The organism is Spirosoma daeguense (genome assembly GCF_054776875.1).
The window spans coordinates 302,853-360,523 of the sequence record NZ_BAAHBF010000007.1 but is presented as its reverse complement, the minus strand read 5'-3'; the positions used below and the strand labels follow the sequence as shown (position 1 = coordinate 360,523).

The window sequence follows — 57,671 nt, the reverse complement described above, 5'->3', positions numbered from 1 at the left end:
CAGATTACCAAAAACATCCTGTGTCGATCGTACACTGACCAGCGTGCGCTCATCGATGGTATACTGTTCGTTGAAAAGCGAATCGATCATCAACCGTACCGACGCGGGAGCCACTGTAGCCAGAAAACCAAGTCGGCCAATATTGATGCCTACAATCGGAATTTGCCTTGCTCCTACGTGTGTCACCGCATCGAGTAACGTACCATCGCCCCCCAGACTGAAAATAAAATCAGCATCAGTAACCCCTTCTTCGATGGTGTACGTAGCCTCACTGTAATGAGCTACACCGGCATTATCAAGAAACTCGCGATAGCCTTGCGAAATGATTAATTCAGTCTGCCGACGAGCCAGTTCTTCAAACATCGATTGAATATATGGCCGGGCCGATTCGGGAAAGTTGCGCCCGTGAATGGCGATTTTCATGAAAAAATGGCGAATGGCACAGGGCGATGGGGCGAAGTGTAGAGAGGTCGTTGTTGCCTTACTCTCTGCCCTCTGCCATTCGCCCTTTGCTAATTTACGTATTTAGATAGCGTAGCAACGAATTAAGGCGGTCCTGGTCAATACTTTCGATAGGTGTATTGGCAAAAGCCGCTTCGATTTGATACCCAAACCGTTCGAGCGTAGCAATAACAGGCGTAACATCCCGTCGATTGAGTTTAATTGTCAGTCGCGATTTATCAGGCATACCATAGGCCGCGCTGGTAAAGTAACTGCTGATAATTTTAAAATTGTTCGACTCAATCAATCGGCTGATTTCTGCCATTGAGTAATCCCGTTCGTTGATACTCAGGATCAGAATGGCACCTCCCTCCTGCACGCCCAGTTCCTGAGTAAACTGTTTCAGTAGTTCATTGACCGAAATGGTGCCAATAAACTGCCGCTCTTCGTCCAGAACGGCAATAACTTCCACCTGATGCTGCGTTGCCAATCCAAGTACTTCAAGCAGATGCTGATCGTCCTGCACATACAGTTGCTCGAACAAACGCATCACCTGACTCACTGGTCGCTCATCGTCGACAGCATCCATGAGCAATTCTTCGCTCAGTATTCCTCGATACTCGCCCTGTTCTGTTAGCACGAGTTGTCCTATTCGATACTCCTCCATCCACGCCAAAGCCTGCCCAACAGTGTCGGTCGGCTTTAGAGCCGGGAGCATAGGATCTATTAGTTCGGCAGCCAGCATATTTCTAACGTAACGTGTAGTGTAATAAACAGCAACCTGTTTGCCAGAAAACTACGGAAATAATTGCATAGTTTCAAAATCGGTTGAAGTTATCAGCCAGCGGTACCGCAGAATTAATTAACAACCATTTTTGAACTAGTTATTAATCAATATCTACGACTAACTGGTGACAGAAAGTTGCTCGTCATAAATGGGGTGACGTACCAGCCAGCTATCGAGCAATTCATTGAAACGAACCGGGCATTCCATCATTGGCGCATGACAGCATTTATCAATAAAATGTAATTCCGAATCGTCAATCAATCGGTTGAATTCATGTCCGACCTCGGCGGGTGTAATCGTATCGTTGAGCCCCCATACCAGCAACGTAGGCACCTGAATTTTATACAGGTCTTTTGCTACGTTGTTTCGCTGAGCCGATTTAGCAATTCCCACAATGCTCATGCATTTTGGAATGCTGCTGGTGATTTCAAAAACTTCATCAATTAAGTCTTTCGACGCCACTTTCGGGTCGTAGAATGTATACGCAACCCGCTCTGCTACGTATTCATAACTTCCCCGTTTCGGAAATGAACCGCCCATACCGTTTTCGAACAAACCAGAACTTCCCGTCAGTACCAGCCGACGTACCTGATCTGGATGATTAAATGTGTACAGGATTGCTAAATGACCACCAAGCGAGTTGCCCAACAGGGTGAGTTCGTTCAGTTGTTTCTGCGCTACGAATTTCTCAATAAACGCCAGCAACCCTTCCAGACTGGCCTGCCGAATGGGCATTTCGTAAATAGGCAGCATCGGAATTATAATTCGATACTGTTTTGAGAACGTGGTTATCACGTCGTCCCAGTTACTAAGAGCGCCAAACAAACCATGGAGCAGCAATAATATATCGCCCTGGCCTTCATCAACGTAGCGGAAACCGGCTTCTTCCCGAATCTGATAGTTCATATGCACGACGTGGTTAAGGATGTAATCGAATCGTTTTTCTTACTGGTAAACTTTATAAAATCAATCCAGTTCTGGATAAGTTGCAATCCGTGTTGAGTTAGGCAGGCTTCGGGATGAAACTGAATTCCCCACAGCGGCAATGTCCGATGCCGCAACGCCATCACCTCGCCTTGCTTTGTGACGGCGGTACAGACCAATGGTTTCGCAATTCCGGAATCCGGCTGGTAGGCATCCGACAAATCGGTCAGAACCAGCGAATGATACCGCGTTACGTCGAACTCCGTTGGCAGCCCTTTCCATAAGACATCGTCGCCCATTACCCGGATGGCCGACTGTTTTCCGTGCATGGGTTGTTTAGCCCGAATCAATCGGGCACCGAAAAATTCGCCCAGTGCCTGATGCCCAAGACAAATTCCAAGCATGGGCAAGCGGTGGTAATAATAGGTTATACTCTCCATCAATCGGCCAGCTTTTCGAGGAATGCCCGGCCCCGGAGAAATCACCACGCCATCCACTTTATAACTGGTTATTTTGCTCAACGGCTCATCGTTACGTACTACATGACACGTAGCACCCGCCTGTTTCAGGTAGTCGACCAGCATGTAGGTAAACGAATCGAAATTGTCAATAACCAACAGGTTCATGGGCCTACAACACAAATTAACGCAACAAAATTAACGCTTTCTCGGAAAAGCAATAAAAACTTATTATTAATAACTGACAATCAGACATTTGAAAATTCTATAACTTTGAAATATCCAACAATTATAGAAAAAATACTACAGCTTAGACTATAATATTGTAACAGCGCGGCTGCAATTGAGTTTCACCAGTTGAAAACCGTTAAACTTTTCTAACCAATGCTCACAGACCTGCCCAGTTCTCCCGATAATCCTATTCTCATAATTGGTGCCGGCATGACTGGTCTAACCTGCGCCGTTTATCTTAAACAAGCTGGTATAAACGCTATCCTACTCGAAGCCGACAATGCCGTTGGCGGGCGCGTTCGTACCGACGTAGTAGATGGGTTTCGGCTAGATCGGGGGTTCCAAATCTTATTAACAGCGTATCCGGAAGCGCAACGGCTCCTCAATTATGATGCGTTGGATTTACGATGTTTTCGGTCGGGGGCGCTGATACGTCATCAACCGCCGGGTGCTTCGGCCGAGTGGCGAACGTTTCTCAATCCAGCCCGAGAGCCTTCGTCTATTTTTCAAACGCTGGGCTCGCCTGTTGGTACGTTAGGCGATAAAATGCGCTTGCTTGAATTGCTACGTCATACGCAGAGTCTGACGCTCGATGAGTTATTTCGGCAAACTCCTATAACAACTCTTGATTTTTTGCAGGAATTCGGGTTTTCAGAATCCATAATCGAGCAGTTTTTCCGCCCGTTCTTCGGTGGGGTATTTCTGGAAGATGCGCTCACTACGTCGAGCAACTTTTTTTCATTTTGCTTCCGAATGTTCTTCGAAGGTGACGGAGCCTTACCTGCGCAAGGAATGGGCGCCATTCCTGACCAACTAGCCAGCCGACTCGATCCAACTCATATCTGGCTCAATTCGCCCGTATCGCACATTGATGGCACAACTGTTCATCTGACTTCCGGGAAAACAATCAGTGGCAGCAAACTTGTGCTGGCCGTCGATGCTGCTCAGGCAGCTCGCCTTCTTGGTGGAAATGAACCTACAGAACAGTCGTTTACCCATACTACCTGTACGTATTTTGCGGCTAATTCAGACCAATTGGCCATAGAAGAAAATCGCCGGAAGCTATTGATGCTTAATACACATCGAAGTTCTTCCGTACATAACGTTGCCATAGTGAGCGACATTTCTACGGCTTATGCGCCAACTGGCAGATCACTTATTTCGGTCAGTACGCAGCAACTGGAATTAGTTGATGAAGCTACGTTAACGGCCAAAATTCGGCAAGAACTTACGAGCTGGTTCGGCGACAACGTACAAAACTGGCAGCATTTGCGAACGTATCATATTCCTCATGCCCTTCCTGCGTATTCACCCGAAATTGCTGGTATCGACGCGCTACGTCAACCGCTTCAACTAAGTGAAAATATATATCAATGTGGCGATCAAACGGCTTATCCTTCTCTCAATGCAGCCATACAGACGGGGCGGGACGTAGCAGAAATGATTATTGCCAGTCGCTAACTACCCATTCATATACAAACAATTCGCAACTGGCAACTTCACTACGTAGCGCGAATGATGGACTTTACTAAAGCTTAAAAACCCCTAAATCCCCTGAAGAGGACTTTGATCCTGATTAAACAAAGTCCTCTTCAGGGGATTTAGGGGTTTTCAAACAGTTTCTTACATTTTCACAATGCGTTTTGCGGCTGTGCGATCACCAACTCGTATACGTAGCAAATACGTACCAACAGGATAATTATCGAGCGGAATCGATGAATTTACCTGATTAGTTTCCTGCTGGCGAATGGTTTTTCCGTTCATATCGGTCAGTTCCAACGTAGCGGGTTGTATTGCTGATATGCCACGTATCCGAACAGTTAGCGTTGTGGTAGCCGGAACCGGAAACACCTCGACCGCATCAACAAGTAACTGCTCTTCGATACCCAGTAATGGCGTTACAGTAACGGTCGCAACTCGACCAGTTATGCTTCCTGCTCCACAACTATTGCTCACACCGGATAAAACATACGTACTGGTTTTCATCGGCCTGACTTCGAGTGCATATGGACTTGCAGTGGCCTGTACCGTCATTGTTGTTCCTGCCGACGTACTGTCGCGATACGCAAATGTCCAGGGTGCATCACCCGTTAAAACTAGAGTTAATTTAGCCGGTTGCCCTTCATATACCGTTGGATTGCCCGTCAACGTAGCGGTTGCTAGTGGGCGAACGTTCAATACAGTTGGACTAATCCGTCCGTTGATCGGAATTTTCGGATTTGTAGCCACCACACGTACCCAGTAAAAACCTTCAGCGAGGGTATTCGAGAGCAGCCCGCTTACCTGCCCGTTGGCACTCTGGCTCACAGGTACATCAACATAGCTCATTTTTGTGGTATCCGTCTCTACTTTGGCAACCTGCAACTTAAAAACGCTGCCGGGGTTAAATGCACCTGTTGTCTGGAAATTGGTGGTCAGTCGCGAACCGACACATAGCGTTGTCGATGTCAATGCAAGTGTCTGAATTGTTGGAACCAGCACAGTTACAGTTGCGGCAGTGGCTGCGCCTGTTGGCCCAGAGCCGCATTTGTTCATGATTTCCGTTACCTGATACGTAGTGGTTTGCGTTGGCGTAACCAGTATTGTGGTATCTTTCGTAGCCGTTCCCGACAAACCATTCGACAATTTATACTGGTAAGGTCCTACGCCCACAAACGTCAGCTTTAGCGGTACTTCGATTCCAATATTTGCCGTAGTACTGCCGCTCAGGGTTAAGCGTGGCATTGCCTGTACAAATACTTTTATAGGCACTTTCGCACTTTCACAACCATTAACTGTCTGCGTTACGTAGTACACATCACCATCTACTTTTGCCGTTGGTGTAGCGGTTGGTGGTGTTGGGGGTATAGTCGTAACGTTCCCGTTAGGGTCTGTCCATTTCAAATTAGTACCTGTAGCCGAAAGCGCCTGAGGGGCTGTTCCCTGACATACTTCTACAAGTGTTTTTGCAACGGCTGGTAAAGGCGGAGCTACTACGTTGACCTGCAAGCTGGCCTTTGCGCCCTCACATCCATTGACCGTTTGTGTAACGAGTAATGTGTAGGAAGCACCTTTATCGGTATTAATTACGGGGGGTGCTGAGCCGAGTTTAGAACCATCTGAATTATACCAGGTCAGATTTTCACCCGATGCCGATGCGTTTTCAACCGGAGCCGTTGCACAAATAGTTTTCGGGATAACACCCGGTGCCGATGGTAACGCTTTTACAGTTACAGACAGCACAGAACGCGAGCTTTCACAACCTTCGCGGGTTTGGCTTACGTAATAACTTGTTTGCCCAGTCAGGCTGGTGCTGACCGCAGGCGCTATTGACGTACTGGAGCCGCCCGATATATTGGTATACCATAGCAGATTCTGTCCGGCTGCCGTCAGCGATTGAACCGGCGAGTTTTGACAAATTGATACAGGTAATGTTTCGGGAGCCGATGGTCGAGCTTTTGTTTTTACCGCAACAGCGGCACTGGTGGTGCTGGCACAACCCGTTACGTCGATAATGTAAGCCCCGTATGATTCTGTTGATGAAGTCGAACTGGCCGACGTTGGTGAAAATGTATTCGGAACGTTAACAGCCAGCGATGTTACAGCATTCGCGGTTGTTGTTTCCATAAACATTTCTTTAGTTGTTGCCCTGAAAACAACCCAACGTCTTGATTCGCTGGCACTTGCCGCCGTAAAACTGATAACGGTCTGTGTTTCACCTTCGCAGAATTCATAATCAGTTTTTACTGGTGATGGCGCATCAGGTGCTTTACGAACGGTTGCGGTCAATGCGGTTCTTGGCCCTTCACAATTGCCTACTGTCTGACTAACGTAGTACATTTTCGAAGACACAACCGTTGGATCAATCTGGGGAGTTGAACCTAATGGACTTCCGCCCGTTGCTACGTCGTACCAGCGAAGATTTGATCCGTTAGCGGTTAATGTCTGCGCCGGAGTAAACTGACAGACCGATACAATCGGGCTTGCTACGCTGGGAGCAGCCGGCTGATTACTGACAGTAACAGGCAACACTGCCCGCGCACTTTCGCAACCATTGACTACTTGGCTCACGAAAAACGTTTGTTGGCCAGCTATCGACGTATTGACAACTGGCGTTACCGACGTACCTGTACCGCTCGTCGGACCTGTATACCAGAGCAAGTTCGAACCTGTTGCCTGAAGCACAGGCGCCGTCGCACCTTGACAAACACTTACTGACTGCACCGAAGGCGCGCTCGGCACCGATTTCACCGTTACGGTAATTGTTGCACTGGCCGGGCTTCGGCAGGTGTTGGCCGAAACCTGCATCAGTGAGTACGTCAGGGTTCGCGCTATGTCTGTTGGTACGTTAGCAGTGGCCGTGTTTCCGTTGGTCGACGTATTTGTAAGAGCGGGCGTATCACCATAACTCTGCCAGCTTGCCGACAGTCCCGGAGCAATCGTACCGCTAATGGCGAGGCTTGTGCCCACACAAACGCTGTAGCTGGCTTGTGTAACGCTGGGCGCAACTGGCGTTTCCTGTATGTTAACGGTTACGCTGGTGCGTGTGCTTTCGCAACCATTAACTGTCTGACTAACGTAGTATGTTTTAGAACCTACACTAGCCGTGTTCGGGGTTATCATAGCCACGGCGGTTCCACCGGTTGCTACGTCGTACCACTTCAGATTTTGCCCGGTGGCGGTTAATGACGTAGCGGTTGTATTCTGACAGATAGAGACCGTTGCCTGTGGTATAGATGGAGCCAATGGTGTTGGCTGAACTGTAACGCTCACCGCTACACGTGGACTTTCGCAAAACCCTGTAACACTTTGACTTACATGGTACGTAGCAACCCCAACGTTCGATGTTGACACAGTTGGGGCCGCCGGCAATATTGTTGCGCCAGTAGCTGTTGAGTACCAGTTGAGTGTACCGCCAGTTGTTGCTGTTGCCGATACCTGAACGGATGAAGTGCCCTGACAGTACGTTGCTGATGCAACGCCAGGTGCCGTTGCCGTGGGTCGAACCGTTAGCACGGTTGCGCTGGGTGTTCCGGCCAGATCCGGATTTTTCGAAACTATCCGAATTCGATACGTAGTACCCGCTGGTGTGTTTCCCGGAATTGTAGCCCGATACGTTATTTCGTACCGACCCGATGCCGATAAAAACTCTGATGGAATTTCATAATAGCTGCCGCCATTTGAGAGTTCTATACGCATAGACTCGCTGGGAAAATCGCGGAAACCGGTTACGTCGATTGTTGAACCAGGGCAGACCGATGTTAGCGGCAAAGGTTCTGTTGCAAGTGTTGATTGAGCAATTGCCTGCGTCGAAAAGAAGAGTAGTAAACCCATCACGACGGTCGTGTAAAACCTACTCACAGGCCAATTATACACAAGAGACAGTCGTAGTAAACAGTGATTCATATGAAGCAAATAGGGTAGGGAGAATAACCAACATTCAGATTAGTCATCAACACCTCTCCAAATGTCTATTTGCGCCTGAATTTCAGGAATTTACTACGAATTATCAAAATTGGTGCCAAATGTTTTTTAGCGCGAAACAGGAATCGCTGGAGATACCTTATCTAACTATCAGTAAACCAGACATCACCACTATTTACTATAAAACGCTCACCAATTTCCTGTCAAATGAATTCGTCATTAGTTCTCCCGGCAAATGGGTAACAATCTCAGCTTTGAGGGCCTGAATAAGTTTACGCTTCAAAAAACTACGATGCATCACCACACTCACTTCACGAACCGGAACAGGGTCTGAAAATGGGCGTAGTCTGGCCCGGCGCGTAGCATCCATATCAATCGTAGCCAGATAAGGTAATAACGTAAAACCAGCCTGTTTATCGATCAGTTTTATAAGCGTTTCGAGCGAACCCGTTTCGTAACGTAACGCTGTTGCCTTACTGGATTGTCGGTCGGCACCGCACAGGTTCATCACCTGATTCCGAAAACAATGCCCTTCAGTTAGCAACCAAAGCCCATCAGTCGGCAAATCGTTTGGTGATACCGTCGGCTTGTTAAGTAACGGATGTTTATCAGCAGCATAAACTACGAATGGCTCCTGAAAAAGCGGAATTTCGGTGATTCCATTTTCGTCCAGTGGCGTTACAACCAGTCCTACATCGAGCAACCCATTTCGAAGCCGCTCAATAATCTGCTCGGTCACCAATTCCTGCACATGAACGCTTACAGTTGGGTATTTTCCCACAAATTCACCAATGAAATAGGGCAGCAGATAAGGGGCCAGTGTTGGAATAATACCAATGCGAAAATCACCCCGGAAATCTTCTTTCGACTCACTCACAATCTCGGGAATACGTCGGGCAGCCCGTAACACATCACGCGCCTGCGCCAGAATAGCCTGCCCGGTTTCGGTAGGCACAACGGGCTGTTTCGATCGATCGAAAACCAGTACGCCCAGTTCATCTTCCAGTTTCTGAATCTGCATACTCAGCGTGGGCTGTGTTACGTGGCAGGCTTCAGCGGCCGTAGCAAAGTGCCGATACGTATCAACCGCTACAATATAATCGAGTTGTGAAAGCGTCATTTTAAGTACAAAACTGATAGGCTCCGGCTGTCGGTTGTAGCTACGGGATTAGCCGCTATTGCGACTCCGACAGCCGGAGCCTGTCTGGGCCTATTTCAACCATTTCAGCGCATCACCCCTCAGTTGTATTTCTGCCTTCGGCGATACGTTGGGAACAAATGTCTTTATCGATGTATTGTTGAGCTGAATACCGCTCGAATCCTGAACAACAGCACGTAGTAAATTATACTGATCTTCAGTACCCAGCACAGCAAAACTATTCTGGCTCGAGTTAATAGAAAATCCCTTCGAAACACCAAGCTTATTTGTTCGCAGGCGACTGTTTTGCAACGTTATTGACAACGTATCGGTTCCGAAATCAGTTAGCGTCAGTCGGCTGTCTTTTACACGTAGCGACTTCAAATCGGCGATACGTAGCACAACGTGTTTGCTCTTTTCATAATCAGCATCCTCACGCGGAGTACCCTGATAGCCGCTGAATTCGGGTGTAAAACTTACAAACAACGTATCACCCTGCTGTCGAGTTTTGTAAAACTTTGCCTGTTCTGGCTCAATCAATGCCTCGGCTTTATCAGTACTACGTAGCAGCATGATTTCACCAATTGGTGTTCCCTCAATTACGTAGTGTTTCAAGCCTGGCAACGGCCGATGCACAAATGACTGGTACGGATTTTTCCAGTCAATTCTCTGGTATTCCTGTTTGAGTAATACGTCGGTGGCAACCATTCCGGTAAGCGTGACCAGAAGAATTATTGCCAGTAATATATGACTTGTTTTCATGATGAATTATCGGAATGAAGGTCAGGAATAATGAGCCGCTACGAATTGCTCATAGCGTGCTTCTATTTCGGGCAGTTCGATGCCAAGCAGATACAGATTTTTAAAGAAAACAGGTAAGTCGTTTTCCAGAAACTGCTCACGTCGATACGCCCGAATACGCTCAACAGCATCGTCGGTCGGGAAATAGCCGATGCCTCGTTTGTTGGCAATAACCCCTTTCTGACTCAGAAAATCATAGGTTCGCATTACCGTATTCGGGTTCACTTCCAGCTCGGCCGCCAACTCTCGCACCGACAGAATTTTTTCACCAACGGGCCAGCGTCCCAGTAGCACCTGCTCGCTTACGTGCTCGGCAATTTGCAGGTAAATGGCTTGTTTATCTCGAAAATCCATAGCTACACCTCCCTTTCTTTTAGTCGCACATAAGCGGTGATGTACGCCAGAATAGCCACAACGGCAGCCACTGTGTAGCGAATCTGATCGCCAAGCGGCTGCGGTAAATCAATTCTTCGCCAGCCCGACTGATTCGGCCCTTCAACCATAGCCTGTGCAAAAGGGGCAGCCGTACGAATGATCGAATTTCCGGTTAGTAGCTGCATAAACACGCTATTCAGCACGATGCTCAGTAAGAAAACAGCCAATGTCAGCAAAACGCCCAGAGCCATCGTATATCGCCGAACTACAAACGAGACCATCATGTACACTGCGTGAAATATTGCTGTGAGGAGCCACACTAATACAGGAATACTTTCTATCCCGCTGGAGTGATACCAGGGGTTAAGCTTAAAAAGTCCTCCTATTCGGCGTATCTGATCAAGTTGTTCAGGAGTCCAGCTCCGATTGTTTATATAGGCGATTCCAATGGCATCAAACGCCGTAAAAATGATGAGATAGACAGCCAGAAACCCAATACCAGAAATAAACCATAACAATGTGATTTTTTCCAGTTGTGAAGCTGGCTGCATGAGGTAATTAATCGCACGTTCTTTCTGATTGAATACTGTGATCTGCTGCATAATAAATATGTACCAGAGCGCCCAGCCCAGAATTAACAGAAACATATGTCGCTCTCTGTCAACTTCCATTGGATAACTTCGGTAGATAAAAAGGCATAATACGACCAACACGCCTATTAACAGTCCGAGGTTAGCGAGCAGTTGCCCACGATTATCGATAAAATATTTACGTAGTATTCGCCCGAAACGGGTTATTGAAAATAGCTGGTTCATACGTTTGCGGGAGTTAATAGCGAAGAAAATAATTGCTGCATACGTACTGGCTCAGCCTGAACCGCATTGAAAAGTCGCTCCAGATCAAGTCGACTTGGTTCACCCAGCGGATTTTCGGCCACAACGGCATAACCTCCCACGGCTCGTTCACTATATAAAATAGACCGGCTTTTATCTAGTTCGGGCATCATGCCAAACCACAGACGGGATGTAATTTCTTCGACGCTGGCGTTGAGCGCAATGCTACGTTCTGCCAGAATAACAATCGGATCAATAAGGCTTTCGAGGTCGCGAACCTGATGGGTTGAAATAATGACCGTCCGCTGTTCATCAACTGCCCCTGCCACCAATCGCCGAAACTGACTTTTCGACGGAATATCTAAGCCGTTGGTCGGCTCATCCATTAGCAAAACGGCCGTATTTGTGGCCAATCCGAAACCGATGAGCACTTTCTTTTTCTGCCCGTAAGAAAGTTCATTCAGCTTCATATCGTCGGTCAGGCCAAATTCGCGGATGTACCCATTCATTTGTGCCCGGTCGAAGCGGGGATAAAAAGGCGCATTCGACTCCACAAATTGCCGAATACGTACCGACGGCATATAAAACTCTTCGGGAACCAGAAAAATGTTTTCGAGAAAAGCAGGTTTGCGTTCACCTGACAGGTACTCCCCTATTCGAATGGCCCCTGTTTTGGGATAAAGTAATCCAGCCACCAGCCGGAACAAAGTCGATTTGCCAACGCCGTTTGGCCCCAGTAATCCATAAATAGAACCCGGCCTTAGCGTCAGATTCAGGTGCTCATACAGAAGTATGTTCTTCCGATAGCCAAACGACACATTTCGTAATTCGATCATGCGCTATAGTGTATTAGATAAATAGTACACTGCAATACTAAGCAGAATTATGAATTGAAGTCAAGCTTTTAACAATTTTTTTGAGCAAAAAAAAAACCTTCCGGTTTGGAAGGCTTCTGTATAATCAGCTATTAACCAGCTTACTGGTCAGTAGTTTTTTTCTCTTTCTTCATCTCTTTATGCTCTTTCTTCATTTCTTTGGCCGCATCTGCTTTCGCATCATCTCCTTCTTTCTTGGCCTCTTTCTTCATCATTTTAGCTTCCTGCTTCATTTTTTTGTGCTCCATTTTGGCATCTTTTTTCATATCATCCTGCGCAAAAGCCGCACTTGATGCCAACATACCAGCAATAGCAACTATCATTAACTTTTTCATGGTTTTTCTTCGTTAAGTAAAACACAAATTTGTTAGTTCAATAATAGTAACTCCCTATAGACTATAAAGGTTATTAAAGTTTTATTAACAAAAAACCCGCAGCTAGTGCGGGCTCGTTGTTATTCATTGTAGTTTCAGACTACTTATTCTCTTTTGGCGGTTTTATTTTTTTTGCCTTTACGCCCGTCTCACCACCTTCCCGCACACTGCTGGTATTATCCGTTTTGGTCGGAATCGGGCTCGGACTAACGGCCGGACTTGGCGAATTACTGCCAGCGCCTGCATTCTGATCTAACGTAGTACCGGTTCCAACGGTCGGGTTTGTCTGGTTGTTGCTGTTACGTGGCAGCGAATTTTGCGGCACACCCGTCGATGTTGTACTACTTGATGCATCACCAGCAGTAGTATTGTACTGTTCAGGCGATTGCCCAGTTCCAGAACCCTGTGTGGTCGATAAAGTTGAATTTCCGGCCGGTTTTTGATTCGTGTTACGTTGCTGAGCCACAACCGAACCTGCGGTCAGGATCATCAACGAAAACATACCTAGTACGTATTTCATAGCTGTTGAGTGTTATATGTTTCTTATATAACACTGCATAACCCGAGTAGTTTACAGGAATATATGAATACGTATCAACTCAACTCACAACTCAGACTGCTACGTTAAACTCCGACGTAAGGTGGAACTGAATATCTGGATTGTTCTGCTGATTCATACGTAGCATCCAGTCCGATTCGGCCAGAAACACAGGCTGACCGTCTTTATCGTAGCCAATCTGGTTGCCTTTCAGACGGATAAACTCAGCCAATTTTGCCGGATTATCAGACGTAATCCAGCAGGCTTTGGTATAATTCAATGGTACCCAGCGACATTTTGCACCATATTCGTTCTCCAGACGATACTGAATCACTTCAAATTGCAGTTCGCCAACGGTCCCAACGATTTTCCGATTTCCTAACTCAAGCGTAAATAACTGAGCTACGCCCTCGTCGGTCAACTGCTGAATACCTTTATCCAACTGTTTCGATTTCATTGGATCGAGGTTGATCAGTTCCTTGAAAATTTCGGGCGAAAAACTCGGAATTCCCTGATATTGTAAGTCTTCGCCTTCGGTCAACGTATCGCCGATCTTGAACGTACCCGTATCGTAAAGTCCTACTACGTCGCCCGGAAATCCTTCTTCTACTACGCTCTTGCTGTCAGCCATAAAGCTGAATGGGCTGGCAAACCGAACATTTTTATCGAGCCGCGTATGGTGGTAAAACTTGTTACGTTCGAACACGCCCGAGCAGATACGCATGAACGCAATCCGGTCGCGGTGGCGAGGGTCGAGGTTGGCGTGAATTTTAAAGACGAATCCGCTGAAATTTTTCTCTTCCGGAAATACTTCCCGTTTGTCCGTTTGCCGGGCAATCGGCTCTGGCGAAATTCCGCAGAAACCTTCCAGCAATTCTTTCACACCAAAATTATTAACCGCTGATCCGAAAAATACCGGAGCCAGTTTTCCGTCGAGATAGGCCTGTCGGTCAAACGTATCATACACGCCTTCAATAAGTTCTACGTCTTCCCGAAGCTGAGCCGCATCGCGGTCACCTACTTTCTGATCGAGTAGTGAATCTTGTAGCTCAATCGGCAGTACGTCGTCTTCTACTTTGGTTTTGTTGACCTTGAAGAAATATAACTTTTTTTCGATGAGGCTGTAAACGCCCTTAAAGTCGGCGCCCATGTTTACGGGCCAGGTCATTGGTCGAACGCGGATATTCAGCTTTTCTTCCAGTTCATCGAGCAGATCGAACGGATTTTGCCCTTCGCGGTCGAGTTTATTGATAAAAATAATTACCGGCGTATCGCGCATCCGGCATACTTCCATCAATCGTTCGGTCTGTTCCTCAACGCCTTTCACGCAGTCAATTACCAGAATCACACTATCAACAGCCGTGAGTGTACGATACGTATCTTCTGCAAAATCTTTGTGGCCGGGCGTATCGAGTATATTAATTTTCAGATTATCATATTCAAACGTCATCACCGACGTAGCAACGGAGATACCGCGTTGCTTTTCGATCTCCATGAAATCGGACGTAGCAGTTTTCTTGATTTTGTTTGATTTAACGGCCCCTGCCGTTTGAATGGCCCCCCCGAACAGTAGCAGTTTTTCGGTGAGCGTTGTTTTCCCGGCATCGGGGTGACTAATGATGGCGAACGTCCGCCGACGAGCGGTTTCTGCCTGTATATTCGTTTGCATTATTCTCAGAATCAGAATACAAATATAGTGATAAGTGATGAGAGATAAGTGATGAGTTTGCTGGCTCTAGTGTTTATTGGTGCGTCAGCAAACTCATCACCTATCTCTCATCACCGCACGGGCGGCCCCGTTATCACTTACAAGAAAGCCCACATCAGCAATGCCCAGCCAACAATCATGGCCAGTCCGCCAATGGGTGTAATGGCGCCTAGCCACGTAACGCCTGTGAAGCAAAGAATGTACAATGAACCGGAGAAAATAAGTACGCCCCCTAGAAATGAATAGCCCGACCAACTAAGCAATTTCACCATCGTCGCGTTATTGCCGAACAGATTCAACAAGATACCGATCAATACGAGAGCCAATGCATGATAGAATTGATATTTAACGGCAGTCTCGAACGTAGCAGTGCGACCTGTAGATTCGAGCATGGTACGTAGTGCATGTGCTCCAAATGCGCCGATCGCTACGCCTAACAAACCTAATACAGCACCTGCCTGAATAAAGAATTTCATCTGAACTGATATTTTCAGGATTAAAAAGATTGGCAAGATTAGTTGTCAGTAAAGCAGAATCCAAAATCCTGTAAATCTTTTTAATCCTGAAAATACCAGTTCAGAAATCTAGCTTAATCTATGAAGTTGCTAAATTCTACTCCCAAAAATAGCACTTCCAACACGTACCATTGTACTGCCTTCTTCAACCGCCAGTTCATAATCGCCACTCATTCCCATCGACAATTCGCTAAATGATACGTTGGGTTGCTGGCGGGTTGATAGCTTTTCGTAGAGTTGTTTCAGCCCGCGAAACTCCTGCCGAACCTGATCCTCATCCGACGTATTGGTAGCTAGGCCCATCAACCCAACGATACGTACGTTGGGTAATGGATTTTCTTTTAACGTATCCAGTAAGGTTTCGGCCTCCTCGGGCGAGAGACCAAATTTCGTCTCTTCATCAGCAATATAGATTTGCAACAGGCAATCAATAACGCGATTGTTCCGGGCCGCCTGTTTGTTAATTTCCTGCAGGAGTTTCAAACTATCGACTGCCTGTATCATAGAAACAAAAGGCGCGATATATTTCACCTTATTTGTCTGTAGGTGACCAATTAAATGCCATTCTACATCGGCCGGAAGCTGCGGCTGTTTGTCAACCATCTCCTGCACTTTATTTTCTCCAAACCGCCGACAACCCGCTTCATAAGCTTCCTGAATCAGATTGATAGGTTTGGTTTTGGTAACCGCAATTAGTTTTGCCTTACCGGATAGAGAATCGTCAATCTGTCGAATAGAGTCAGCAATCATCGTATGTCAGAAAGTAGCTTTATCGCTACAGCGTATTATTATTGTGCAAAGATAGGTTTGAGAACTTCGCAGAAACACGTAGTTTTTGGCCAGAATTTGCGTTTAATAATCCAATCAACACAATATTTCATCTAATGCATTGGTTTTGGTAACAATGTCAACCAAATCCATACATGTAGAAAAACTTATGGAACCCAGACCGCAACCCAATAATAACAGTCGTAGTTTTTTAGTAGTCGCCTTATTAATTCTGGCCGCCTTAAATATCCTGTTAATTTACTTTTATTATCAGGAACGTCAGGACAACAAAACCAAAGATGCCACCATTGCGGCCAAAACCGAAGAGGTTTTAATTGCCAAAACAAAGCTGGACTCCATTTCGGCCCAACTAGACGTAAAAATCGCTGAAATTCAGCGGCTGGGCGGCAGCGTGGATTCGCTGATGAAAGTAAAATCACAGCTCGAGACCGATAAACGGGAACTACGTAACGTGACCTCGTTCGACAGTAAAAAATACGATCAGAAGATTCGCAATTATCAGAATCTTCTGGCTCAGAAAGACCAGGAAATTGCGCGCCTGAAAGAAGAGAATGGCGTATTGACGCAGCAGAATGAAGCCCTTACTCAGGAAAATTCTGGCTTAAAAGCCGAGAAACAAAGCCTAAGCGATTCGGTAGCTTCTGTAGCTTCCAAAAATCAGGAATTAGCTGAAAAAGTAACGATTGCGGCTGCGTTACGTGCCGAAAATATTGTCGTAAATGCCTTGAATGCACGCGGTAAAGAAAGTGATGGCGGTACGTACAAAGCCAAACGTATCGACAAGCTACGTATCTCGGTACGGCTTGCCCCCAATGGCTTGGCAAAGCAGGAAGAAAAACAAATGTATCTGCGTATTCTCGACCCCAACGGGGCAATCATTGCAGACATGGCAACGGGCTCGGGAGAGTTTACCTATGGTGGACAGGGCACGATTTATACGGCTACGCAACGGTTCAACTTCGACAACAGCCGCCAGCAGGTCGACTTCATTTTTGGCCGGGGAGGTCAACGGTTCAATGAAGGTCGCCATGCGGTCGAAATCTATTGTGAAGGCTTCCGCATCGGCGAAGGCGAGTTTACGGTTAAATAGACTGGTGTAGTTATAAAGTTATAGGGTTGTACGGTTATAAAGTTTACGTAATAAAGTGCGTACAGACTCTATAACCGTACAACCCTGTAACTTTATAACTACACAACCATACAACTATACAACTTTCTTCTTACCTTTGCGCCCTCATTTCAAACCAATTGCAAAAAATGTTTTTGAATAACTACGAAACGGTGTTCATTTTAACTCCCGTTTTATCTGATGCTCAGATGAAGGACGCCGTTGACAAGTTCCGGAAAGTGCTCACCGACAATGGTGCCGAGCTTGTTCACGAAGATAACATGGGCCTACGTAAGCTGGCCTATACGATTCAGCACAAAAATACGGGTTACTATCAACTCTTCGAGTTCAAGGCTCCCGGTACAATCATCGAGAAACTCAACACCGAGTATCTTCGTGATGAACGTATTATCCGTCACCTGACGATTTCGCTCGATAAGCACGCTGTGGCTTATAACGATAAGAAACGGAATGGATTAGTGGGTAAGAAAAAACAAACCGAAAACGCCTGATAAACCCCGTCAACCATGAGCTTACAGAACGAATCTGTCTCGAAAACCGAGAACCGCAAAAAATACGACCGCTTCAAGAAAGCCGGCATCAAATACATCGACTACAAAGACGGTAACTTCCTGCTGAAGTTGCTGAACGAACAGGGTAAAATTCTGCCCCGTCGGCTCACCGGCACGAGTCTGAAAAACCAGCGCAAAGTGGCCCAGGCTGTCAAACGCGCTCGTCATTTAGCCATCCTGCCATACGTAGGAGATTCTTTAAAATAAATCGGACCACCGATGTGGTTGTAAAGTCGTAAAGTTAGTAAGTTATATAGTTCCAGCCGGAACGTATTAACGCTATAACCTTACAACCCTACAACCCTACAACTTCTTAAAAATGGATATCATTTTAAAAACCGATATTGCCGGCCTGGGCTATAAAAACGACACCGTTACGGTGAAGCCCGGTTACGGTCGCAATTACCTGATTCCCCAGGGATTTGCAATGATGGCAACCAGCTCGAACAAGAAAATCGTTGCTGAAAACATCCGTCAGGCTGCTCACAAAGCCGAAAAACTAAGAAATGATGCTCAGGCAACTGCCGACGCTATCGGCGATATTACGCTGACTATTCCAGCAAAAGCTGGCGATAGCGGACGTATCTTCGGTCGTGTTACCAACACGCAGGTATCTGAAGCACTTCGCGAAAAAGGTTTCGAAGTAGACCGGAAAAAAATTACGGTTGAAGACGTAAAAACGCTTGGTACCTACGAAGCTTCGCTTGATTTACACAAAGATGTAAAGCACAAAGTGAAGTTCGAAGTTGTATCGGCCGAGTAATTCGCCAATCCGCTTACCCAAAACCGACTGGTACGTCAGCAGACGAAACCAGTCGGTTTTTTTGTTAGATTTGGGTAAACGAAAATGAATTTATGGCTATACTGGGTTTAGACCAATTATTGGATGCGCCTAATCTGAAATTGCTCATACAGCAGGCTGAGGTTGTGCTACGTGACGAAACCCGGCAACGGCAACAGTTTTATGATTGGGTAAATGAAGACCACAAGGCAGAGTTCATCAATGGAGCAATTGTCATGCATTCGCCTGTCAAAGAACGGCATTGGACGGCTGTTGGGAATCTTTATAGTTTACTTAGAGCTTACGTAATCAAGCATAAACTAGGACGTGTTGCTTCTGAAAAAGCGATGGTTTCGCTGACACGTAATGATTACGAACCTGACATTTGTTTCTGGACAGCAGTTCGTGCGCAGGCGTTTGACAGTGAAATGATGCAATTTCCAGCGCCTGATCTAGTCGTTGAAGTACTTTCGCGAAGTACCGAAAAAATAGATCGGGGCATAAAATATGACGATTATGCGGCACATGGTGTTCAGGAATACTGGATCATAGACACCCAGAAACAAACCATTGAACAGTACGTTTTAGATTTGGATTTCCAGACATTCGCTCAGGAAACGGTAGTTAAATCAGGGCAGGAAATTTCTTCGAAAACAATTGCAGGCTTTCGGATTCCGGCGGCAGCAATCTTTAACGAAACTATTAGTAACGAAGCTCTCATATCAATCATTACTAATTGATTTTCAAAGTTATACGCATATAACATTTTTACAAAAAGCGGACCTAAATAGGCTGCTTTTTTGTTAATAAGGTATGCTGTTTCATACCGAATTTTCGCCCGAACCACTACCCTATCGCATTGGCTTAACTAGCCAAATTGTGACCATTGGCTCCTGCTTTGCCGACGTAATGGGACGCCGACTCGCCGACCATAAACTGGACGTACTGAACAACCCGTTTGGCACTATTTTTAACCCAACATCCATCGCCAAATTGCTGACGATGGCATTTCAGGGAACTTCGCCCGACGAGAATCGCTACGTTGAACGTAATGGTATATGGTTTCATTACGATTTTCATTCATCATTATGGGCCGAAAATCGCGATGAGCTACGTAGTATTCTGGTAAAAAGGTTATCCGAAACAGCCGAAGCGATCCAACAAGCTGATTTTCTCTTTCTTACGCTTGGTTCAGCTATCGTGTACAGACATATTGAAACCGGAAAGGTGGTTGCTAACTGTCATAAAATGCCGGGAACACTTTTCGAGAAGTATCTGTATCAGATCGACCATCTGCGCGACGATATGAATCGGTTACTGAAAATACTGCACAAGGTCAATCCGAAATTGAAGATATTATTAACTGTTAGTCCGGTACGTCATACGCGTGATACGTTGCCGCTCAATAGTGCGAGTAAATCAACGCTACGTGTACTGGCGCACGAATTGACCGTCTGGAACAATTGGGTGATGTATTTTCCGGCTTTTGAACTGATGATAGACGACCTGCGGGATTATCGGTTTTATGAAGCAGACCTGATTCATCCAAATGCACAGGCGCACGACTATATTTTTGAAAAATTCGCCGAAACTGCGTTTGATGCCGGGCTTTGCGATTTTATTAATGAATGGGCGCAGTTACGTAAATCAATGGCACATAGGCCACTTTATGGCGATAAAAGCCCCGCACATCAGCAGTTTTTAGCAAAATTAGTAACGCAATTGGAAGCCTTATCAAAACGTGTTGACGTATCGGCGGAACTGGCAGAGGTGCGAAGGCGTTTAGAAAAATGTATACTGGCTAATGTATGATGAGAAATGGCTTAAAGGCTGTTTCTTACGCATTGTTTAGTATACATTAGCCATTATACATTTCCCCGAATGTCCGATTACCGATTATCTAACGAATCCGTTCTAAAAGCACTGAGTACCGTCGAAGAACCCGATTTAAAGCGAGATATTGTATCGCTTAACATGGTTAAAGACGTAACGCTTGGTATTGGTTCCGTACGCTTTACGGTGGTGTTAACAACACCAGCCTGCCCACTCAAAGAAGTTATACGAAAGCGTTGTGAAGACGCTATTCACGCACATATCGGGTCCGATATTCAGGTTACGATTGACATGACGTCAGACGTTACGTCGACACGTAACAACGCGCCTACGCTACCGGGTGTGAAAAATATCATTGCCGTGTCGTCGGGAAAAGGTGGCGTAGGCAAATCGACCGTAACAGCCAATCTGGCTATTGCATTGCACAAATCTGGTGCGAAAGTTGGCATTATCGATGCCGATATTTACGGTCCTTCGATGCCTACAATGTTTGGTGCTGAAAATATCCAGCCTCGCGTTTATCAGGAGAATGGGCAGACGAAAATGGAGCCTATTCAGCAGTTTGGTGTCAAAATGCTGTCGATGGGCTTATTAATTGCTCCCAATCAGGCGGTTATCTGGCGCGGTACGATGGCGGGTCGGGCGTTACAACAGTTTTTCTCCGATGCTGATTGGGGTGAGCTTGATTACCTGCTCATCGATCTACCACCGGGCACTGGCGACATTCACCTTACGCTGGTTCAAACCGTTCCGGTTACGGGCGCTATTATTGTTACAACGCCCCAAAAAGTGGCACTGGCCGATGCCATAAAAGGGTTAGCTATGTTCCGCCAACCTCAGATCAACGTACCGGTATTGGGTGTTATTGAAAACATGTCGTATTTCACACCTGCCGAACTTCCTGACCATAAATACTATATTTTCGGAAAAGGGGGCGGTCAGCAATTAGCTGATCAGTTCGACGTACCAATGCTGGGGCAAATTCCGCTTGTTCAGGGCATTCGGGAAGCGGGTGATGAAGGCCGACCAGCGATTAGCGTTGGCGAACCCATTGCATCTGATGCATTCCGGGGGGCAGCCGAAGCACTCGCTCAACAAGTTGCTATACGTAACGCTACGCTCGACCGCACAGCGCGGGTTGAGGTTGCATAAATAACACAGAAACTATAAATTTACCGTAAATCAAGCATTCAATGGAAACGGTAGTAAATAACGACGAACTGATTACAAGAATAGAACGGGCTCTTGATTCTATGCGGCCTTATTTAGCAGCCGATGGCGGCAACGTTAAAATCCTGGAAGTGACTGACGATAAAGTTGTTCGGCTGGAGCTAGTTGGTTCGTGTGGTACGTGCCCCATGTCGGCGATGACGTTTAAAGGTGGTTTAGAAGAAGCTATTCTGAAAGCTGTTCCCGAAATCACAAAGGTTGAAGCCGTGAACCTGACTCCAGCTTTTTAAACTGAATTCTTTCTAGTTTTTATTTCCTTTACAACCAATTTTGTAGAGGATTATCATACATACGTAAAACAAAAAAGCCGTCTGTCTAAAAGCAAGCGGCTTTTTTGTTTCTTTGTACTTGATAATACTTCTCAATTCTGTGAAAATAGGCATTTTTTTTGGTGGACCGGCGCGTGAGCGCGAAGTGTCGTTTGCGGGCGGACGCACAGCTTTAGCCAATTTAGACAAAGGCTTGTTCGAGCCTGTTCTGGTATTTGTAGACGGACGTGGCCGATTCCGACTTGTCGACACCGATTTCCTGAATCAACCATCGTTACGTGACGCACTACCACAGGATGATTCCGGTTTTTCGGTTTATGACGAATCGCTGGATGTTCAGAAATTGGAAACATTGCTTCCCGAAATTAGACCCGAACATTTCAAAAACTATTTCGATCTGGCGTTTCTGGCTATGCACGGTCCCGATTGCGAAGACGGCGCTATTCAGGGGCTTTTGGAATGGTATAAAATGCCGTATACAGGTCCGGGTCTGGTTGGCTCATCTATCGGCATAAATAAAATACTTCAGAATGAGCTAATTGCACTGGTAAACGGTCAACAGAAAAAGACAGCTACCATCAGCCGCGACGCTTACGAACAGGCCGACAAAGTACATTTTTTCGACTCACTGGTTAAACACCTTGGATTACCAATCGTAGTAAAAGCGCCACATCAGGGCTCATCTATTGGGGTTGCCATTGTTCGGGAGGCCGATTTAACCCAATTCTGCCGCGCAGTAGAACAATGCTTTTTCACAACGAGCATTCAACCCGATGGCTGGAGCAAACTGAGCGAATGGAGCGAGTTATCGGCTGAAGAAAAACACGGGCTGGCTCAGAAAATGGTGAGCCTCGATTCGGGAATTAGTTTTCCGGTAGTGATTGAGCAAACTGGCGAAGTCATCAACCACCCAAAGGATTTTGTCGACAAACTAAACTCTATTATTGCGAATAATCATTCCCTCACGATTGGCTCCTTAAATGCCGAAGACGAAGTTCTGTTTGAGGAGTTTATCAGCGGGCAGGAGTTTTCGTGTGGTGTAATTCAGGACGATGACCAGGTAGCCATCGCGTTGCCACCAACCGAAATCTACAACGTAACGAGCTTCGATTTCGAATCTAAATACAAGCTCAATACCACTAAAAAGCGGATTCCGGTTGAGACAAGTCTGGAAAACAACCGCAAAATTCAGTTAGCCGTTGAAAGCGTATTCTCTCGGTTGGGCATCAACGTTTATTCACGTATCGATGGTTTTCTGACTCCGGCCGGAGACGTACTGCTCCATGACCCGAATACTATTCCGGGTATGTCGCCGTCGTCACTGATTTTTAAGCAGATGGCCGAGATCGGATTGAATCTTTGCCACTCGCTTACATACCTTATTCGGCAATCGTTACGTGAACGTATTCGTACTGGTAAAGATACGTTTCACCTCAAAAATCTGCTGACAACACTTGATGAAGCTTTAGCAAATCGAAAAGCGAATCCCTTGCCAGAACGTATCATTTCGTTTGGCCCCGGCGATGCGGAATTTATTGCCGCCAAACAGCAATATAACGAGCTTGCCGCTTCAGGAACAGTACGTCCGTCATTGATGTATATTAAAAGCAAACAGGAGTCGCACGAAATTCCGGTTAATCTGCTCTTTAAAGATACGATTGCCGATCTCGAAACAGCTTTGGTGCAACCTCGGCACCCATTATTAATAGAAACCACCGAGCGAACAGCTCATATTACCGAGCGTTACGTATAAAGCGAAATCAATACATATCAAATTCATGATAAAAAGGCGTTTGGATGATTCTAAACGCCTTTTTTCATATATCTTGTTGCTTTCATTAGCTAAATACAACCTTCATCTTTAAAAGTATTCTCCATGAAACAGCTTTTTACAGCACTCCTGTGGCTAATCGTCCTATCTGTATCTCATGCTCAAAAATCATACTACGGTCCCGAATCTGCCTGGCCGGAACAGGATACCACCCGTAAGTTTTACACCGTGAAAGGCGACCGACACGGCATCAGTTATTTCAAAAAGTATCAGTTCAAAGAAGTTCAGTATCAGCCGGGGCCAACACTTGCTTTCGATATTTATCACACGCCTGACGTGATGCATAGCTGGTGCCGCAAATGGGCCGAGCAATACCCGAATCTTGTCGACCTATATGAAGTGGCTAAAAGCTACGAAGGCCGCCCAATTCTACAGATGACGCTGACGAATAAGAAAACGGGAAAACATACCGACAAACCCGCAGCCTATTTTGAAGGCGGTCGGCATAGTGGCGAAGTGACCAGTAGCGAAGCCGTTCTTTGGCTGGCCAAACACCTGCTCGACAATTACGGCAAAGATCCAGCCATTACGCAGTTATTGGACACGAAGTCTATTTACCTGCGTCCGCAAAACAATCCAGATGGGGCTAACATGTATTTATATACTGCCCAGCGCAACCGTAGTTCCATGCGCCCGCGCGACGACGACCGGGATGGCCTGTTGGACGAAGATGCTGAAGATGACCTCGATGGCGACGGAATTATCTACCAGATTCGCAAAAAAGCTGTTACGAAAGAAGAACTGGAAAAAGCCGACTACGTACTGGACCCGAAAGACAAAGCAGGCCGGTTAATGAAGCGGGTACGTGAGGGACAAGGTCAATGGCTGGTCTATACGGAAGGGATCGACAACGACGGCGACGGCAAATACAACGAAGATGGCATCGGTGGCCTTGATAATCACCGCAACTATCCCGAAAACTGGCGTCCCGATCAAGGTGGCGATTTCACAGGTAGGGGTCATTCACAAGGCGGTGCCAGCGATTTTCCGCTCAGCGAGCCCGAAACCCGTGCTACGTATACCTGGTTGATGGGGCATCCGAATATTACGGTGGTAAATTCGATGGATACGCGTGTTCCTATGCATTTGCGCCCACCGTCCACATCGTCTAGTGCCGAGAGTATGTTTCCGCCCGATTTAGCCATTTACAAACACATGGACAGCCTTGGTCTGGCGTTCACCGGTTATCCTTGGGCGGGCGATGTGTATGATACGTATCACACGCGTAATAAAACCGACCGGCTGACAGGCGATCCAACAAAACCCACGCCTTTATTCGGCCACGGACCTGATTTTGGCTATTTTCAGTACGGGGCCGTTTGGTATGGTGATGAACTCTGGAATGGTGGAGCCATGAAAGATTATGACGGTGATGGCGATTATGATGAATATGACGGTTTGATGTGGGACGATGAAGCGAACGGGAAACGTGGTTTCAAACCCTGGACAAAATTCACCCACCCGCAACTTGGCGCAGTAGAGATCGGTGGTTTTCATCCTAAATTTTTTGCGCAGAACGGACCTGCCTGGCAATTGGAAAACTGGATTTCAAAACAGTCTCGATTCAATCTGGCTATGGCAAAAGAACTTCCTCAGGTTGACCTGACCGACGTAACGGTGAAATCAGTCGGCAATAATGAGTTTGAAATCAAAGCATTCTGGACTAATTCCGGAAAACTGCCAGTAGCGTTGGAGCAAGCCAAACGAGTTAAAATGGTTCAGGAAGATCGCGTTACGCTCGACATCGACAAAGCGTTACTGAAAGGTTTCGATCAGGCCAAAGTCGTTATTACGCAACCCGCGCTGGTCGATAAAACGGTTTATGCCGGATACACAAACGTAGGCGAAAAGAAAGAAGCTACGTTCCGTGTAAAACTCAATCAGCCGGGACCTGTAAAAGCGAAAGTTAAACTACTCTCGACTCGTGGTGGCTACAAAGAGAAAGAAATTACGCTTAAGTAATTGATAATGAATACTGTAAAATGGGTAATGAATAATGAAGCCTGGACATTGCTTTACATTATTCATTACCCATTTTACAGTATTCATTAGTTCAAATTCAGCCCGAACAGGACGCCAAACCACGGCTTCTGCTGATAAATCCATAGTTTCCTGTTTGCATCGGCCAGATAGTCGATACCTAAAGCGAGTCCAACATTAAAAACGCGGGCATCATAAATTGTAGCAATACCTGCATCCAGCACAACTCCCTCATATTCAATCCCGATAGGTGAACGGGTTACAAAGTCGGTCATGGTTGCCGAACCGATTCCCGCAAAAAAGCCATAGCCAAATCCACGGCTACGCAACTGGCGAATTCCAAACGTTGGCGTTACCGGTTGCCAGCGATAATTGTATAAATCCACACGGCGGCCAACGTAGAGAGCTGCGTTAAAATTTGAATTCAACTGGGCGGGTAAAGCGCCTTGTGCGGGTCTGATTTTAAATGGCAGCGTAAACACATCGACATCAATTTCACTACGTCGGAATGTCCAGTTTTTGTAGATCGGTGGTGCTACATAGTAACGCTTATCCGAATGAGGGACGATAAGCTCCAACGAATCCCCCAAATCCACTACGTAGCGTTTTTCATTCCGAAGTCCCAGCTGATCAGTCGACCGGACGTAGTAAAAATCCGGCTCCAGCGTGCGTACCGACGACGTAACGCGACAACTCTGCACGATAAAACTCCCAGCAAGAAGAATAAACCCGAAAACAATACGTAGTGACAATGCCATACAAGTCGATTATGTGCCCCTCGTTCGACGGCGTAATTTGGGAGCTTTCGCTTGTAAAACCGACTTTGTACCCTGAATCTTACCCTACGAACCTGCTGCTGGTACCATCGACACCTGCCACAGCCTCTGTCATTATCGAACGTAGCGGTTTCTTGCTCAAATTCACCAGCTACAAATTTTCACTCATTGCAATTCTAACGTAAATCACTCAAAAAACCAGATTTGTAAAATAGATAACGAAAACCGCTCATCTCGTTCAATTAAACACTATTTTGTGCTGAAAATGACGCTTCGTTAGCCTGTGAAAAAAATCCTGATTCTTCTGTTCGGCCCAATAATGGCCGTTGCCCAGCAAGCACCTCCCTCTAACCCATATCCATTTACGCCTGCGCAGGACTCGGCCTATACCCGCGAAAACTACCAGAAAATGGAGTTTATGGTACCCATGCGCGACGGCAAAAAACTATTCACGCAGGTTTACGCCCCTAAAGATCAGTCGGCGAAACATCCGATTATCATGCAGCGGACGCCCTATAGTTGTTCGCCCTATGGAACCGATAAATTCCGTCGGCGGGTGGGACCAAATCCGTTCATGCTACGTGACAATTACATTGTTGTGTATCAGGACGTTCGTGGGCGTTGGGCTTCAGAAGGAACGTTTATTGAGATGACACCCCATCAAGATGCAAAGAAAAAACCAACTGATTTCGATGAAGCATCCGATACGTACGATACCATCGACTGGCTGCTGAAAAATATTCCCGGCAATAACGGCAACGTAGGCCAATGGGGCATAAGTTACCCCGGTTTCTTTACGTCGGCGGGTTCGGTATCAGGGCACCCGGCTTTGAAAGCATCGTCGCCACAAGCGCCAATGGCCGATCTCTGGCGCGATGATGCTTTTCACAACGGCGCGTTTATGATAGCAGCTAACTTTAGTTTTTACCCTTATTTTCAGGAACATAAGCAACCAACGAAACAAAATCCGCCACCACTTTTCGAAATCGACGACCCCGACGGTTATCATTTCTACCTGAACATGGGGCCAACGGCGAACTCAGAAAGTCAGTTTTTCAAGGGACGTAATAAATACTATCACGAAAACTTTGAGCATCCTGACTACGACGAGCATTGGAAAAAACGGAACATTCTGCCGCATCTCAAAGGTATCAAACATGCAGTCATGGTTGTTGGCGGCTGGTACGATGAGCAGGATTTATTCGGTACGTTTAATACGTATAAAGCTATTGAAAAGCAGAATCCCGGCATCCAAAGTACGTTCGTCGTTGGCCCCTGGGTACATGGTACTTGGGCTGGCCCATCCGGACAAACGCTTGCCGATCAGGATTTTGGTTCAAAAACAGCACCTTATTATCAGGAAAATATCGAAGCCAAATTTTTCAAGCATTACCTGTTCAACGAAACAACTCCGCTGGCTTTAGCCGAAGCTACCCTATTCGAAACCGGCACCAATCGCTGGCGCACATTCGATACGTATCCGCCCAAAGGCACCCAGTCGAAGCAGTTACATTTGCAAGCAAACGGAAAACTGAACTTTGCCCCATCGACGACCGGCGCAACTTTCTCCGAGTTCCTGTCGGACCCAGCACATCCAGTACCTTTTTCAAGTAAAATAAACGATGGCTTTTCGGCAGAATACATGGTTGAAGACCAGCGGTTTGCTTCGTCGCGTCCCGACGTATTGACGTTTCAGACCGATTCATTAACCGAAGATTTGACACTGGCCGGGCCAATTCTGGCGCAACTGACCGTATCGACCACCGGAACCGATGCCGACTGGGTAGTGAAAGTGATTGATGTTTATCCGCCCAATGCCCCACAGAATCCGCAGAAGAAAGACGTAGTGTTTGGCAATTATCAGCAACTGATACGTAGCGAAATCATTCGCGGACGTTACCGGAATAACATCAGCAAGCCGGAAGCATTTACGCCAAACCAGCCAACAAAAGTCGCGGTAGAACTTCAGGACGTACTGCATACGTTCAAAAAAGGCCATCGGGTTATGGTACAGGTTCAGAGTTCGTGCTTCCCCCTGGCCGACCGGAATCCGCAGAAATTCGTTCCTGTTTTCTCCGCCAAAGAAGCCGACTATCAGAAGGCAACGCACCGGGTTTATCATGGAAAACAAGGCGATAGCTTCCTGAAAATTGGCGTATTAAACGAGAAATAAACCGTACCTGAACACAAGAATGATACGTAAACTGCTTGTTGCCTTATTCATACTTACTACGTCGACATGCCTGCTGGCTCAAACAGCCCGTCCCAAACCCGTTTACACGCCCCTCAGTAAAGACGTTTACGTACATACTACGTATGGAATTTATCAAAATACGCCCTATCCTTCTAACGGGCTGATTATTAAAACAAATGATGGAGTCGTGCTGGTCGATTCGGGTTGGGATGAAGACTCTAGTACTGAAAACACGCGCCACATTCTGCAATGGGTAGCTGACAACCTGCACCAGCCCGTGAAATTTTGCATCGTTACCCATGCTCACGACGACCGGGTTGGCGGAATCCGCGCGCTTCAGAAAGTAGGTGTTCGGGTGATCAGCACAAAAAAGACGGCGCAAAACACCGTAAAACGCGGCTACCCATCGCCCGAAGCTATTCTGTCCAACGACACTACGTTTATCATCGGCAATGAGCCAGTTCGATGTTATTATCCGGGGGCAGGCCACACCGACGATAATATTGTGGTTTGGCTACCGAATCAGCGTATACTGCACGGCGGTTGTTTGGTCAAAAGTATTGGTGTATTTGGCATGGGCAACCTTGCCGACGCCAATGTAAAAGCATGGCCGCAGTCGATGCGTAACGTATTGAATCAGTTTGGTACCGCCCGAGTGGTGGTTCCCGGCCATGAAGAGTGGAGCGATGTAAAAGCATTGGAGCACACGCTGAAGCTTGTTGAGAAGCACAATGCAGCGAAAAAATAATTAGCCCAATGCTTCGATTCAACCATCGAAAATCTAAACACCTATGACGATTCGATTTGCCACCCCGGCTGATGCACCTGTGCTTCTGGCCATTTATGGGCCTTATATTTTGCAGACTAGCATTACGTTCGAATATGATATACCGAGTGAAACTGAATTTGCCGAGCGGATACGTACCATCCAGCAACAACTTCCTTATCTCGTAGCTGAAATTGATGGCAACGTAGCAGGTTACGCTTATGCGTCCAAACATCGCGACCGCACGGCATATCAATGGTCGGTCGAATCGTCGGTTTACGTACACTCCGATGCTCATCGGCAGGGCGTAGCTCGGCAGCTATATACTACGTTGTTTGATCTGCTACGTCGGCAGGGTTATTACAACGTATATGCAGGCATTACGTTACCAAACCCGAAAAGTGCAGCCTTCCACCGCTCGTTCGGATTTGAACCGATTGGTGTTTACAAAAATATTGGCTACAAGTTCGATGCCTGGCACGACGTAGCATGGTCGCAACTGACCTTACAGCCTCACCAACTCCAGCCGACTCCTCCCCTCTCCATTACGCAACTAACGTAATACGTTCGGTTCGAGTTTTATTTCAGCTTTAGTAAACCTGCCCAGCTATTTTCTGACAGACCAATAACCTGTCATAAAGTAGTTGGGCGAATTGTTTTTACACTAAAAAGAAATTTTCAGCGAAAAACTGACTTTTGTTAGCTGTACTGTACTCTTTTAATGTAAAAAAATAAAAAAATCTTACAAATTGTTGTTTGATTTAAACGATTAAGCGTACATTTGAACGTACCTTTCATCTACACCTCATCACAAATATCCTGTAAGCACCGCGAACCAACTTATTCTGTATGAGCACAAAAAAAGTGTCTATAAAAGATATAGCTCAGCAGGCGGGAGTTTCAACAGCGCTGGTGTCTTACGTCCTGAATGGCAAAGAGAAAGAAAGCCGGGTTGGGCAGGAGATAGCCATTAAAATCAGGCAGATAGCCAAGGAGTTGAACTACCAGCCGAGCTATCTGGCCAAGAGTTTACGAAGTGGAAAAACGCAGACAATCGGGCTGATTATTGCGGATATATCGAACCCTTTTTTCGCCAATATTGCCCGTATTGTGGAAGATGAAGCGAAGAAAAATGGATACACCGTTATTATCGGAAGTTCCGACGAAACCGCAGATAAATCCTGGGATTTGATCAACGTGTTTCTGAATCGACAGGTAGACGGATTTATCATTGTATCAGCCGAGTCGTCCGATGAACAAGTGAATTACCTCAACGAAAAGAACGTACCGTTTGTCTTGCTTGACCGTCATTTTCCGGAGATACCGACCGATTTTGTTTCCTTAAATAATTACAAAGCTGCTCTCGACGCCGGGTTACATCTGGTCGAAAATGGGTATCGAAGCATTGGGCTTATCGGCTATAAATCAGGGCTGTTCCATATGAAGGAACGGATTCGGGGCTACCGGACAGCGCTGCAACAGAACGGCATTGCGTTTCGCCCGGAATGGCTGAGTGAAGTAGGATTCGATAACCTTGAGCAGGAAGTAAAAGCAGGTATTGATGACATGCTGGCGTCAGACAGCCCTATTGATGCATTGATTTTTGCTACGTATCGACTGGCTATCAGTGGCCTGAAATATATAAACGCATTAGGGCTAAAAGTTCCTGAAAATCTGGCTATTGTCAGTTTTGGACAGGCCGAAGCCTTTGATTTGTACTACTGTCCGATAACGTATCTGCAACAGCCTATGGATGATTTAGGAAATATGGCGGTCAGCGTGTTGGTGAACAAGTTGAAGCACCCGCAGGAACCCCAAAAGCATATACTAATGGAAGCGCAGCTTATAGCCAGAGATTCATCCAGAAAGAAAACACGCAGTACATAGCATTACGTTTTTTATCGCCTTGCTTAATCGTTTAAACAAATCATTCCTCCGTCTTATAATTCTATTACAACCGTATGCAACGAAGAAATTTTCTAAAGTCCGCTCTGCTTGGCTCCACGGCGGTTCTGACGGGAGTTCCGCTTCTCCATGCCCAGGCTATTCCTAAACTTAAGATTACCAAAGTTCGGTACTACGCTGCTCCAGGCTATAATAAACCGCTTTTCAATCAGGCCCGAGGCATTGTTGAGATCGAAACAGATGGCGGACTGATTGGCATCGGTGAAGGCGGTTCGAAAGATATGGTTGAGCAACTGGCGCAGATGATCATTGGCGAAAACCCATTCCGTATCGAGCACATCTGGCAGAATCTGTACCGGGGTATGTTCTACCCGCCGGGTCGCGAGAAACTGCACGCACAGGGTGCCCTCGACATGGCCTTGTGGGATCTTAAAGGAAAAGCATTAGGCGTACCGGTTTATGAATTATTGGGCGGTGCCACCCGCGATTATATCGAGTGCTATGCTACAGGCTTTCGTGCTTCAAAAGCCAAGACCGAAGAAGAGCGTGCTCGCGACTGTATAGAAGCCGGTTTACGTGCGTATCGGATCGGGCCAACGGGTGGCAACGGAGCCGACCCATTCGATTTTTACGATAACGCCAAGAAAACCATTGAGTTCTGCAAACGGATCGACGCGGCTGTTGGCGGTGGCGGCAAATGGGCCATCGACCTGCATACGCGTTTCGATACTACGGAAGGCATCAAAATCTGCAAAGCCCTCGAAAATCTGGAGCCTTATTTCGTTGAAGACATCGTTCGTTCTGAGAATCCAGATGTTTACAAGACCGTTCGCCAGATGACCAACGTACCGATTGCCGTTGGCGAACAATTCGGCGACCGCTGGGATAGCAATACGTTCATCGAGCAGCATCTGATTGATTATACGCGCTTTACCTTACCCAATACGGGTGGTATTTCCGAGTTTAAAAAGCTGGCGTCGATGTGTGAAACGCACTACGTTGGTATGATTCCGCATTTTACGGGTCCGCTCGCTACCGCTACGTTGGTACACGTACTGGGTTCCAGCAGTCCGATGCGCTGCCTGATGGAGCTGGGTGGTGGTGAACCCGAACGGCCCGCTTACTTCAACGAGGATTTTGTCAACTTCAAAAACGGCAAATTGTACCTGAATCCTGAGCCGGGTCTTGGCGTGAAGTTCGACCCGAAAAAGGCTACGTTCCTCTTCGAGGTGAAAGAGAATACGAAATTCCCGCACCCAATTCTGAAGGCTCCCGACGGGTCAATTCACAATTGGTAAAACTCTATATACTACGTTGTTATCAGTTCCGGCACGGTAATAACGTAGTACCCGCTTTTACAGTAAGCATACCCTCTAATTAACAATCTATATTCCTAAATCAATGAAAATACGTGTAAAACTAGTACTGTTATTACTGTTGCTTGGCCAGGGATATGGCTTTGCACAGAATAACCGAGTCACCGGAAAGGTGACAGGCCCCGACAATCAGGGCCTACCCGGCGTAAACGTAGTGATAAGCGGCATGACGGTTGGTACCGCTTCTGATGCGCAGGGGAATTATTCCATTAATGCACCCGCCAATGCATCGCTTGTATTTTCGTACATCAGCTACGTTACGCAGACCGTTCCGGTCAACAATCGCTCGATTGTGAATGTACAATTGGTAGAAGATGCCAAAGCTATCGACGAAGTAGTTGTTACCGCTCTGGGTATCAAACGCGAAGCCAAGACGCTGGGATATGCCACGGCAACTGTTAACTCCGAGCAGATTAACGTAAACCGGACCAACAATTTCATGAACGGTCTTCAGGGAAAAATGGCCGGGGTAAACATCACCAGCATGGGTTCGGGACCTGCCGGTACGTCGAAGATTCGGATTCGCGGCCAGTCGTCGTTTAGCGGTCAGAACAACCCGCTGATTGTGGTGAACGGCGTTCCAATCGATAACTCAAACTATTCACTGGGTGGCGATTACGGTTCCCGTTCGATGAATAACTCCGACGGTGGCGATGGTCTGAGCAGTATCAACCCCGACGATATTGAAACCATGACGGTGCTGAAAGGCGGTACGGCGGCAGCCCTGTACGGCTCCCGCGCTAAAGACGGCGTTGTCATGATTACGACCAAATCGCGCGGTGTAGGCAAAGGAATCGGCGTTACGTATAACACCAATTTCACCACAGAAACGGCAATGGATTTCACTGATTTTCAGTACGAATACGGTCAGGGCGAAGGCGGCCTCCGCCCAACCACGTCTAACCCAACATCGGGCGTGTGGAGCTTTGGCGAAAGATTCCAGCCGGGCATGACCCAAACACTGTTCGATGGTGAGACATGGCCTTATGAGCCAGTTCGCAATCGGGTGAAGCAATTCTATCGCACAGGCACCAACTTCACCAATACCGTAACAGTAGCCAATAACGGCCAGAACGGCGGATTTAGCCTTTCGCTAAGCAACACCGATAATAAAGGCATTATGGAAAACAACACCTTCAATCGGAAGGTGATTAATCTGGGCTTTACCCAAAATATCGGCCCCAAACTGACGGCATCGGGAAACATCAACTATTCGAAAGAGAATAACATCAACCCACCCCAGTTGAATGCGCAGGATTTTTCGGTGTCGACCGTCATTTTCACGCTGGCCAACTCTATGCCTTTTCAGGCACTTCGCGAAAATCAGGTAATGCCCAACGGCGACGAATTTGTGTTCTCGCGCTTTCTGGTGCGGAACAACCCGTACTATTCCATGAATTATCACACCGAGAACATTCTCCGTGACCGTATTTTCGGGAATATCGCACTGAAATATCAATTCACCGACTGGCTCTATCTACAGGGACGTATTGCGCAGGATTACTACATCCGGAATCAGGATTATAACATTCCAAACGGATACGCGCCAATTGCCAAAGCACCAACGGGCTATGTAAACGGCTCATTTACACAGGATGTACGCCAGAATACTGAACGTAACATCGACTTCATTCTGGGTGGAAACAAAACGTTTGGCAAGCTTGGCGTCGACGTAACACTGGGTGGTAACACGCGTTATGCACGTAACGATTACAACAGCGTAACGGTACAGGATTTCGTACAGCCGGGCCTCTACACCGTAGCAAACGGAAGGGTTAAAAACCCAATCTACGCCTTGTCGGAGAAGAAGATTAACTCGCTGTTTGGTAGTGCTACGTTGTCTTATAACGATTACCTCTTTCTGACCGTAACGGCACGTAACGACTGGTTCTCAACGCTGGCACCGTCGAACCGTAGCATTCTGTACCCATCAGCAACGGGTAGCTTTGTGTTCTCGCAAGCTTTCGAAAAATTGCCAACCTGGATATCGTTCGGTAAAATTCGGGCGGCTTATGCGCAGGTTGGTTCCGACAACGTAAACCCCTACTCAAACGCGCTCTACTATTCTGTCGACAACAACTCGTTCCCAAATCCATCGGGGCAGGCTGTGCCCGTAGGCGGCATCAACGTATCGACGGTGCCAAACAAAAACCTGCGCCCGCTACGTATTCAGGAGGCCGAAGTTGGTCTGGAACTGAAGCTGTTTGATAGTAAAATTGGCTTCGACTTTACGTATTATCACAAAACCACTAACGACCAGATTCTGGCCGCCCAGATTTCAGATGCGTCGTCGTACACAAACAAGCTGATCAACGTCGGACGTAGTATGAACCAGGGGCTTGAAGTTGCACTGAACTTTGCGCCGGTTGTGACGAAAGATTTCCGCTGGGATTTCAACGCCAACGTATCATACAACACGTCGAAAGTATTGCAGCTTGGTTTGTCGCCAAATGATACGGTCATTACGGTAAGCGGTGGTAGCGGTCGGGTGTTGAATCAGGTGGTCGGAAAGCCAATCGGTCAGTTGTACACGTTCATGTATTTGCGCGATGCGCAGGGCCGGAAGGTATATGACGCCAACAGCGGTATGCCACTACGTAACAACACACTTCAAAATGTGGGTAATGCGTTGCCAACCTACTTTGGCGGTATCACCAATACGTTCACGTACAAAGGCATTACGTTATCGGCGCTGATCGATTTCAAACTGGGACACAAACTGATTTCGGGACGTAACATCAACTACCTGCGCCACGGTTTGTCGAAACGGACATTACCCGGTCGGGATGTGGGCTACGTGATTGGCGATGGTGTGAATCCAAACGGCGAAATCAACAAAACCCGTGCGGCTGTACAACCTTTCTACGAATCACTTAACCCACTGGGCATTCACGAAGATTTCGTAAACAACGCTGGTTTCTGGAAACTACGTCAGATTTCGCTGGGCTACGATTTCACGAAACTGCTGCCACAAAGTCTATTTATCAAAGGCATCAAGTTAAGCGCAGTTGCCAACAACGTACTGGTTATCAAGAAGTGGACGGAAAACATGGACCCAGAAGAGGCTATGGTTTCGTCGGATAACTCGGTCGGTCTTGATTTCTGGCCTGGCCTACCGCCAACCCGTACGATGGGCTTTAACCTTAATGTTCGATTCTAAACTGTTCCAGAAAACCCCTCCCCTAAAACTAGAAGAGGGACTTGACCTGTCACTTTTTGAAATCCCTCCCCTAAAACTAGGGGAGGGATTTAGGGAGGGGTTTTCCGATAACAAACTCTGAAAGTCATGAAAAAATACATAAAATATACCCTCACCTTTCTGCTCTCCGCTGGTCTGCTAACGGGCTGCGATCAGGGCTTGACGGAGATCAACACAAACAAGGTCGACCCTACTTCACTGGCTCCGTCGATGGTACTGAATAAAGCCATCATCAATACCAACTACCTCGACGGTTTCGGTACGCTGGGCATGTTGTGTTACAACTTTGGTATTGTGCAACAGATCATTACGCCCTATGGCAGCTCGCTGTCGGGCGGAAATTACGATCAGGTTAACAATGGCAACACGCAGTTGGTATGGCAGAATTTTTACCGTAACGTAGTGAAGCAACTCGTGTCGGTAATTGACCAGACTAAGTCCGATCCGCTACAGATCAATACGTATCAGGCGGCAAGAATCTGGCGGGCGTATGTGTTTATGATCCTGACCGATACCTACGGAGATATTCCGTATTCTGAAGCTGGTCAGGGCTATACAACTGAAATTATTACGCCCAAATACGATGCCCAACAGGTCATTTATAAAGACATCCTGAAGGAACTGGATGAAGCGTCGGCCGCTTTGACTACGACTCAATCGCCCGTAGTGACCGATATTCTCTACGGTGGCGACGTAGCAAAATGGAAGCGGCTGGGATATTCGTTCATGCTACGTGCCGCTATGCGCCTGACCAAAGTTGATCCGGCTACGGCTGAATCCTATGTAAAGAAAGCCGTAGCAGGTGGTGTAATCCAATCGAATGCCGACAATTCGATTCTCCGGCATACATCCCTGTATAACAACTACATTGCCAACCACTTACAAGCTCGCGAAAAGACAAATTTCTATCTGGCCGCTCCCTTTGTTGACTATTTGAAAGCCAACAACGACCCCCGGTTGCCAATTTTCGCAGTACGCTACGTAGGTGCCAAAGGCGGTCAGGAGCAGACAGCAGCCCGTGCTACGTCGGAAGCCGCCCGGCAGGTTGGTATGCCAATGGGCTACAACGACGTAACGATTTCGACTACGTTCCAGGCAAATGGCGTAGCAAGCCTTTGGGATTATACACAGGTCAATCTCAACACGGTTCTAAAATTAGATTCGCCTGAATTCCACGTAACGCATTCCCAAACGCAACTTCTGCTGGCCGAGGCCGCTACGCGGGGTTGGGTAACCGGTTCGGCTGCTACGTATTATGCCGCTGGAATCCGCGCCAATCTGGAGCAGATGGCAGCGTATGGATCGACCATTCCGGAAGCAACGATTAAAGCGTATCTGGATGCGCATCCGTTCGATACGGCCAAGGCTCTGGATTTGATCAACACGCAATACTGGGTTGCTACGTTCCTCGATGGCAACGAATCATGGGCCAATTTTCGACGTAGCGGATTCCCTGCTCTGAAGAAAAATCCGTATCCCGGTTCTGAAGTTAAGGGCGATTTTATCCGCCGTATGCTTTACCCTGATAGTGAAATCGTTGTCAACTCTGGCAAAATGAACGAAGCCATCACCCGGCAGGGCCCAAACACGCTCGACACCCGAATGTGGTGGGATAAAAAGTAGGAATTTCAGCATTAATCCTTGTCTTTCCGACAGAGCTATAAACCTGTTGTATGCTTTGTCGGAAAGACGAAAACTCAACCCCAACTTACGTTAACCTCATGAATAAACTTGATCAGAGCCGTCGCGACAATTTAAAAATGCTGGGCTTAGGCTCAACTGCCGGACTCCTTGGCCTGTTTGGTGGCCCCTCTACCGCCGAAGCCCGCGAACAGCAGGGCACTCCGCGTTACGCTGTAGGAGCCGCCCCAGTTAAAATTAAGAGTGTTAAGGCTATCGCTACGGCCCCCCAAGGATCCAACCTGATTGTTGTAAAAGTTGAAACGACCGAACCCGGTCTATACGGACTAGGCTGTGCTACGTTCACCCAACGGGCAGCGGCTGTAATCGTTGCCATCAATACGTATCTGAATGAATTCTGCGTCGGCAAAGACGTCGACAACATCGAAGATATGTGGCAGGCGGCTTATGTTAGTTCCTACTGGCGGAATGGTCCCGTACTCAACAATGCGTTGAGCGGTCTCGATCAGGCGCTGTGGGATATTAAAGGCAAACGGGCGGGCATGCCAGTTTATCAGTTGCTGGGTGGAAAAGTCCGGTTTGCAATTCCCTGTTACACACACGCAGGCGGTAACACGCCTGAAGCAGCCGCTGATAGCGTGAAGAAATTCATGGAGCAGGGCTATAAATATATCCGTATTCAGCAGGGTGGTTACGGGGCGGTTGGCGCAACAGCCGAACAGCCTGACTTTAAAGCCGCTGGTTTTGGTGGAGCGACGGACAACTACATGAATGAGCGGCTTTATCTGAAATCCGTTCCAAAAATGTTCGAAGTTGTTCGGAAGCAATGTGGCGATGAAATTGAACTGCTTCACGACATTCACGAGCGGGTGCAGCCAATCGACGCTATCAACATGATTAAGCAGGTTGAAGAATACCGACCTTTCTTCATCGAAGATCCATTCTCACCCGAAAACATGAAATGGTTCGCGCAACTGCGTCAGGCAACGTCAGTGCCTATCGCGATGGGTGAACTGTTCAACAACATCAACGAGTTTAAAGAGCCGATGGTGAACCAGTGGTTCGATTTCATTCGGATTCACGTATCGCAGATTGGTGGTATTACGCCAGCCATGAAAGTGGCTCGTCTGGGCGAATGGTTCAACATTCGCACTGCCTGGCATGGTCCGGGCGACGTATCGCCGGTAGGTCACGCAGCGCACGCGCATATTGATCTGGCAGTCTGGAATTTTGGTATTCAGGAGGCTGTTCAGTTCTCCGACAAGATGAAAGAAGTGTTCAGCGGTTGCCCAACCATGAACAAAGGCTATATGTCGGTGAATGAAGTACCAGGACTTGGTGTCGACATCAATGAAAAAGAAGCTGCCAAATACCCAATCAGTACCAAATCGAACTGGCAGGTTCGGAAAATCGATGGAACCATCATTCGCCCATAACTCTCTTTTATCGCTCCTTTTCGCCTTCCTCCTGCCCGAAAGCCATGTGTTTTCGGGCAGAAAACCAACTACTTAACCTTGCTTTATTAACCCTTCTTTTTTCAATAATTGCTTAAACGATTAAAGCCACCCTTAGCCGAAAGAACGAATGAAAAAAACAGGTGTATCCCGACGTAGCGCCATCCAATCAGTTCTGGGAGTAGCTAGCCTTAGTACGATGGTTTTACCCGAATCGTCGTATGCGTCCAATCCCGCTCCGTTTCGGGATTACAGCAAAGTGAAGATTACAAAACTGGAAACCTTTTTGGTGAAACCTCGTTGGATTTTCCTGAAAATCCATACCGATGTAGGTGTTCATGGACTGGGCGAACCGTTGCTCGAAGGGCGCGCACTCACGATTCAGACGGCTATTAAGGAAATAGAACCTTACCTGATCGGCAAAGATCCGCGTCATGTCATACACCATTGGCAAGCTATTTATCGCCATGCCTTTTACCGGGGAGGCCCTATTCTGACCAGTGCGCTGAGCGGTATCGATCATGCGTTGTGGGACATTAAAGGCAAGCTGTTGAACGTACCGGTTTACGAATTATTCGGCGGCCCCACCCGCGACCGGGTACGGGTTTACGGGCGTGCCAGCAATGCCGAAGACATGAAGAAACGGAAGGCAGAAGGATACACCGTAATCAAAACAGGTGTTGCGAAAAAGAATCCGGCCAACATTGTCGAAAACCCAAAATTCCTCAAATACGCCGTCGATAATTTCGCGTCATTACGGGAAGCCGGTGGCGATGATATGGATATTGCTATTGACTTTCACGGTTCTATTCCTCCACAAACGTCGAAGCTTTTGATCAAGGAGCTGGAGCCTTTCAAACCAATGTTTATCGAGGAACCTGTGCAGGCGCAAAACGTAGATATTCTGGCCGACATCGCGCGGGGGACACACATACCCATTGCCGCTGGCGAACGAATTTTCACGAAATGGGGCTTCCGTGAACTGCTGGAAAAACGAGCCGTCAGCATTGTTCAGCCTGATCTCTGTCACGCTGGAGGTATCACCGAGGGACGTATCATTGCGGGCATGGCCGAAGCGTACTACGTTCCGGTGGCTCCGCACAATCCGATGGGTCCGATTTCATTGGCAGTTGGTCTCCATCTGGCGGCCAGTATTCCCAATTTTCTGGTGCAGGAGCAGGTTTCGCTGGGCGATGGCTACATCAAGAATCCGTTCAAACTACAAAAAGATGGTACGGTCATGATTCCACAAGGCCCCGGTTTGGGCGTGGAACTGGACGACGCGCTGATGAAAGACAAAATTGGCCACGACTGGAAAAACCCCGAAACCTACAACGCCCTCGACGGCTCCGTAGTGGATTGGTAATTGCCAGAACCGCTCCAGCGGCCGCCGGAGCGGTTCAAAAAGCTTACTTTTTTACCTATAATAAAACCCTAGTGCAATGCAAAACTCTCTAAAATTAATTATCCTACTCCTGCTGCTGGGCCAGAACGTAGTGTTTGCCCAAAGTAGCCGGATTTCGGGGAAGGTGACCGGCCCCGATAACCAGGGCCTTCCTGGTGTGAACGTGCAGGTGAATGGTACCACGACAGGTACATCGACGGATGCGGATGGAAATTATGCACTCAATGCGGCTAGTAATGCTACGTTAGTTTTCTCCAATATTGGGTATATCAGTCAGAACATTGCGGTGAATGGACGTAGCGTTGTTAATGTGCAACTGGCTGAAGATCAAAAAACATTAAATGAAGTGGTGGTAGTCGGTTACGGTACGCAACGCAAAACCGACGTAACGGGCGCACTGACGGCCATTTCGAACAAAGAATTTGCGCAACAACCCATTACCCGGCTGGATCAGGTGTTACAGGGTCGTGCGGCTGGTGTGCAGGTTACCCAGACAAATGGCGCGCCGGGTGGTGATGCTAAGATCCGTATTCGCGGTGCCAACTCCGTATTAGGTAACAATGACCCGCTCTATGTTGTGGATGGTTACGTTGGCGCCAACTTCAACTTCGTAAACCCAAGCGATATTGAAACGATTCAGGTACTGAAAGATGCTGCTTCGACCTCTATTTATGGTAGCCGGGGCGCCAATGGCGTTGTGATTATCACGACCAAGAAAGGCTCTAAAGGGCTCAAAGTTAACTACGAAGGTCAGTTCAGTACGTCGGAAAACATTAAACGGTACGACGTATTACCGGCTGGCGAATTTGCCGAAATCGTGAATGCACGCGCTACGGCTACTGGTTCGGGCTTGCCGTTCACTGCCGATCAAATTACGCAATTCAAACAAAACGGGGGTACCGACTGGCAAAATCTGGTTTTCCGCAAAGGCAATGGTCAGCAACATCAGATTACCGTATCAGGAGGCAACGACAAAACGACTTTCCTAATTTCGGGTAACTACCTGAATCAGAACGGCATCGTCAACAACAGTGGGTTCAAACGGTACATTCTACGGACCAATTTAAACACTCAGGTTAACGATAAATTATCGTTTCGGATAAATCTGTGGGGTACCCGTTCGCAAAACCACAACACGCTCGACGGTGGCGCTATTGTTCAGGCTTTGGCCTGGGCACCAACAACGCCTGCTTACGGCGCTGACGGTCAGCCAACGTTTATTGATCCAATCGGTTCGGTAAACCGCAATCCGTTAGACTTCCTCTACGATCAGTCGATTGATCAGAACCGGACGGGTCTGAACCTCATCGGTGGCTTGAATTATAAGCTTCCCATCAAAGGCTTATCGCTCGATTTGCAGTATGCTGTCAACTACCTGAACGCCCAAAACCTGAACCTGAACGGTAAACGGTTGTCGAACAACAACCCCTCTGCCAGCCGCTATTCGGCGGAACAGGTGACGCTGCAAAATACGAACACGCTGAACTACGATCTTAAAGTTGGGGATCATTCAATCAACGCCGTTGCTGTACTCGAAACACAGCAATTTACGAATCAGGATTTTACCGCCAGTGCGGCCGGATTACGTTTCCCACAATTAGGCTACGACAACATTGGCGGTAATACAGCCTCTACCGTAGCCTCGAGTTTCCAGAAATGGACGCTGATGTCGTTGTTGGGACGGGTTAACTATAGTTTCAAAGACAAATACCTGGTTACGGCTGCCGTTCGTCGCGATGGTTCGTCGAAATTTGGCTCGGCTAACCGCTATAGCGTATTCCCATCGGTGGCCCTCGGCTGGCGTTTGTCGGAAGAAGAGTTCATCAAAAATATGAACGTATTCAGCAACCTGAAACTGCGCGGAAGCTGGGGTATGACGGGTAGTCAGGCGATTAATCCATACGCTACGTTATCGACCTACGGTTCTATCGTTTCGGCTTTCAACAATTCAGCGGCTACGGCGGGCGTAATTCTGGGTAATCCCGGTAACCCCGATCTGAAATGGGAAACCACAAAACAAGTTGACGTTGGTCTGGAAATGGAGTTCCTAAATGGTCGTATCCGGTTAGAAGCCGATTATTTCAAGAAAAACACGACCGACCTGCTTCTTAACGTAGCGATTCCAAGCTATGCGGGTGGTGGTACACAGGCACGTAACGTAGGTGAAGTTGAAAATACAGGATTTGAGTTTTCGATTGGTGCTACGCCGTTCGATAAAGGCGGTTTCCGTTGGGAAACGAACCTCAACTACTCTACCCTCCAAAACAGAGTTATCAGCCTCGGCGGACTGCCACGGCTGGGTCAGGGAACAGGTGTAGGTGGTGGTATGTCGACCACGAACGAGTTTATGCTGATGCCAGGCGAGCCACTGGGTTCATATTGGGGCCTGAAATATCTGGGAACCTGGAAACCAAACGAAGCTGATCAGGCGGCTCTGCAAGGTCGCGTACCGGGCGATCCACATTATCAGGATCTCAACGGCGACAACGCGATTACTACTGACGATTTCCAGATTATTGGTCGGGCATTCCCAAGAGGAACAGCGGGCTGGAACAACACCTTTACCTACAAAGGTCTGACGCTGAACGTTTTCTTCAACGGTGTATTTGGTGTTGACAAACTGAACTACACACGGGCTGCGGCTTTGTCGGGCGCAGGTGATGCCAAACAGTTCATTTTGACAGAAGTTCGCGATTACTACCGTCCGGGCAACGAAACCTCCGACGTACCGGCCTTTACAAAAACGTATCAGCCGTTCACCCAGTCGAGCCGCTTTCTGGAAAATGGCAGCTTCGTTCGGTTGAAAAACATCAGCCTTTCGTACAACGTACCGACCGGTTTTATTAACAACAAAGCCACCATTCGGGTATTTGCCAGCGCCACGAACCTGCTTACCATCACCAAATACAAAGGTCCAGATCCAGAATCAGCTCGTGTTGGTTCGGGTACCGATACCGCTATCGGTATCGATTACGGTTCTTATCCAAACGCCAAACAGTATACACTCGGCATAAACCTGGGCTTCTAAAATCTTAAGACAATGAAAAAATTACTCATAGTTGCTTTAGCAGCCACGCTCACAACCAGTTGCAAAAGCTATCTCGAAGAAAACACAACTGGCCTGCTCTACGGCGGCAACGTATTATCGACTCAGGATGGGCTGGAATCGGCACTGACAGGTGCCTATCGGGGTCTGGGCAATCAGTGGACATACGGTTTCCTTCACCCATCGGCCAATGCCGCGACCATCGGCAGCGACGACGTAACAACGCACCCCGCCAGCAACAAAGCCGACTGGCGCGAATTTGATCAGTTCAACGTATCGACCACAAACCAACGCTCTGGAGCCGTTTACAATGGTTGCTACAAAGCGATTCAGGGGGCCAACAACGTAATCAATAATTATCAGAAAACGGTTGGTACCAAAGCCACAATCGACATTATTGCGGGCGAAGCGTTTTTCATTCGGGCGTTCTCGTATTACTGGCTGACCCGATTCTATGGTAACATTCCATTGGTTACCGTCGGCGAATACTCGGCGGATTTACTGACCATAAAAAAGTCGACACCCGCCGAAGTGTATACGCTAATTGTTGAGGATTTGAAGAAAGCCGAAACCATGTTGCCGAATACCCGTCGCGATCCGGGTCGGCCAAACGCAGGTACAGCAAAAGCATTTCTGGCCGATGTATATCTGACAATGGCTGGCTGGCCGCTAAAACTGACCGCCAACTACGATCTGGCTGCGGCTAAAGCGAAAGAAGTTATCGACGGCCGTGCTACGTATGGTTTTGCCCTGATGCCAACCTTTGCCGAAGTATTCGCCAACGACCCAGCCGTGGCTACGATCGCGGAATCGGTTTTCCAGATCAATGGCTTTACGGGCGGTAGTGGCACAGCCAACGCTACGTATGGTAACACAACAATGCCCGGTGAAGAAGGTGGTTGGGACGATATGTTCGCCGAGTTGAACTTCTTCAAAGCATTTCCCGAAGGCCCACGAAAAACCGCTACGTTCCGCACCGAATTTGGCTTAGGAACAACCAAAATATCCTGGGACAAAAGCCTGACCCGGCATCCTTATTATCAGAAATGGTACATCAAAGGCAACATCGTTACGTCGAGTATTTCGCTGCCATCGGTTATGATGCGTTACCCACACGTACTGACCATTTATGCCGAAGCAAAAGCACGCGGAACAAGCGGTCCAGATCAGGCAGCGTATGATGCGTTGAATGCAATCCGTTTGCGCGGTCGGGCAACGGGCACCAAAGCTCTCTCTCCAGCCGATGGTCTGACAGCTACACAGTTTGCCGATGAAGTGGTTCAGGAACGCGCCTGGGAATTTGCCTGCGAACGCACCCGCTGGTTCGACCTGATTCGTCTGGAACGCGTAGAAGCAGCCAATGCCGCGAAAAGTGCAGATGATTTACAGCCCATCAAAGCCATTACGAAAGCAAACTACTGGTTCCCACTTCCGTACACCGATACGTCTATCAATCCGAATTTGAATTAGAGTAGGTATATAGAACGCAGATTTTTATGATCTATATGATTTATGAAGATCATAACTAATCATAGGAATCATAAAAATCTGTGTTCCATTTGGCGATTGACACGATGTTAAAAAAAACCATTCTTTCCCTTTGTGCTCTCGGAGGATTGTGTAGCACCATCCTCCCATTAGCTGATTTCCCTCAAGCAGAACTCTCGAACGGTATTCTGCAAACGACGCTGTATCTGCCTGATGCCAGCAAAGGCTACTATCAGGGCACACGCTTCGACTGGGCCGGTGCCTTTAAAAATCTGGATTATAACGGCCATACGTTTGTTGACCCCTGGTTCGAGAACTACGACCCTAAACTCCACGATGTCATCAGCGGCCCCGCCGAAGAGTTTGTGCCACTGGGTTTTGCTGAAGCCAAGCCAGCCGATACGTTTGTAAAAATCGGTGTGGGTGTGCTACGTAAGCCCGACGAGCGACCCTATTCCTTTGCCCGTTATTATGAAATCGCCAATCCCGGCGAACGCAAAACAAAGCTTTCGAAAGATCAGGCCGATTTCACGCACGAGCTAAATGACGCCACTTCCGGCTATGGTTATGTTTATCAGAAATCGATAAAACTTACCAAAGGAAAGCCCGAACTGGTGCTGGAGCATCGACTCAAAAACACGGGTAAGCTCCCCATCGAAACCAGTACGTATAATCACAACTTTTTCATCGTCGACAAACAACCGACCGGCCCGACTGTCAACGTAGCGTTTCCGTTTGACGTGAAAGGCGAAGGCAAAGGGTTCGGCACACTCATTGTTCCGCAGGGCAAGCAACTCACGTACACCCGCGAATTCGAGAAAAAAGAAAACGTGTATAGTGCTGGTTTACAAGGCTTCAATGCTACGTCGAACGATTACGACATACGTATTGAGAATCAGAAAACGGGTGCCGGAGTACGTATCAGGGGCGATAAGCCGATGGAAAAACTGGTTTACTGGGCTTGTGCCACTACGTCCTGTCCGGAGCCATACATCCATTTATCTGTTGCACCCGGTCAGGAAGTGAGCTGGAAAATCGCTTACGAATTTTATACCAAAGCGAAGTAAAGACGCTGTCAGAACGAAATTTCTTTCTAACCGTTTAACCGCATTTACGAATACATGCATTCGCTCTTAAAAGTCTGTTTTGGCCTGCTGGCGCTGGGCATTTACTGGCCGCTTCACTGGGAGAAACAGGTAGTTACTACGTATCGGGCCGACCTGCCCGACAACGACTGGCCCACGTATGGCGGCAATAACGCCGGAAATCGCTATTCGCCACTAACACAGATCAATACCCAGAATGTGAAAAATCTGGAACTGGCCTGGACTTACGAAACCGGCGATAATACCAATCCGAACCAGCGTGGGATGGACATTCAATGTCAGCCCATCGTGATTAAAGGCGTTCTGTACGGTACGTCGCCCCGGCTAAAAGTATTCGCGGTGGAAGCCGCTACGGGCAAGCAACTCTGGCAATTCGACCCATTTTCAGACTCGGCCAAACGCCCCCGCTTTCATCCGGTACGTGGCGTGGTATATTGGGAAGATGGCAACGATAAGCGTATTCTTTACTCGGTCGGTGCTACGTTGTATGCCATCAACGCCGAGACGGGCAAACCCATTCCTGGTTTTGGCGTCAACGGTGAAGTGGATTTACACGAAGGGCTGGGCGATAAATCGACTATTGGTCACGATGTAGCAACGTTCTCGATACGTAGCACAACGCCCGGTACTATTTACAAAGACCTATTGATTATGGGTTCCAGCATGTCGGAAGGTGGCGATGCGCTTCCCGGCTACATCCGAGCGTTCAACGTGCGGACGGGCAAGCTGGCGTGGGTTTTTCATACCATTCCGCTCCCCGGCGAATACGGCTACGAAACCTGGGGTAAAGATTCCTACAAAAAATTGGGCGGAGCCAACTGTTGGGCAGGTATGGTGATCGACGAAAAACGGGGGGTTGTTTATGCGGGAACCGGCTCGCCATCTGTCGATTTTTACGGCGGTGCTCGTCCGGGACAGAACCTGTTTGCGAACTGCGTTATTGCCATCAATGCCCAAACCGGAAAGCGCGTTTGGCATTTCCAGACGGTTCACCACGACCTTTGGGATCGCGATATTCCCTGTCCACCTAATCTGATTCGGGTAAAACACAATGGTAAAATGGTCGATGCTGTGGCGCAGGCTACCAAAGATGGCTATGTATTTGTGTTTGACCGGGATAAGGGCAAGCCACTGTTTCCAGTGAAGGAAGTTCCTGTACCGACCTCACCCGCGTTACCCGGCGAAAAACCCTGGCCAACGCAACCCGTGCCGACCAAACCGGCTCCGTTTTGTTATCAGGAATTAACCGAAGCCAACATCACGAATCGCACGCCCGAAGCGCGCGCTTACGTAGTGGAACGCTACAACAACAGCCGGAAAGGAAGCAAATTTATGCCGCCCAGTGAAGAAGGGCATTTAATGTTTGGCATGGGTGGTGGTGCTGAATGGGGCGGTACAGCTGCTGATCCGAGCGGGATTTTTTACGTGAATTCGAATAACATGCTGTGGTGGCTCAAGATGCGCGATGTCCGTCAGAATAAAGGCGCTGCTATGACGCGCGGCACCGCTTTATTCAATACTAATTGCTCGGTATGTCACGGCATGAGCGACAAAAGTAAGGGGAAACCTGCGCCCAATACCGCCAATCAGGCCTACCCCGATCTGACTGACGTAGGGAGTCGTTTATCGGCCGAGCAGATTCAGGCTGTACTGGCAACGGGTCGTGGACGGATGCCTTCGTTCGGTCATCTGTCAAAAGAAGACCGTGATGCACTTGTGAATTTTCTATTGAAAAAAGAAACGCCAACGCCTTCAACATCGGCTCCGGCGGTTGTCGACATTCACAGTGCAGGGTCAGCAACGGCTACCCCCAAAGATGCTGATTTTCCGTATTCACCGCCTTTTTTGAATAATGGCAACACCCAGTTCCGCGATCAGGACAATTACCCGGCTCTGAAAACGCCCTGGGGAACGTTGAATGCCATTGACCTGAATACCGGCAATTATCTGTGGCAGGTACCGCTGGGCGAATACCCCGATCTGATGAAACAGGGACTGCCACCAACCGGTACCGAGAATCACGGTGGCCCCGTCGTGACAGCAGGCGGGCTCGTTTTCATTGCCGCTACGTATGATGAGAAACTACGTGCCTTTGACCGGAAAACGGGCAAGATCGTCTGGGAATATAAACTCCCGGCAGGTGGTTTTTCTACACCCATCACGTATATGGTCGAAGGTCGTCAGTACGTAGTCATTGCGGCTGGAGGTACCCGATACGGGTTGAAATCAGGCGGTTCTTACGTTGCTTTCGCCTTACCATCAACTTCTAACTGACAGCTATAAACCTTTTGATTATCAAATAGTACGAAAAATACCCCTCCCCAACCCCTCCCCTAAAACTAGGGGAGGGGCTTCACAGAGTCCATTTTTAAGTCCCTCCCCTAGTTTTAGGGGAGGGGTTGGGGAGGGGTATTTTCCCGTATCGCTTGACTCGGAACGTATTCTAATTACTTCTTAACCTATTTTAACTGATGGTCAATTTTTTATTATGCTGCGATTGGGGTACTTCATTTTTTCGGCTACGATTAATGAACACCTCTGACTATCAGAGCTTAAGCGAAATTAGATCGCAAACCGGAATTGCCGATACATTTACGGGCTGGAAAACCGCTGGCGAAGCGAAGGGCATTTCCCGCGATCAGTTTTTCCGTCAGCAACTGAAAAAACAGATCGACCGACTGGCCGAAAAAGTCTCCATTTCACTTATCAACATACCGGTGGTGATTTCCGGGATGGCTTCTTCGTCAATTGGTATGGAAGAAATTCCTTATGCTACGTTGCCTTTCTCCATTGACGGAAGTCAGGCCAGCGTCCGACATTTTGAAGCGCAGAGCGATTTCCCACACGACATTCTGTTGATTGCAGGTGTCAGTAGTGATCAGGACGTAATGCGGGGAGAAGAAACTCAGCTTATCGGCCTGATTGCTCAACTACATTTATCAGGCGAAAGACCGCAGGACGCAATTTGTATTTTTCCGGGAACGCACTCCAAACATATGTACATTCAGGATGATCAGTTGGTCAATTTCGATACGTACATGACTGGCGAGTTGTTCGCACTGATGGCGCAGCAAAGTATACTAAAAGATTCGGTTGATACGTCAAATCTGATCCATTTGACCGAGAGCGATAAAGATGCATTTAAACAAGGTGTTCGTCAGTCCATTACATCACCCATTTCGAAAGGGCTGTTTACAGTGCGAACCAATCAGCTTTTTGGAAAATTCTCAAAAAAGCAGAACGCTCTATATTTGAGTGGCTTGCTAATTGGTTCTGAACTTCACCCGCTGCTTCAAAAGGGAAATTGGTCGCTGGTATTGTGCAGCGGCAGCAACTTATCAGCTTTTTATGAGATGGCACTTGCCGAACTCAATTTATTGCATCGCACGCTTACGATTCCGGCCGACGTTATCGACCGGGTTGCCAGCATCGGACAAATCATTTTATTTCAAAATCAGACCGCCAAAGTACCCGAGAAATGAACACAACGCCATTCTCCTGGGAGTTATTTACCCAAATGCCCATTGTAGGCATTATCCGAAATTTGTCGGTAGACGATATTCAGCAGATTCTTCCGATTTATCGGGAAGCAGGTCTGACTACAATCGAGATAACCATGAATACGCCCGGTGCCGAGCAGGTAATCCGCCACGCCCGCGAACACGAGCACGAAGGGCTGAACATCGGTGCTGGAACTGTATGCACTAAAGAAGATTTGGACAAAGCATTGGCTGCCGGAGCGCAGTTTATTGTAACGCCCATCCTCGACAAAAAAGTGATCAAAGCCTGCGTAAAGACGAACGTACCGATTTTTCCGGGAGCATTCACCCCTTCTGAAGTGTATAAAGCCTGGAAGTTGGGTGCATCGATGGTGAAGGTTTTTCCGACAACCGCCTTAGGACCCGGTTACATCAAAGATTTGAAAGCTCCGCTCAATCAAATAAAACTCGTGCCAACCGGCGGAGTAGATCTGAACAACATGGGTGATTTCCTGAAAGCAGGGGCAGACGGGTTGGGTATCGGAAGCCACCTGTTCGACAAAACGCTTATTAGCCAGAAAGACTGGTCTGGATTAAAAGCTCATTTTCAACAGTTTGTAGAGAAGATACGTAATTGAATAGTTCAGTCGGCCCTGACAGGCTCCGACTGTCGGATTCTCCGGATGGATGGTATTATCTCGCGATTCTGACAGCCGGAGCCTGTCAGGGCCTTTTACATCTTAACCGTTTACTGTTTTGAAAATTCGAAATTACCGCTGGGTCATTGTGGTTCTGTTGTTTCTGGCAACCACCATCAACTACATCGACCGCCAAATTATTGGTTTATTAAAACCGATTCTGGAGGTCGAGTTTAGCTGGAGCGAAACCGATTTTGCCCGTATCGTTATGGCATTTCAGGCCGCATACGCCGTTGGCCTTTTGCTACTGGGCTGGTTTGTCGATAAAGTCGGAACAAAGGTTGGCTATTCGCTTACCATTATTTTCTGGAGTATAGCCGGTATGCTTCATGCTGTGGCCAAAAGCGCATTCGGTTTTGGCCTCGCCCGAATTGGGTTAGGGTTGGGCGAAGCTGGTAATTATCCGGCAGCAGTGAAAACGGTGGCGGAGTGGTTTCCGAAAAAAGAACGGGCGCTGGCAACCGGGCTTTTCAATGCCGGAACAAGTGTTGGCGTTGTAGCCGCGCTGCTCATTGTACCCTGGATTCTAAGCAATTACGGCTGGCAGGAAGTATTCTGGATTACAGGTGCTTTAGGCTTTATCTGGTTGATTTTCTGGCTCATTTTTTACGACATTCCCGCTCGCCAGCAACGGCTGACTTCCGAAGAGTACGATTATATTACGAGCGGACAGGAAAGCGAGCCGGAAGTAAAAGCCACTATTAAATGGTTCAAACTCTTCACGCTACCGCAAACCTGGGCGCTCATTACGGGCAAAGGACTTATCGACCCCATTTATTGGTTCTTCCTGTTCTGGCTTCCCTCCTATTTTTCGTCGATGTTCAAGCTTGATTTGAAAAAGCCAAGTCTCGAACTCATGCTGATTTACCTAGCAACAACAGTCGGCAGTATTGGCGGAGGTTATTTATCGTCCTGGCTTATTAAACGTGGCTGGCCTACACTGAAAGCTCGAAAATCAGTACTGCTAGCTTTTGCAATCATTGAGTTGTCGGTTATTTCTATTCAGTTTGTGACCGATGTCTGGGTAGCTGTTGGGTTGATTAGTCTGGCGGTAGCCGTACATCAGGCATGGGCAACCAACATCTTTACAATGGCGTCTGATTTGTTTCCGAAACAAGCCGTTAGTTCTTCAGCCGGTATTGCCGGGATGGCTGGAGCCGTGGGCGGTATCTTCTTCCCGATGCTGGTGGGTAGCCTGCTGGACTCGTACAAAGCTATTGGGAATCTGGGCGGAGGTTACAATATTCTATTCACCATCTGCGGCTTTACGTATCTCACGGCCTGGGTCATTATTCACCTGCTCACCCGCAAACCTAAAGAAGTCGATATCACAGATATTACATAGAGTACCTATTTCGTCACAAAGGAGTTTTGACACAGAGATGCACGGAGGATAAAAGAGATACACAAAATTAATCCTCTATGTATCTCTTTTATCCTCCGTGCATCTCCGTGTCATAACTCTTTTAGATCACTACGCGACGTACCTTACAAAGGCTATCTTTGCAATATTATGGTTCAAATACGTCATCTTACGGCTTATATCGAAGCGTTTGCCCCCCTCCCCTATCAGGAATCGTACGACAACGCCGGGCTAATTGTTGGTGATCCGTCTACAGCAATCAAAGGTGTTCTTATTTCGCTCGATACCACCGAAGCGGTTATTGATGAAGCCATCGCGAAGGGTTGCAACGTAGTGGTTGCTCACCACCCAATTGTTTTCAAAGGACTGAAAAAGCTAAATGGTAAGACATACGTAGAACGTACTGTTATTAAGGCAATTAAAAACGACGTAGCGATTTACGCAGCGCATACCAATCTCGACAACGTAGCGGGTGGGGTAAATTTCAAGATTGCGGAAAAGCTGAACCTCCAGAATGTACAAATACTTGCCCCCAAAACGCAGGTGTTGAGTAAGCTCGTTACGTTCGTTCCGGTAAACGACACGCAACGAGTGTTAGATGCGCTTTATGCAGCCGGAGCGGGTCAGATTGGCGAGTATAAAAATTGCAGTTTTCGGGTAAATGGTACCGGTACGTATCAACCCGGCGAAGGCACGAATCCCGCCATTGGCAATGTAGGTGAATACCACGAAGAGCCCGAAAATCGCATAGAAGTTATCATTCCTACGTATCTGCAACACAACGTATTGGGGGCTCTTCGTCAGGCACACCCGTACGAAGAAGTAGCCTATTACCTCACCGCTTTAGACAATCAGAATCAGGAAATTGGCTCTGGTGCTGTGGGCGAACTGGCCGAACCTTTAGCCAGCAACGAGTGGCTTACGTACCTGAAAACCAGCATGAATCTAAGTCTGATTCGGTATACTGACCTGCCCGATCATCTGATTAAGCGTGTGGCGGTTTGTGGTGGCGTTGGCAGTTTTTTATTACCCGATGCCATTCGCGCTGGAGCCGACGTATTTGTTACTGCCGATTATAAATACCACGAATTTTTCGATGCTGATGGACGTATTACAATCTGTGATATAGGCCATTATGAGAGCGAAGTCTATACGAAAGAGCTATTTCATCAGCATTTGGCAAAAAAATTTACTACTTTTGCGATAATTTTAGCTGAAACAAACACGAACCCAGTTCGGTACTTTTAATGAATAATGGATAATGGACAATGAATAATTGAAAAACAATTGATTTTCAATTCATTATTATACCAATCATTATACATTAAACATTGTTCATTATACATTAAAAACATCTCTCCAGAATGGAACTAACGATTGCGCAAAAATTAGACGCTCTTCTGAAACTGCAATCCCTTGATTCTCAATTAGACGAACTCATAAAAATTCGCGGTGGACTTCCTGAAGAAGTTCGTGATCTGGAAGACGATATCGCGGGCTTCGAAACACGTATTGGCAAATTTCAGTCAGAAATCAAGTCTCTTGACGAAGATATCGAGCGCAATCGCGTAGCGAAAAAAGATGCCGAGAAATTAATCACCAAATACAAAGACCAGCAGATGAACGTGCGGAACAACCGTGAGTTCGATGCCATTTCGAAAGAGATTGAGCTGCAATCGCTGGAGATTGAACTGGTTGAAAAACGTGCCAACGAAGCATCGTTCCGGGTCCGGGGCAAAGAAGAGGAAATCAAAACGACTCAGTCGGCTCTGAACGAACGGAAAGAAGACCTGAAAGCAAAAAAGCAGGAACTCGACCAGATTACGTCAGAAAGTCAGGAAGAAGAAAAAGAAATTATCAGACAGCGCGACGAACAGGCTACCACCATTGAGCCTCGCCTACTGAATTCATACAACAAAATTCGTGGCAATGCACTTAACGGTCTGGCCGTTGTAATGGTGAAACGCGGAGCTTGTGGCGGCTGCTTTAACGTAGTACCTCCCCAGCGTCAGGCTGACATTAAAGACAAAAAGAAAATCATTGTCTGTGAACATTGCGGACGGATTTTTGCTGATGTTGAAGGTGTCCCTGAACCAGCTCCAACTGGTCGCGGTCGGTAAGAAATACGCGTCGTATGAAACATATATTGACAATGGCACCGGGCAAAAACCCGGTGTTTTTGTTTGTCATTTTTGTGCTTCCAATTATTGCTAAAGCTCAAGATTTTAACTGGACATCGGGGCTAAAGAACGCGTATTCGGACTTACAAAAGTTAAAAATACAGGCTGCTCAGCAGACACTTAGTCGCGAGAAGTCCGACAATGGCGTTCGGGTTTTTCTGGATAATTATGTCGACATGCTTACGCTCGTTACCTCTGATGATGATCGTGCTTTTGCCAACTTAAGCAGTCGCGAAGATACCCGGCTAGATGCGCTGAAAGAGTTAGATGATACGTCGCCCTGGAAACGTGTGCTGCAGGCCGAAGTCCGGCTTCACTGGGCATTTGTTAAGCTGAAGTTTGGAAAAGAAGTTAGTGCTAGTTGGGACGTAATTCGGGCATATAAACTCCTGACCGACAATCAGAAACGTTTTCCGGATTTTTTACCGACGTATAAATCATTGGGAACACTCCACGTAATGATTGGTTCCGTACCCGACAATTATACGTGGGTAGCCCGGCTTCTCGGCTTGCAGGGAAGTGTGAGTCAGGGACAACAGGAATTGCTACGTGCTCAGAAAGACGCTACGTTCGGGCTTGAATCTCAATTGATTGATCTAATGGTACGTGCCTACGTATTGAAATTTACGGATGCCGATGGGCAAACATTACGTCAGTTGATTCAGGAGAATTCTGATAATCTGTTGCTTCATTTCTTCGGAGCAACCATTGAGCAGAAAAACGGGCACGGCGAACAAGCACTGGCCTACCTCAGCAAACGACCCGTCGGCAATACGTATCAGACTCTGCCTATCGTCGAAAATATTCTGGGAGATATTTATTTACAAAAAGGCGAATACGTAACAGCAATAGCTCATTTTCAGCAATTTATATCTAATTATAAAGGACGGAATTTTCTGAAGGATACGTATTATAAATTGTTTCTCTGCCATTGGCTAGCAAACCAATCCGATGCTGAAACCAGACCGTTTTTGCAGAAAGTATTGAGTAATGGACGCACAACTGTTGAATCGGACAAGGCGGCTCAGAAGTTTGCCGAATCATATCTAAAACGAGGAGTTTCGCCCAATCAGAAAGTACTAATGCGCGCCCGATTAGCATCCGATGGCGGTTTTACAGATAGTGCCCTAGCCTATTTGCGTCCTTACACGGAAGCCAAATTTGCGGAAACTGTCGAAAAAGCAGAGTACAATTATCGGCTCGGTCGTATCTACCAACGCCGAAACGATTCGACGGCTGCCATTCCCTATCTGAGTCGTGCTCTTGCTCTTAGTGAGCCCGATCAATTATCGTTTGGTGCTACGTCAGCTTTACAGTTGGGCTACATTTATCAGCAAAAAAATGACCGAACACGTGCCCGGTCTTATTTTCAGAAAGCACTTAGCTTCAAGAATCACGAGTATAAAAACAGCGTCGACAATAAAGCCCGAGCGGCACTTAGTCAATTTTAGCTTTTAAAGTTATTCTCTCTTTTTTCTACTATTTTTTTTGCTATTCATAGAGTAATGTATACGACCATCACACGATGGATCTAGTTTTACGACTAATGTAAACATACTGCTAAGCTAAGCTTAATTAACAGTTGGATAGTACCTTAAATCATCTGCAACTGTTAGCCATTTAATGCGCGGGAAAAGGTATTACGGAGTTCATTAGAAATTTACGCTGATTCGGAAAGACATTAGCAACTCAATCAGATAATCCACTAAATTGGTTGTTGTTCTCAGCCAACTATAGGCTGGCCTACTATTTTTCTCGCAAGTCTCCACGCCACCGTATCACCTCTTTTATATGGCATCCCGACTACTACTTTCTGTACCAGCCTCATTATTTGCCGAAGTTTATCCTGCTCTTTTGTTTACCCAGATTTGCGTTACTAAGTCCGCTGGGTACAAATCGCCATAATGACAGCAAACGGTTGCCAATCCGGTATTACCCTAACCAACTTTGGCAACCTAATTAGATAGCGCAAGGCAGGTTTTTGAGTTATTTTCTGCCTTTAGTCGCATTCAAGAAAATCAATAGCCGGGTAGCCTGCTTGGCTGTGAACAATATTTGGTTATTGACATAACAGCAGTCTCCTGCACAACTTAATTTCCACACTTAATGTATTGATTGCTATGATCAAACATGTACTTGGCTTATCCCTCTTTTTGTTGCTATTAACTTTTAATGCGGGTTTTGCCCAAACATCTGTAAGTGGCTCTGTATCTGGATCATGGACAAAGGCACAAGGCCCTTATGTTCTGACAGGCACAGTAACTATACCCGCAGGTCTTACCCTGACCATTGAGCCAGGAACGGTGGTGGAACTGCCCAACAATAATTTCAACATCACCGTCAACGGAACTCTGATTGCCCAGGGTACTCCTACCGACTCGATTCGGTTCCGGCGGCCCAGGATTGCTCCTTCCACCGAGTATGGAGGTGGGTTGTTCTTCAGGGAAACCAGTGGAGCCTCTGTGCTACAGTATGCCGCTCTGGATAGTCTGGGAGATAACTACTGGGGGAATGCGGCTATCAACATCGACTTGCCCGCCATGCCAACGGTGCAAAACGTCAATGTCCGCCGTTCGGAGAGTTATGCGGTCAAGACCTGGATTGGTGGTGCCAGAAACTTTGCCAATATGGGCGCTCCCATGATGGTGGGCATCACGGCCAACGCCGGAGCATTGAATGCGACCATACCCCGGCTGAGTCAGGGGTCGTTTTACCGGTTGTTGGTGAACACGACTGTGGATCAGAACCAGACGCTGACCATTGAGCCAGGAACGGTGGTGGAACTGCCCAACAATAATTTCAACATCACCGTCAACGGAACTCTGATTGCCCAGGGTACTCCTACCGACTCGATTCGGTTCCGGCGGCCCAGGATTGCTCCCTCTACCGAGTATGGAGGTGGGTTGTTCTTCAGGGAAACCAGTGGAGCCTCTGTGCTACAGTATGCCGCTCTGGATAGTCTGGGAGATAACTACTGGGGGAATGCGGCTATCAACATCGACTTGCCCGCCATGCCAACGGTGCAAAACGTCAATGTCCGCCGTTCGGAGAGTTATGCGGTCAAGACCTGGATTGGTGGTGCCAGAAACTTTGCCAATATGGGCGCTCCCATGATGGTGGGCATCACGGCCAACGCCGGAGCATTGAATGCGACCATACCCCGGCTGAGTCAGGGGTCGTTTTACCGGTTGTTGGTGAACACAATTGTGGATCAGAACCAGACGCTGACCATCGAGCCAGGAACGGTGGTGGAACTGCCCAACAATAATTTCAACATCAATGTCAATGGCACCCTGATTGCCCAAGGGACTGCGGCCGACTCGATTCGGTTCCGGCGGCCCAGGATTGCCCCTTCCACCGAGTATGGAGGAGGATTGTTCTTCAGGGAAACCAGCGGTGCCTCCGTTTTGCAGTATGCTACGTTGGATAGTCTGGGAGATAACTACTGGGGGAATGCGGCCATCAACATAAGCTCTAACTGCACGGTTAAGAATATATTGATTAAAAATTCTGAACAATTCGGCATTACGATCACAAGTGGATCGCCATCTCCTATAGTACAAAACAACCTTTTTTTGACAAGTCCGATTGGGATCAGAGCATACGCCACTAACTTCAGCAATCTTTCCAATAATACAAATGCGAAACTCTTAATCAATAGTGGCCCTTTAGCCGCTACGGCCATTTGGCCCCTGCCTGGAACGAATTCATACTATCAACTAGCGGGTCAGGTTGTTGTACCCCAAAGCAATACGCTGACCATAGCATCCGGCGTATTGGTAGACTTTGGCCTTCAGGGCG

The 57,671-nt window shown here is 47.4% G+C and carries 48 protein-coding genes (2 of these 48 cut by a window edge); 32 read left to right on the top strand and 16 right to left on the bottom strand.

The window, feature by feature from the left end:
- The 4 genes from ACYVD4_RS23135 to ACYVD4_RS23120 all read right to left on the bottom strand — a co-directional run.
- Positions 1 to 423, bottom strand: partial view of an NAD kinase gene (locus ACYVD4_RS23135; RefSeq protein WP_460949785.1) — the start only. Its footprint begins 453 nt before the window's first position; only the first 423 of its 876 coding nucleotides appear in the window; it begins with the start codon at positions 421 to 423; the stop codon falls past the left edge of the window.
- 94 nt (positions 424 to 517) lie between these two features.
- On the bottom strand, positions 518 to 1,186 hold the full coding sequence (locus tag ACYVD4_RS23130) for a CBS domain-containing protein (protein WP_460949784.1): 669 nt from the start codon (positions 1,184 to 1,186) through the stop codon (positions 518 to 520).
- Positions 1,187 to 1,345: 159 nt separating this feature from the next.
- Entirely contained in the window at positions 1,346 to 2,134 is a 789-nt protein-coding gene (locus tag ACYVD4_RS23125; protein WP_460949782.1) for an alpha/beta fold hydrolase, read from the bottom strand.
- The gene (locus ACYVD4_RS23120) at positions 2,131 to 2,778 is read right to left on the bottom strand and encodes an anthranilate synthase component II (protein WP_460949780.1); all 648 of its coding nucleotides are present in this window, start codon (positions 2,776 to 2,778) and stop codon (positions 2,131 to 2,133) included. The genes ACYVD4_RS23125 and ACYVD4_RS23120 overlap by 4 nt, the downstream gene beginning before the upstream one ends.
- 216 nt (positions 2,779 to 2,994) lie before the next feature.
- Between ACYVD4_RS23120 and ACYVD4_RS23115 the strand changes: the two genes are divergently transcribed.
- On the top strand, positions 2,995 to 4,302 hold the full coding sequence (locus ACYVD4_RS23115; RefSeq protein ID WP_460949778.1) for a protoporphyrinogen/coproporphyrinogen oxidase: 1,308 nt from the start codon (positions 2,995 to 2,997) through the stop codon (positions 4,300 to 4,302).
- Between the two features lie 162 nt (positions 4,303 to 4,464).
- Here the strand turns inward: ACYVD4_RS23115 and ACYVD4_RS23110 are convergent, their stop codons facing one another.
- From ACYVD4_RS23110 to ACYVD4_RS23060, 11 genes are all read right to left on the bottom strand, one after another.
- Positions 4,465 to 8,154 carry an Ig-like domain-containing protein gene (locus ACYVD4_RS23110; protein WP_460949776.1) on the bottom strand — a complete coding sequence of 1,230 codons (3,690 nt, stop codon included), beginning with the start codon at positions 8,152 to 8,154 and terminating at the stop codon, positions 4,465 to 4,467.
- Positions 8,155 to 8,422: 268 nt separating this feature from the next.
- Entirely contained in the window at positions 8,423 to 9,364 is a 942-nt protein-coding gene (locus ACYVD4_RS23105) for a LysR substrate-binding domain-containing protein (protein WP_460949774.1), read from the bottom strand.
- A 90-nt stretch (positions 9,365 to 9,454) separates the two neighbouring features.
- On the bottom strand, positions 9,455 to 10,144 hold the full coding sequence (locus ACYVD4_RS23100) for a hypothetical protein (RefSeq protein ID WP_460949772.1): 690 nt from the start codon (positions 10,142 to 10,144) through the stop codon (positions 9,455 to 9,457).
- Positions 10,145 to 10,165: 21 nt separating this feature from the next.
- Positions 10,166 to 10,537 carry a GntR family transcriptional regulator gene (locus ACYVD4_RS23095; RefSeq protein WP_460949770.1) on the bottom strand — a complete coding sequence of 124 codons (372 nt, stop codon included), beginning with the start codon at positions 10,535 to 10,537 and terminating at the stop codon, positions 10,166 to 10,168.
- 2 nt (positions 10,538 to 10,539) lie between these two features.
- The gene (locus ACYVD4_RS23090; protein WP_460949769.1) at positions 10,540 to 11,373 is read right to left on the bottom strand and encodes a hypothetical protein; all 834 of its coding nucleotides are present in this window, start codon (positions 11,371 to 11,373) and stop codon (positions 10,540 to 10,542) included.
- Positions 11,370 to 12,227 carry an ABC transporter ATP-binding protein gene (locus ACYVD4_RS23085; RefSeq protein WP_460949767.1) on the bottom strand — a complete coding sequence of 286 codons (858 nt, stop codon included), beginning with the start codon at positions 12,225 to 12,227 and terminating at the stop codon, positions 11,370 to 11,372. Before ACYVD4_RS23085 ends, ACYVD4_RS23090 begins: the two co-directional genes overlap by 4 nt.
- A 140-nt stretch (positions 12,228 to 12,367) precedes the next feature.
- Positions 12,368 to 12,601, bottom strand: a complete 234-nt coding sequence (locus ACYVD4_RS23080; RefSeq protein ID WP_460949765.1) for a hypothetical protein — start codon at positions 12,599 to 12,601, stop codon at positions 12,368 to 12,370.
- 139 nt (positions 12,602 to 12,740) lie between these two features.
- Positions 12,741 to 13,160 carry a hypothetical protein gene (locus ACYVD4_RS23075; protein WP_460949763.1) on the bottom strand — a complete coding sequence of 140 codons (420 nt, stop codon included), beginning with the start codon at positions 13,158 to 13,160 and terminating at the stop codon, positions 12,741 to 12,743.
- 91 nt (positions 13,161 to 13,251) lie between these two features.
- Positions 13,252 to 14,847: a peptide chain release factor 3 gene (locus ACYVD4_RS23070; RefSeq protein WP_460949761.1), complete on the bottom strand. Its 1,596-nt coding sequence runs from the start codon at positions 14,845 to 14,847 to the stop codon at positions 13,252 to 13,254.
- Positions 14,848 to 14,984: 137 nt separating this feature from the next.
- Complete coding sequence (locus ACYVD4_RS23065) at positions 14,985 to 15,362, bottom strand: DUF423 domain-containing protein (protein WP_460949760.1); 378 nt, start codon at positions 15,360 to 15,362, stop codon at positions 14,985 to 14,987.
- 129 nt (positions 15,363 to 15,491) lie between these two features.
- Complete coding sequence (locus ACYVD4_RS23060) at positions 15,492 to 16,151, bottom strand: YggS family pyridoxal phosphate-dependent enzyme (protein WP_460949758.1); 660 nt, start codon at positions 16,149 to 16,151, stop codon at positions 15,492 to 15,494.
- A 187-nt stretch (positions 16,152 to 16,338) separates the two neighbouring features.
- Here ACYVD4_RS23060 and ACYVD4_RS23055 point away from each other — a divergent pair, with 187 nt between their 5' ends.
- The 10 genes from ACYVD4_RS23055 (at position 16,339) to ACYVD4_RS23010 (ending at position 25,776) form a co-directional block, all read left to right on the top strand.
- On the top strand, positions 16,339 to 17,280 hold the full coding sequence (locus ACYVD4_RS23055) for a hypothetical protein (protein WP_460949756.1): 942 nt from the start codon (positions 16,339 to 16,341) through the stop codon (positions 17,278 to 17,280).
- Positions 17,281 to 17,447: 167 nt separating this feature from the next.
- The gene (gene rpsF, locus ACYVD4_RS23050) at positions 17,448 to 17,810 is read left to right on the top strand and encodes a 30S ribosomal protein S6 (protein WP_460949754.1); all 363 of its coding nucleotides are present in this window, start codon (positions 17,448 to 17,450) and stop codon (positions 17,808 to 17,810) included.
- Between the two features lie 15 nt (positions 17,811 to 17,825).
- Entirely contained in the window at positions 17,826 to 18,077 is a 252-nt protein-coding gene (gene rpsR, locus ACYVD4_RS23045; RefSeq protein WP_012925715.1) for a 30S ribosomal protein S18, read from the top strand.
- Positions 18,078 to 18,189: 112 nt separating this feature from the next.
- Entirely contained in the window at positions 18,190 to 18,633 is a 444-nt protein-coding gene (gene rplI, locus ACYVD4_RS23040; protein WP_460949753.1) for a 50S ribosomal protein L9, read from the top strand.
- A gap of 92 nt (positions 18,634 to 18,725) precedes the next feature.
- Positions 18,726 to 19,391: a Uma2 family endonuclease gene (locus tag ACYVD4_RS23035; protein ID WP_460949751.1), complete on the top strand. Its 666-nt coding sequence runs from the start codon at positions 18,726 to 18,728 to the stop codon at positions 19,389 to 19,391.
- A gap of 73 nt (positions 19,392 to 19,464) precedes the next feature.
- Positions 19,465 to 20,463, top strand: a complete 999-nt coding sequence (locus tag ACYVD4_RS23030) for a GSCFA domain-containing protein (RefSeq protein WP_460949749.1) — start codon at positions 19,465 to 19,467, stop codon at positions 20,461 to 20,463.
- A 69-nt stretch (positions 20,464 to 20,532) separates the two neighbouring features.
- Positions 20,533 to 21,636, top strand: coding sequence for an Mrp/NBP35 family ATP-binding protein (locus ACYVD4_RS23025; protein ID WP_460949747.1), 1,104 nt, complete (start codon positions 20,533 to 20,535; stop codon positions 21,634 to 21,636).
- Positions 21,637 to 21,677: 41 nt separating this feature from the next.
- On the top strand, positions 21,678 to 21,944 hold the full coding sequence (locus ACYVD4_RS23020) for a NifU family protein (RefSeq protein ID WP_460949746.1): 267 nt from the start codon (positions 21,678 to 21,680) through the stop codon (positions 21,942 to 21,944).
- Between the two features lie 139 nt (positions 21,945 to 22,083).
- Positions 22,084 to 23,736 carry a D-alanine--D-alanine ligase family protein gene (locus ACYVD4_RS23015; RefSeq protein WP_460949744.1) on the top strand — a complete coding sequence of 551 codons (1,653 nt, stop codon included), beginning with the start codon at positions 22,084 to 22,086 and terminating at the stop codon, positions 23,734 to 23,736.
- Positions 23,737 to 23,859: 123 nt separating this feature from the next.
- Complete coding sequence (locus ACYVD4_RS23010; RefSeq protein ID WP_460949742.1) at positions 23,860 to 25,776, top strand: M14 family metallopeptidase; 1,917 nt, start codon at positions 23,860 to 23,862, stop codon at positions 25,774 to 25,776.
- 86 nt (positions 25,777 to 25,862) lie between these two features.
- Here the strand turns inward: ACYVD4_RS23010 and ACYVD4_RS23005 are convergent, their stop codons facing one another.
- Positions 25,863 to 26,552 (bottom strand): hypothetical protein, encoded by a 690-nt coding sequence (locus tag ACYVD4_RS23005; RefSeq protein ID WP_460949740.1) that lies wholly within the window; start codon positions 26,550 to 26,552, stop codon positions 25,863 to 25,865.
- Between ACYVD4_RS23005 and ACYVD4_RS23000 the strand changes: the two genes are divergently transcribed.
- The 21 genes from ACYVD4_RS23000 to ACYVD4_RS22900 all read left to right on the top strand — a co-directional run.
- Positions 26,546 to 26,755 carry a hypothetical protein gene (locus tag ACYVD4_RS23000; RefSeq protein ID WP_460949738.1) on the top strand — a complete coding sequence of 70 codons (210 nt, stop codon included), beginning with the start codon at positions 26,546 to 26,548 and terminating at the stop codon, positions 26,753 to 26,755. The two genes, ACYVD4_RS23005 and ACYVD4_RS23000, sit on opposite strands and share 7 nt — an antisense overlap.
- Before the next feature lie 98 nt (positions 26,756 to 26,853).
- Positions 26,854 to 28,743, top strand: coding sequence for a CocE/NonD family hydrolase (locus ACYVD4_RS22995; protein WP_460949737.1), 1,890 nt, complete (start codon positions 26,854 to 26,856; stop codon positions 28,741 to 28,743).
- Between the two features lie 19 nt (positions 28,744 to 28,762).
- Positions 28,763 to 29,512 (top strand): subclass B1 metallo-beta-lactamase, encoded by a 750-nt coding sequence (gene bla, locus ACYVD4_RS22990; RefSeq protein ID WP_460949735.1) that lies wholly within the window; start codon positions 28,763 to 28,765, stop codon positions 29,510 to 29,512.
- A 43-nt stretch (positions 29,513 to 29,555) separates the two neighbouring features.
- Complete coding sequence (locus ACYVD4_RS22985; protein WP_460949733.1) at positions 29,556 to 30,092, top strand: arsinothricin resistance N-acetyltransferase ArsN1 family B; 537 nt, start codon at positions 29,556 to 29,558, stop codon at positions 30,090 to 30,092.
- 287 nt (positions 30,093 to 30,379) lie between these two features.
- Positions 30,380 to 31,417 (top strand): LacI family DNA-binding transcriptional regulator, encoded by a 1,038-nt coding sequence (locus ACYVD4_RS22980; protein WP_460949731.1) that lies wholly within the window; start codon positions 30,380 to 30,382, stop codon positions 31,415 to 31,417.
- 74 nt (positions 31,418 to 31,491) lie between these two features.
- Entirely contained in the window at positions 31,492 to 32,733 is a 1,242-nt protein-coding gene (locus ACYVD4_RS22975; RefSeq protein ID WP_460949729.1) for a mandelate racemase/muconate lactonizing enzyme family protein, read from the top strand.
- 103 nt (positions 32,734 to 32,836) lie between these two features.
- Entirely contained in the window at positions 32,837 to 35,971 is a 3,135-nt protein-coding gene (locus ACYVD4_RS22970) for a SusC/RagA family TonB-linked outer membrane protein (protein ID WP_460949728.1), read from the top strand.
- A 126-nt stretch (positions 35,972 to 36,097) separates the two neighbouring features.
- Complete coding sequence (locus ACYVD4_RS22965; RefSeq protein WP_460949727.1) at positions 36,098 to 37,633, top strand: SusD/RagB family nutrient-binding outer membrane lipoprotein; 1,536 nt, start codon at positions 36,098 to 36,100, stop codon at positions 37,631 to 37,633.
- Positions 37,634 to 37,731: 98 nt separating this feature from the next.
- Positions 37,732 to 39,087, top strand: a complete 1,356-nt coding sequence (locus tag ACYVD4_RS22960; protein ID WP_460949726.1) for an enolase C-terminal domain-like protein — start codon at positions 37,732 to 37,734, stop codon at positions 39,085 to 39,087.
- Positions 39,088 to 39,235: 148 nt separating this feature from the next.
- Entirely contained in the window at positions 39,236 to 40,471 is a 1,236-nt protein-coding gene (dgoD, locus tag ACYVD4_RS22955; RefSeq protein ID WP_460949724.1) for a galactonate dehydratase, read from the top strand.
- Positions 40,472 to 40,547: 76 nt separating this feature from the next.
- Positions 40,548 to 43,538: a SusC/RagA family TonB-linked outer membrane protein gene (locus tag ACYVD4_RS22950; RefSeq protein ID WP_460949722.1), complete on the top strand. Its 2,991-nt coding sequence runs from the start codon at positions 40,548 to 40,550 to the stop codon at positions 43,536 to 43,538.
- Between the two features lie 12 nt (positions 43,539 to 43,550).
- Positions 43,551 to 45,026, top strand: coding sequence for a RagB/SusD family nutrient uptake outer membrane protein (locus ACYVD4_RS22945; RefSeq protein WP_460949720.1), 1,476 nt, complete (start codon positions 43,551 to 43,553; stop codon positions 45,024 to 45,026).
- Positions 45,027 to 45,130: 104 nt separating this feature from the next.
- The gene (locus ACYVD4_RS22940; protein WP_460949718.1) at positions 45,131 to 46,111 is read left to right on the top strand and encodes a hypothetical protein; all 981 of its coding nucleotides are present in this window, start codon (positions 45,131 to 45,133) and stop codon (positions 46,109 to 46,111) included.
- Between the two features lie 54 nt (positions 46,112 to 46,165).
- Complete coding sequence (locus tag ACYVD4_RS22935; protein ID WP_460949717.1) at positions 46,166 to 48,424, top strand: pyrroloquinoline quinone-dependent dehydrogenase; 2,259 nt, start codon at positions 46,166 to 46,168, stop codon at positions 48,422 to 48,424.
- A gap of 197 nt (positions 48,425 to 48,621) precedes the next feature.
- Positions 48,622 to 49,632 (top strand): 2-dehydro-3-deoxygalactonokinase, encoded by a 1,011-nt coding sequence (locus ACYVD4_RS22930; RefSeq protein WP_460949716.1) that lies wholly within the window; start codon positions 48,622 to 48,624, stop codon positions 49,630 to 49,632.
- Positions 49,629 to 50,267: a bifunctional 4-hydroxy-2-oxoglutarate aldolase/2-dehydro-3-deoxy-phosphogluconate aldolase gene (locus ACYVD4_RS22925; RefSeq protein WP_460949714.1), complete on the top strand. Its 639-nt coding sequence runs from the start codon at positions 49,629 to 49,631 to the stop codon at positions 50,265 to 50,267. The genes ACYVD4_RS22930 and ACYVD4_RS22925 overlap by 4 nt, the downstream gene beginning before the upstream one ends.
- Before the next feature lie 118 nt (positions 50,268 to 50,385).
- The gene (locus tag ACYVD4_RS22920; RefSeq protein WP_460949713.1) at positions 50,386 to 51,672 is read left to right on the top strand and encodes an MFS transporter; all 1,287 of its coding nucleotides are present in this window, start codon (positions 50,386 to 50,388) and stop codon (positions 51,670 to 51,672) included.
- Positions 51,673 to 51,840: 168 nt separating this feature from the next.
- Positions 51,841 to 52,938 (top strand): Nif3-like dinuclear metal center hexameric protein, encoded by a 1,098-nt coding sequence (locus tag ACYVD4_RS22915; RefSeq protein WP_460949711.1) that lies wholly within the window; start codon positions 51,841 to 51,843, stop codon positions 52,936 to 52,938.
- A 116-nt stretch (positions 52,939 to 53,054) separates the two neighbouring features.
- On the top strand, positions 53,055 to 53,810 hold the full coding sequence (locus ACYVD4_RS22910) for a zinc ribbon domain-containing protein (protein ID WP_460949710.1): 756 nt from the start codon (positions 53,055 to 53,057) through the stop codon (positions 53,808 to 53,810).
- Positions 53,811 to 53,824: 14 nt separating this feature from the next.
- On the top strand, positions 53,825 to 55,321 hold the full coding sequence (locus ACYVD4_RS22905) for a tetratricopeptide repeat protein (protein WP_460949708.1): 1,497 nt from the start codon (positions 53,825 to 53,827) through the stop codon (positions 55,319 to 55,321).
- Between the two features lie 669 nt (positions 55,322 to 55,990).
- Positions 55,991 to 57,671: the 5' end (the start) of a putative Ig domain-containing protein gene (locus tag ACYVD4_RS22900; protein ID WP_460949706.1), read on the top strand. The gene runs 8,318 nt beyond the window's last position; the window shows 1,681 of its 9,999 coding nt (coding positions 1-1,681); its start codon is at positions 55,991 to 55,993; its stop codon lies beyond the right edge, outside the window.

What these genes read in the sequence shown, in the direction of transcription:
- ACYVD4_RS23130 (WP_460949784.1), bottom strand. Translation starts at nt 1,186, where the DNA reads ATGCTGGCTGCCGAACTAATAGATCCTATGCTCCCGGCTCTAAAGCCG.
- ACYVD4_RS23125 (WP_460949782.1), bottom strand. Translation starts at nt 2,134, where the DNA reads ATGAACTATCAGATTCGGGAAGAAGCCGGTTTCCGCTACGTTGATGAA.
- ACYVD4_RS23120 (WP_460949780.1), bottom strand. Translation starts at nt 2,778, where the DNA reads ATGAACCTGTTGGTTATTGACAATTTCGATTCGTTTACCTACATGCTG.
- ACYVD4_RS23115 (WP_460949778.1), top strand. Translation starts at nt 2,995, where the DNA reads ATGCTCACAGACCTGCCCAGTTCTCCCGATAATCCTATTCTCATAATT.
- ACYVD4_RS23110 (WP_460949776.1), bottom strand. Translation starts at nt 8,154, where the DNA reads ATGGGTTTACTACTCTTCTTTTCGACGCAGGCAATTGCTCAATCAACA.
- ACYVD4_RS23105 (WP_460949774.1), bottom strand. Translation starts at nt 9,364, where the DNA reads ATGACGCTTTCACAACTCGATTATATTGTAGCGGTTGATACGTATCGG.
- ACYVD4_RS23100 (WP_460949772.1), bottom strand. Translation starts at nt 10,144, where the DNA reads ATGAAAACAAGTCATATATTACTGGCAATAATTCTTCTGGTCACGCTT.
- ACYVD4_RS23095 (WP_460949770.1), bottom strand. Translation starts at nt 10,537, where the DNA reads ATGGATTTTCGAGATAAACAAGCCATTTACCTGCAAATTGCCGAGCAC.
- ACYVD4_RS23090 (WP_460949769.1), bottom strand. Translation starts at nt 11,373, where the DNA reads ATGAACCAGCTATTTTCAATAACCCGTTTCGGGCGAATACTACGTAAA.
- ACYVD4_RS23085 (WP_460949767.1), bottom strand. Translation starts at nt 12,227, where the DNA reads ATGATCGAATTACGAAATGTGTCGTTTGGCTATCGGAAGAACATACTT.
- ACYVD4_RS23080 (WP_460949765.1), bottom strand. Translation starts at nt 12,601, where the DNA reads ATGAAAAAGTTAATGATAGTTGCTATTGCTGGTATGTTGGCATCAAGT.
- ACYVD4_RS23075 (WP_460949763.1), bottom strand. Translation starts at nt 13,160, where the DNA reads ATGAAATACGTACTAGGTATGTTTTCGTTGATGATCCTGACCGCAGGT.
- ACYVD4_RS23070 (WP_460949761.1), bottom strand. Translation starts at nt 14,847, where the DNA reads ATGCAAACGAATATACAGGCAGAAACCGCTCGTCGGCGGACGTTCGCC.
- ACYVD4_RS23065 (WP_460949760.1), bottom strand. Translation starts at nt 15,362, where the DNA reads ATGAAATTCTTTATTCAGGCAGGTGCTGTATTAGGTTTGTTAGGCGTA.
- ACYVD4_RS23060 (WP_460949758.1), bottom strand. Translation starts at nt 16,151, where the DNA reads ATGATTGCTGACTCTATTCGACAGATTGACGATTCTCTATCCGGTAAG.
- ACYVD4_RS23055 (WP_460949756.1), top strand. Translation starts at nt 16,339, where the DNA reads ATGGAACCCAGACCGCAACCCAATAATAACAGTCGTAGTTTTTTAGTA.
- rpsF (WP_460949754.1), top strand. Translation starts at nt 17,448, where the DNA reads ATGTTTTTGAATAACTACGAAACGGTGTTCATTTTAACTCCCGTTTTA.
- rpsR (WP_012925715.1), top strand. Translation starts at nt 17,826, where the DNA reads ATGAGCTTACAGAACGAATCTGTCTCGAAAACCGAGAACCGCAAAAAA.
- rplI (WP_460949753.1), top strand. Translation starts at nt 18,190, where the DNA reads ATGGATATCATTTTAAAAACCGATATTGCCGGCCTGGGCTATAAAAAC.
- ACYVD4_RS23035 (WP_460949751.1), top strand. Translation starts at nt 18,726, where the DNA reads ATGGCTATACTGGGTTTAGACCAATTATTGGATGCGCCTAATCTGAAA.
- ACYVD4_RS23030 (WP_460949749.1), top strand. Translation starts at nt 19,465, where the DNA reads ATGCTGTTTCATACCGAATTTTCGCCCGAACCACTACCCTATCGCATT.
- ACYVD4_RS23025 (WP_460949747.1), top strand. Translation starts at nt 20,533, where the DNA reads ATGTCCGATTACCGATTATCTAACGAATCCGTTCTAAAAGCACTGAGT.
- ACYVD4_RS23020 (WP_460949746.1), top strand. Translation starts at nt 21,678, where the DNA reads ATGGAAACGGTAGTAAATAACGACGAACTGATTACAAGAATAGAACGG.
- ACYVD4_RS23010 (WP_460949742.1), top strand. Translation starts at nt 23,860, where the DNA reads ATGAAACAGCTTTTTACAGCACTCCTGTGGCTAATCGTCCTATCTGTA.
- ACYVD4_RS23000 (WP_460949738.1), top strand. Translation starts at nt 26,546, where the DNA reads ATGCCATACAAGTCGATTATGTGCCCCTCGTTCGACGGCGTAATTTGG.
- ACYVD4_RS23005 (WP_460949740.1), bottom strand. Translation starts at nt 26,552, where the DNA reads ATGGCATTGTCACTACGTATTGTTTTCGGGTTTATTCTTCTTGCTGGG.
- bla (WP_460949735.1), top strand. Translation starts at nt 28,763, where the DNA reads ATGATACGTAAACTGCTTGTTGCCTTATTCATACTTACTACGTCGACA.
- ACYVD4_RS22985 (WP_460949733.1), top strand. Translation starts at nt 29,556, where the DNA reads ATGACGATTCGATTTGCCACCCCGGCTGATGCACCTGTGCTTCTGGCC.
- ACYVD4_RS22980 (WP_460949731.1), top strand. Translation starts at nt 30,380, where the DNA reads ATGAGCACAAAAAAAGTGTCTATAAAAGATATAGCTCAGCAGGCGGGA.
- ACYVD4_RS22975 (WP_460949729.1), top strand. Translation starts at nt 31,492, where the DNA reads ATGCAACGAAGAAATTTTCTAAAGTCCGCTCTGCTTGGCTCCACGGCG.
- ACYVD4_RS22970 (WP_460949728.1), top strand. Translation starts at nt 32,837, where the DNA reads ATGAAAATACGTGTAAAACTAGTACTGTTATTACTGTTGCTTGGCCAG.
- ACYVD4_RS22965 (WP_460949727.1), top strand. Translation starts at nt 36,098, where the DNA reads ATGAAAAAATACATAAAATATACCCTCACCTTTCTGCTCTCCGCTGGT.
- ACYVD4_RS22960 (WP_460949726.1), top strand. Translation starts at nt 37,732, where the DNA reads ATGAATAAACTTGATCAGAGCCGTCGCGACAATTTAAAAATGCTGGGC.
- dgoD (WP_460949724.1), top strand. Translation starts at nt 39,236, where the DNA reads ATGAAAAAAACAGGTGTATCCCGACGTAGCGCCATCCAATCAGTTCTG.
- ACYVD4_RS22950 (WP_460949722.1), top strand. Translation starts at nt 40,548, where the DNA reads ATGCAAAACTCTCTAAAATTAATTATCCTACTCCTGCTGCTGGGCCAG.
- ACYVD4_RS22945 (WP_460949720.1), top strand. Translation starts at nt 43,551, where the DNA reads ATGAAAAAATTACTCATAGTTGCTTTAGCAGCCACGCTCACAACCAGT.
- ACYVD4_RS22940 (WP_460949718.1), top strand. Translation starts at nt 45,131, where the DNA reads ATGTTAAAAAAAACCATTCTTTCCCTTTGTGCTCTCGGAGGATTGTGT.
- ACYVD4_RS22935 (WP_460949717.1), top strand. Translation starts at nt 46,166, where the DNA reads ATGCATTCGCTCTTAAAAGTCTGTTTTGGCCTGCTGGCGCTGGGCATT.
- ACYVD4_RS22930 (WP_460949716.1), top strand. Translation starts at nt 48,622, where the DNA reads ATGGTCAATTTTTTATTATGCTGCGATTGGGGTACTTCATTTTTTCGG.
- ACYVD4_RS22925 (WP_460949714.1), top strand. Translation starts at nt 49,629, where the DNA reads ATGAACACAACGCCATTCTCCTGGGAGTTATTTACCCAAATGCCCATT.
- ACYVD4_RS22915 (WP_460949711.1), top strand. Translation starts at nt 51,841, where the DNA reads ATGGTTCAAATACGTCATCTTACGGCTTATATCGAAGCGTTTGCCCCC.
- ACYVD4_RS22910 (WP_460949710.1), top strand. Translation starts at nt 53,055, where the DNA reads ATGGAACTAACGATTGCGCAAAAATTAGACGCTCTTCTGAAACTGCAA.
- ACYVD4_RS22905 (WP_460949708.1), top strand. Translation starts at nt 53,825, where the DNA reads ATGAAACATATATTGACAATGGCACCGGGCAAAAACCCGGTGTTTTTG.